The organism is Bacillus lumedeiriae, assembly GCF_044891285.1.
Lineage (GTDB): Bacteria > Bacillota > Bacilli > Bacillales > Domibacillaceae > Pseudobacillus > Pseudobacillus lumedeiriae.
This window is the reverse complement of the sequence record NZ_JAUIYO010000006.1, coordinates 115344-173014: the sequence shown is the minus strand read 5'-3', so window position 1 is coordinate 173014 and position 57671 is coordinate 115344. Positions and strand designations below refer to the sequence as shown.

Here is a 57671-nt window from a genome sequence, read left to right as displayed (position 1 = left end):
AAAGAAATGGACATCAAAGGAATGGCCCACATTACGGGCGGCGGGTTCATTGAAAACATTCCACGTGCATTGCCTGAAGGATTAGGCGCAGAAATCAAAGAAGGAACATGGGATATTCCAGAAGTTTTCCAAGCGTTAAAAACATACGGAGAGCTTGAGTTTAAAGAAATGTATAACATTTTCAACATGGGGATTGGACTTGTTATGATCGTATCTGCCGCTAATGAAGACAAGGCGAAACAGTTAATTGCGCAAGCAGGGGAGAAAGCTTATACAATTGGACGCATTATCTCGGGAGAAGGAGTTCAATTTAAGTGATGAATAAGGGGAAAATAAGCCGCATCGCTTTATTTGCTTCTGGCAGCGGAAGTAATTTTCAAGTGATTGCGGAAGCCATTCAACGAGGGGATATTTCGGCCGATATTGCAATATTAGTTTGTGATCAGCCGGATGCATATGTGATCAAGCGGGCGGAGCAGCTTCAAATCCCGGTGTTTTCTTTCCGGGCCAAAGATTATTCATCGAAAGTAGAATTTGAAACAAAAATAGTTGATAAACTCCGGGAAGCCGGAGTTGACTTTATTTTTCTAGCCGGATACATGCGTTTAATCGGAGAGACGCTTTTACGTGCGTATGGCGGGAAAATCGTCAATATTCACCCTTCATTGCTGCCGGCGTTTCCAGGAAAAGATGCGATTGGCCAAGCATTTAATGCCCGGGTGAAGATTACGGGAGTGACTGTCCACTTTGTTGATGAAGGAATGGACACCGGGCCAATCATCGACCAGGAAAGTGTTCGGGTCGCAGAGGATGAAACAAGAGAATCTCTGCAGGAGAAAATTCAGAAAATTGAACACACACTTTATCCAAGAGTTATTAAAAATCTGTTAACTAAAGCAGTTGTGGAGGGAACGAAGAAATGAAAAAACGCGCTTTACTTAGTGTGTCAGATAAAAGCGGCATCGTAGATTTAGCAAAAGAACTGATCGCTTTAGACTTTGAGATTATTTCTACAGGCGGTACGAAAAAAATGATCGAAGAAGCGGGACTGCCTGTCATGAGCGTCAGCGACGTAACAGGATTCCCGGAAATTCTTGAAGGCCGCGTGAAAACATTGAATCCGTTTATCCATGGCGGTCTTCTAGCGAAACGAGACGAAGCGAATCACGCTAAACAGCTGGAAGAACAGAACATTACACCGATTCACCTTGTGTGCGTGAATTTGTATCCATTCCAGCAAACGATCGCGAAACCAGATGTCACAGTTGAAGATGCGATTGAAAACATCGACATCGGCGGACCTGCGATGCTGCGTGCCTCTGCAAAAAACCATGAGTATGTAACTGTGCTTGTTGATTCAGCAGATTATCCAGAAGTTTTAGCAGAGCTAAAAGCAACCGGAGAAACAACAAAAGAAACGAGAAGAAAGCTTGCTGCAAAAGTATTCCGTCATACGGCTGCTTATGATGCGATGATCGCTCGTTACATGACAGAACTAGTAGACGAAAAACAGCCGGAAAAAATGACGTTTACATACGAATTAAAGCAATCTCTTCGTTACGGGGAAAACCCGCATCAGGAAGCTGCTTTTTATGAGCAGCCGCTCGGTTCTGCTTTTTCAGTCGCTCGCGCGAAGCAGCTGCATGGGAAAGAGCTGTCTTATAACAATATCCGTGATGCAGATGCTGCTTTACAAATTGTTAAAGAATTCTCTGAGCCGGCAGCAGTCGCGATTAAGCATATGAACCCATGCGGAGTGGGTGCAGGCAGTACGATTCAAGAAGCTTACGAACGTGCTTATGAAGCGGATCCGACTTCTATTTTTGGCGGAATTGTTGCATTGAACCGTCCTGTTGATGAAGCACTTGCTCAAAAACTACATGAAATTTTCCTAGAAATCATTATTGCACCATCATTTACAGAGGAAGCACTAGCTATTTTAACAGCGAAGAAAAATATCCGTTTATTAACTCTTTCATTTGATAAAGGCAACGAAAGTGAAAAAGTACTGACATCGGTTGAAGGCGGCCTGCTCGTTCAAGACCTTGACCTTCATTCACTTGACAATGCCGACATTCGCGTTGTAACAAAACGTGAGCCGACTGAAGAAGAATGGAAAGCTCTTAAACTTGGCTGGAAAGTAGTCAAACACGTGAAATCAAATGCAATTGTCGTTACAGATGACAAGATGACTCTTGGAGTTGGAGCGGGACAAATGAACCGTGTCGGTGCAGCGAAAATTGCTCTTGAACAGGCGGGTGAAAAAGCAAATGGAGCAGCTCTTGCTTCTGATGCATTCTTCCCAATGGACGATACAGTAGAAGCCGCAGCGAAAGCAGGCATCACAGCAATTATTCAGCCGGGCGGATCTGTTAGAGATGAAGATTCGATCAAAAAAGCGGACGAATATGGCATTGCCATGGTTATGACTGGTATTAGACATTTTAAACATTAATCAAGCGGGGTGGATGAAAATGAACATTCTTGTTGTTGGCCGTGGAGGCAGAGAACATGCAATTTGTAAGAAGCTGGCGGCAAGTCCGCAAGTGAAACAAGTCTTTTGTGCTCCGGGCAATGCAGGGATTGCACGGGACGCTGAAATCGTATCGATCGATGAGATGGATTTTGCTGCATTGAGTGAATTTGCGGCTAGCAATCATATCGATCTAACGTTTGTCGGCCCTGAAAATCCGCTTTCTGCTGGAATTGTGGATTATTTTCAAGAAAAAGGCTTAAAGGTGTATGGACCGAACAAATCAGCAGCAGAGCTGGAAGGCAGTAAGTCTTTTGCTAAAATGATGATGGAAAAGTACAACATTCCTACTGCCCGCTATGCTGCATTTGACGAATATGAAGCTGCAAAAGCCTATATCGAAGAGCAGGGAGCACCGATCGTACTAAAAGCAGATGGGCTTGCAGCTGGCAAAGGTGTAACGGTCGCGATGACGCTTGAAGAAGCTCTCGACGCTTTAGAAGAATTAATGGTCGCTAAAAAGTTTGGCGAAGCTTCTTCTAAATTAGTGATTGAGCAGTACCTCGAAGGTGAAGAATTCTCCTTGATGGCTTTTGTTAACGGAGAGAATGTCTACCCAATGGAAGCAGCGCAGGATCATAAACGCGCGTTCGATAACGATGAAGGACCGAATACAGGCGGAATGGGCGCTTATTCTCCGATCCCTCATATTTCCCAAAGTGTGATTGAGCAGTCAGTAGAAGAAATTCTGCTTCCAATTGCTAAAGGAATGGTACAAGAAGGGCGCTCATTTACCGGCATTATTTTTGCGGGGTTAATGCTGACAAAAGAAGGGCCAAAAACGATCGAATTTAATGCCCGCTTCGGCGATCCAGAAACACAAGTGGTTCTTCCACGCTTAGAGTCAGATCTTGTTCAAGTCTTTCTTGATGTTCTCGAAGGCAAAGATCCGGAGCTGAAGTGGAAAGACGAGGCCGTTCTTGGCGTTGTGCTTGCGTCAGAAGGTTATCCGGGAGGGTATGAAAAAGGCCATCCAATTAAAGGTTTGGAAAAAGTGGACCCTTCAAGCGTCCTGCATGCAGGAACGATTAAAAATGAAGAAGGTACTATTTGTGCGGATGGCGGCCGTGTATTGCTTGTTACAGGTATCGCTCCTTCTATCCAAGAGGCGAAACAAGAAGCGTACAAAAAAATGGAGAACATTCAAACCGATCACTTTTTCTATCGAAAAGATATTGGCAGCCGGGCAATTGCTAACGCCCAGTCGGCGCAATAATATTCATAAAAAACAAGGCGCTGAAAAGCAGCCTTGTTTTTTTGTAGAGAAAATTATCATATAATAGAGGAGTATGCGAACTTTTTCACATATTGTTCAAAAAAATAAGCATTCTTTAATGCTTTAAACTATAAAATATGTTAAGATGTCAATAATTTAAAATATAGGATGATAGCTTCCCTTCAGGAGGAGTGTTTAAATAAATGTTAGAACAGCGACATCAATGGAAGAATAAACAATTAAGAGAACACGTAGCAGTAGTCAGCGGCGATCGTTCTCCAACACTTGTATTAAAGAATGCCCGTTTCTTGCACTCGGTATTAAAACAGTGGATTACTGCGAATATATGGATATATGAAGATCGCATCGTTTACGTTGGGGAAGAGATGCCTGAAAAGACAAATAAAGCAGAAGTCTACGATTGCAGCGGCAAGACGCTCGTTCCAGGTTATATTGAGCCGCATGTGCATCCTTTTTTGCTTTATAATCCGCACAGCTTTGCTGAGTTTGCAGCCAAAACAGGTACGACCACATGCATCAATGATAACTTAATGTTATTTTTATCGTTAGAAGAAAAGAAAGCGTTTTCTTTGTTAGAGGAATTTCGTTCATTACCTGTCAGCATGTACTGGTGGTGCCGGTATGATGGGCAGACAGAATTAGCGAATGAAGAAGAAGTAGTCTCCAACGCAGCCGTGAAGTCTTGGATCGAGCATGATGCTGTCCTGCAAGGAGGAGAGCTGACAGGCTGGCCGAGGCTGCTAGAAGGCGACGACATGATGCTGCATTGGATTCAGGAAACGAAGCGGCTTCGTAAGAGAATTGAAGGTCATTTCCCAGGCGCCTCTGAAAAAACGCTGACAAAAATGGCTTTGCTTGGGGCAGATAGTGACCACGAATCGATGAGCGGACAAGATGTGTATAAACGCTTGCTTGCTGGCTATATGGTTTCTCTTCGCCATTCCTCGATCCGTCCAGACCTTGAAGTACTGCTTCAAGAGATGAAAGAAATGGGTCTCAACCAATATGACATGATGATGTTTACAACAGATGGAGCGAGCCCGTCTTTTTATGAACAAGGTATTTTGGATTGGATGATTGCTAAAGCTATCGAGCATGATGTTCCGGTGATTGATGCATATCACATGGCCAGCTACAATATAGCAAAATATTATCGCATCGACCATTTGCATGGCATGATCGCGCCGGGGCGGATCGCCAACATTAATATTTTACAAGATGAATTTCATCCTTCGCCAATATCGGTTCTATCAAAAGGGCAATGGTTAAAGAAAGAGGAAGTGACGGCACCATTTCCACAAATAGAGTGGGAGAAGTTTGGCTTCGGTCCATTAATGCTGGATTATAGTCTAGAGGAAGATGATTTGCAGTTTTCCATGCCTTTTGGAATGCAGCTTGTAAATAATGTCATTACAAAACCGTATTCGTTAGAAAGAGATATGTCAGGTGAAGAGATTTCTGCAGAAGATGATGAAAGCTTTTTAGTATTGCTTGACCGTGGCGGCAAATGGCGGGTCAACACAACGCTGAAAGGATTTACATCAAAAGTATCAGGGCTCGCCTCTTCATTTTCTAACACTGGTGATATTATTTTAATTGGGAAGTGCAAGAGTGAAATGGAGCGGGCATTTCATCGAATGAAAGAAATAGGCGGTGGAATTGTGCTTACCGAAAATGAAGAAGTCATCTTTGAAATTCCATTAGAGCTTTCAGGATTAATGTCGACCCAGCCAGTAGAAGCACTCATGAAAGAAGAATCAAAATTGAAAGAACTACTGGCAGAAAGAGGATATTTATATGATGATCCTCTTTATACACTCTTATTTTTATCTTCCACTCACTTGCCTTATATTCGTGTGACACCACAAGGAATGTATGATGTAATGAAGAAAACAGTACTCTTTCCGACTATAATGCGTTAAAATGGTAAAGTAAAAAGCTATGGGAGTTTGTGTATGAGAAAATGGACCATGCTGTTTTTATTGGCGGGCGCTTTGCTTATGAGCGGCTGCTTGGATGGAAAACAGAAAGAAGCTGGAGATCGTGAGCAAGACGTTAGACAAGAAAATAAAAAATATAGCTATACCTTTCCTTTGACAGGGAAACGAACAAATGAGCCTCCAACACGGCGTGCAGCTGCAGTAGTCATTAATAATCACCCACAGGCTCGGCCGCAAACAGGGCTGGCAGCGGCGGATATCGTGTATGAAGTGCCAGTAGAAGGCAATATAACCCGGTTTCTTGCTATTTACCAAAGTGAACAGCCTGAAACAGTGGGACCTGTTCGGAGTGCCAGGGACTATTTCATTGATCTGACGAAAGGATATAACGGCCTCTTTATTGCACATGGATACAGTCCGGAAGCACGGGAGCGGCTTTTGAGTGGAGAGATCGATGAATTAAACGGCATTCAGTATGATGGGAAGGTTTTCAAAAGAGATCCTTCTCGTAAAGCGCCCCACAATTCCTATGTTGATTTTGATAAAATGTATAAAAAAGCGGAAGAAAGAGGATACAGCATAGAAGGAATGCCTGATCGTTTGCACTTCCTAAATACGATAACAGATGCAGGACAAAAAGCAGCAGCTATTCACGTCAATTATTCGAGTCAGCCTGCTTTTCAAGCAGAATATAAATACAGCCCCTCCAAAAAACGCTATGAACGGTTTGTTGGAGGGGAACAGCAGCTAGATAGGGAAACGAAAGAGCCCCTTAGCGCATCCAATGTGTTCATTATCGAAGCCGATCAGCGTGTGATGGATAGTGAAGGCAGGCTTGAGATTGACTTGTTTTCAGGAGGGAATGCATACCTCCTTCAGAACGGAGCTGTTCATAACGTTGAGTGGTCGAACGTGGATGGACGAATTTTACCTTTTAAAGAGGGAACACTTGTGGGGTTTGTAAAAGGAAAAACGTGGATTAACATTATTCCTGCTTCCCAAGGGTTGAGTAAAATGGTCGTTTTAGAAAATAATTAAAAAAGGGGTTTAACTTTCGATATGCAAATTGAAAAGCTGCGTGGAAGGGAACTAGATCAGTTGTTTGAAGCTGTTCTTTCGCTTCGTACTTTAGAAGAATGTTATTTATTTTTCGATGATCTTTGCACAGTTAATGAAATTCAGTCTCTTTCTCAACGATTGGAAGTAGCTCGTATGCTAAAAGAAGGAAAGACGTACCACAAGATCGAAAGCGGCACGGGTGCATCCACAGCTACTATCTCACGTGTGAAACGCTGTCTGAACTATGGAAATGATGCGTATCAGCTCGTTCTTGACCGCTTAAAAGAAAAACAATCATAAAATGAAACAAGGAACTTAGGCTAAGAACGCCACGTCCTGTGGCAGCGCCTGAGTAACCAGCATCCTGTTGGCCCGAATGGATCGGGCGTTTACTGGCAGTTAGATCGCCCGCTTATACTTCTTGGGAATAGCCTGAAGTCTTGAGGTGGGGGGCTTACTGCCAGTTAATGAGGGATAAAATGAAAAGGTCTGGCCTCCGCTGTATAAATTTGTTTATGCAGCGGAGGCCAGACCTTTGTTTTAGCATGAAAGAACAAATGTTATAATGATATGGCGCGAAAAACTGCATAAGCAGCCATAAGCATGGTAAAGGGAATGGAGGAGGTTGTTACATGTATGATGTGCGCGAATGGCGTCATGTATTTAAGTTAGATCCGAATAAAGAAATAGATGATTTAACATTAGAGAAAGTATGCGAATCAGGAACGGATGCGGTCATCATCGGCGGCAGCGATGGGGTCACATTGGAGAACGTGCTGGATTTGATGGCACGCATCCGCCGTTACACCGTACCGTGTGTACTTGAAGTATCGACGATTGAATCCATTACTCCAGGATTTGATTTATATTTCATTCCAATGGTGTTAAATAGCGGACGCACGGAATGGGTCACTGGCCTGCATCATCAGGCGGTGAAAGAGTACGGAGAGCTGATGGATTGGGAAGAAATCTATATGGAAGGGTACTGTATCGCCAATCCGGATTGTAAAGCAGCTAAATTAACAGAAGCAAAAGCATTACTTGACGTAGAAGATATTACTGCTTATGCGATGATGGCCGAAAAAATGTTCCAGCTCCCTCTGTTTTACTTGGAGTATAGCGGAATGTATGGCGATGTATCCGTAGTGAAAGCCGTCCGTCAAACACTGGAGAAAACGACCTTTATTTATGGAGGCGGCATTACGACACCCGATCAGGCAAAAGAAATCGCTCAATATGCTGATGTAGTCGTTGTTGGAAATGCAGTGTACGAAAGATTGGATGAAGCACTTCAAACAGTCGCGGCAGTTAAAAATAGTATATAATAAGAACAAATGTTCCGATGGATGGTGAGAACACAATGCAATTTCTAACTGAAAAACTATTAACCGGTTTGAATCCGCAGCAGCAAGAAGCGGTGAAAGCCACTGAGGGACCGCTTCTCATTATGGCAGGAGCAGGCTCAGGAAAGACGAGAGTGCTGACGCACCGAATTGCTTACTTAATGGTAGAGAAAGGAGTCAATCCTTACAATATTCTTGCGATCACGTTCACAAATAAGGCGGCGCGTGAGATGAAGGACCGGATCGGTGCACTGCTTGGCGGAGCAGCGGAGGATATCTGGATTTCCACATTTCACTCGATGTGTGTACGCATTTTGCGGAGGGACATCGATCGAATAGGCTACAACCGCAACTTTACCATTTTAGACACAACCGATCAGCAGTCGGTTATTAAAGGTGTGTTAAAAGATAAAAATATTGATCCGAAAAAGTTCGACCCGCGCGGCATTTTAGCGGCGATCAGCTCTGCCAAAAACGAATTGATCGATCCTGAAACCTTCAGCAAGCAGCAAGGCGGATACATGGATCAAATCGTCGCTGAAGTGTATACCGAATATCAAAAACGCTTGAAGAAAAATCAAGCCCTAGACTTTGATGATCTAATTATGGTGACGATCCAGCTATTCCAGCGTGTGCCAGAAGTGCTGGAGTTTTATCAGCGGAAGTTTCAATACATTCATGTCGACGAGTATCAGGACACGAATCGAGCTCAATACATGTTAGTAAAGCTTTTAGCAAGCCGCTTTCAGAACTTGTGCGTAGTCGGAGACTCTGACCAGTCCGTCTATGGCTGGCGCGGAGCCGATATTGCTAACATCCTTTCTTTTGAAAAAGATTATCCGCAGTCCCGGTCGATTTTTCTAGAACAAAATTATCGTTCAACGAAGAAGATTTTGCAGGCTGCTAATGAAGTGATTAAAAACAATATGAATCGCAAGCCGAAGAATCTATGGACAGAAAATACGGATGGCCGCAATATTACGTATTTTCGGGGAGACACCCAGCAGACGGAAGCGCAGTTTGTAGCCGGGAAAATCCAAGAGGTAACGGCTGGAGGGAAGCGCAAACGGGCGGATATCGCGATTTTATACCGAACTAATGCTCAGTCTCGTGTAATTGAGGAAGTATTGATGAAATCGAACATCGATTATTCGATTGTCGGCGGCATTAAGTTCTACGATCGTAAAGAGATTAAAGATTTGCTTGCTTATTTGCGTCTCATTGCCAATCCAGCAGACGATATTAGTTTGCAGCGGATCATTAACGTGCCGAAGCGGGGGCTTGGTTCTACTTCTCTTGATAAAATATCACGGTACGCACAGGACAATGATTTAACGATTTACGAGGCGCTTGCGGAAGCGGATTTTATGGGACTGAGTGCGAAAGCAGCGAAAACCGCACTGGAATTTCGGCGGTTAATTGAAACGTACACTCAGCAGCAGGAATATTTAGCCGTTTCTGAATTGGTCGAGGAAGTGCTTGAACGCACAGGTTACCGGGACATGCTGCTGGCTGAGAAAACGATTGAGTCACAAAGCAGACTTGAAAACATCGAAGAGTTTCTGTCTGTAACGAAGAGCTTTGAAGATAATAGCGAAGATAAGAGCTTAGTCGCCTTTTTAACTGATTTGGCATTAGTTGCAGACATTGATCAATTGGGAAAAGAGGAAGAAGTGCAAGACGCGGTCGTTTTGATGACGCTTCATTCTGCGAAAGGGCTGGAATTTCCCGTCGTCTTTTTAATGGGAATGGAAGAAGGGGTCTTTCCGCATAGCCGCTCCTTGATGGATGAAAACGAAATGGAGGAAGAGCGGCGGTTGGCCTACGTTGGCCTGACGAGAGCGGAAGAAGAATTGTATTTAACAAATGCACAAATGCGGACGTTGTATGGGCGGACGAACATGAACCCGGTCTCGCGTTTTATTAGTGAAATTCCAGCGGATTTAATTGATGACCTAGCAGCAAGTCAAAAGGTAAATACATCCTTTGGCTTAAAAACACAGTCTGCCCGCCGTCCGGTTGTGCGCCCACAAGTGAAAACAGCGAATACAGATACAGATTGGCAAGTCGGCGATAAGGCGAGCCATAAAAAATGGGGAACGGGAACAATTGTCAGTGTCAAAGGGAGTGGAGACAGTGTAGAATTAGACATTGCCTTTCCAAGTCCGGTCGGCATTAAGCGTTTATTGGCCCAATTTGCCCCAATTGAAAAAGCGTAAATGAAGGAGTGATCCAGATGGATCTAAAAGCTGCTGAAGAAAGGATACAGGAGCTGCATAATCTATTAAACCAATATAATTATGAATATTATGTGCTGGATCAGCCATCTGTTCCCGACTCTGAATACGACCGCTTAACGCAAGAGCTGCTGGGGCTGGAAGAGAAGTTTCCTGAACTGCAAACACCGGATTCTCCTACTCAGCGTGTAGGAGGCGATGTGCTGGATGCATTTAAAAAAGTACAGCATGATGTCCCGATGCTGAGTCTGGCGAATGCATTTAATGAAGATGATTTGCGTGATTTTGACCGCCGGGTGAAGCAGGCACTAGATGAAGAAAGCTATTCTTATGTATGTGAGCTGAAAATTGACGGCCTAGCTGTTTCTTTAAAATATGAAAATGGGTTATTCGTTCAAGGCTCCACGCGGGGCGACGGTACAGTGGGCGAAGACATTTCGGCTAATCTAAAAACGATTCGCTCTATTCCGCTTCGCATCAAGGAGCCGTATACGATGGAAGTGCGCGGGGAGGCGTTTATGCCGAAGCAATCGTTTATCGCGTTAAATGCGATTAGGGATGAAAAAGGAGAGGAGCCGTTCGCCAACCCCCGCAATGCAGCGGCAGGATCCCTGCGTCAGCTTGACCCGCGCATAGCCGCTTCCCGTAATCTCGATCTTTTCCTGTATGGGGCGGCGGGAGTAGAGGAAGCTGGCATTACATCCCATAGCGAAAGCCTTAATTTGCTGGACAGACTAGGGTTTAAAACGAATAAAGAACGAAAAGTATGCCGCACGATTGATGAAGTCATCCATTATGTCGGCGGCTGGATAGACAAGCGTCCAAAACTGCCATATGAGATTGATGGCATTGTTATCAAAGTAGATTCACTCCAGCAGCAAAAAGAGCTTGGAGCGACAGCCAAAAGTCCGCGCTGGGCGATTGCTTTTAAATTTCCGGCGGAAGAAGTCGTGACGAAATTGACAGGCATCACATTGAGTGTAGGACGGACTGGAGTCGTCACACCGACGGCCTTACTGCAGCCCGTAAAAGTAGCAGGGACAACTGTGCAAAGGGCAACGCTGCACAATGAAGACTTGATCAGAGAAAAAGATATAAAAATCGGTGATTTCGTCGTGATTAAAAAAGCGGGCGACATTATTCCGGAAGTCGTTCATGTGATTGCGGAACGCCGGACAGGAGAAGAAGAAGAGTTTTTCATGCCAACGCACTGTCCGGAGTGTGAAAGTGAACTCGTCCGGCTAGAAGGTGAAGTGGCTCTTCGCTGCATGAATCCGCAGTGTCCGGCGCAAATCCGTGAAGGGATGATCCATTACGTTTCCCGCAATGCGATGAATATCGACGGTTTAGGTGAAAAAGTAATTGCTCAGCTGTATCGAAGCGGTCTCGTTCATGATGTATCCGACTTGTACCAATTGACGAAAAACCAGCTGATCCAGCTTGAAAGAATGGGAGAAAAGTCGGCCGACAACTTATTGAAGGCCATTGAAGCGTCAAAAGACAATTCACTTGAGAAACTCTTATTCGGCCTCGGAATCCGCCATGTCGGAGCGAAAGCAGCAAAAACACTGGCTCAGCATTTTGAAACGATGGAGGCACTCGCGGAAGCCGGCATCGAGAACTTAACGGCTATCCATGAAATCGGTGATAAAATGGCAGAAGCCGCTGTAGCTTATTTTAACCAGCCAGAAGTGAGTGAGCTGATCGCTAAACTAAAGGCAGCCGGGGTGAATATGACATATACAGGGCCGAAACGGGCAGAAGCAGAGACATCTGATTCTTTCTTTGCGGGAAAAACGATCGTGCTGACTGGAAAGCTGTATGAGCTGACACGTAATGAGGCGAAAGAAAGAATTGAAGCCCTCGGCGGAAAAGTAGCTGGCAGTGTCAGTAAAAAAACAGACCTCGTCATTGCAGGTGAAGAAGCGGGCTCCAAGCTAGATAAGGCGGTCCAGCTAAATATTGAAGTTTGGGATGAGCAGAAGTTATTGGATGAACTTAATTAAGTAAGAGGTGGCTCTTTTGAATAAAAAATTACTTTCGGCTACACTCGCTGTCGTGCTACTTGTCAGTGGATGTGCACCGAAATTAGGCAAAAAAGAAGAAGTGGTCCAGGGAGAGGACAAGCAGGAGAAAGCAATTATTCCGAACTACCAAATTTCTGAAAACTTTTACCGGACGATTGTTCCGTTTAAACCAGGAAAAGCAAGAGGAATGGTCGTTTCCAATTTGAATACACGCTATGACATTGTTGAATTTGAAACGGGCTTGATGAGGATTGCTCAGGATCACTTTTCTCCCAAAAAGTATTTGTTTCAGGAAGGACAAATGATTGACGGCGACACAATAAAAGCATGGCTGAAACGCAAATACACAGACCAACAGCTGAAAGAGAAAGAGTTAGAGCCGAAAGAAAACCTAGGTCTGAATCCGATAGACAGCGGGGAAGGCTCGACAGAACAGCGAAATGAAAAGAGTCCAATTTATTTGGCGCATGTCATGGAACATGATTATTTAATAAAAACAGAAAATAATTCGCTGCAGCTGTCAGGGGTTGTCATCGGTCTTGCCTTAAACTCTGTACACTATTACACGAAAGAAAAGTATGGTCCAGTCTATGACTACAAAATTCCTGCTGAAGAAGTGGAGCGGGAAGGAAAGAAAATCGCTGAAGAAGTGGCAAAAAGGGTAAGGCAGACGAAAGGAATCAAAGATGTTCCTGTCACGATTGCTCTATTTAAGCAGGCAGCTCATCATTCAGTCGTCCCCGGCAACTTCATCGCTTATACGCATCTAGATCCCAATGAAGATACGATTAGAGGCTGGGAAAAAGTGAATGAGAAATACTATCTTTTCCCATCCGTAGAAGCAGAAAAAGATCATCGAGACGACACGACGTATTTTTTAAACTTTAAGCAGGACGTAGAAAAGTATTTTAAAAATTACAATGGTGTTGTTGGAAAAGCTCTGTATAATGGTGAAGAGCTCGTCGATTTGAAAATTGAAATCCCTATTCAATTTTACGGCAAAGCAGAGGCGATTGGTTTTACGCAGTTTGTGACAGGCTTGATTATGGATCACTTCCCAGACTATATCCCGATAGAAGTGACGATTTCTTCTGTCAATGGCCCAGAAGCATTGATCGTGAAAAAAGCAAATGAGAAAGAACCAGAAGTGCATATATACGAATAACGAATGAAAAACGGCCTAGCGCCGTTTTTTTTGTTTTCTAAAAAAAGGTTGCATTTACCATAAAACTGTATTATATATATTAATACAGTTAGTACGGTTTGCTGAAAGGAAGCGAAGCGATGTTTACGATTGATACGAGGAGCCGTATCCCGATTTATGAACAGTTGATGGAGAAGCTGAAAGAACTCATCATCCATGAGGTGTGGAAAGAAGATGAGCAATTGCCGTCGGTACGGTCGCTGGCCCAAGATTTGACGATTAACCCGAACACGATTCAAAAGGCGTACCGTGAGCTTGAGAGAGGAGGATACATTTACTCTATTCCAGGCAAGGGAAGCTTCGTGGCACCGGTGCAAAAAGACATTAGCGGGGAGCGGATAATGGTGTTGAAAAAAGAGTTAGAACGGGTCGTAGGTGAGATTCTATTTTTAGGGGTGTCGAAGGAAGATGTGATCCGTCTCATTGAAAAAATGGATGCGCCGCAAAGGGGGGGCAAAAATGATAACAGCTGAAAAAGTATCGAAGCGATTCGGGCGGTATGATGCAGTAAAAGATGTATCGATTCATGTGAAAAAAGGGTCGATTTACGGGCTGCTCGGATCAAATGGAGCTGGAAAAACGACTTTTTTAAAAATGGTTACAGGCATTATCCGGCCGGATCAAGGGATAACGAAAGTGGAAGAAGTACCAGTTTACGAGAATCCGAAAACAAAAGAAAGAGTGTTATTTATTCCGGACCAGCCCTACTTTTTTCAGCAGGCTACGCTCATGCAGATGTCTGCCTTTTATGAAAAAGTGTACGAACGCTGGAATGGGGGACGGTTCCGGCAGTTATATGAACATTTCAGCTTAGATCCTCATCGAAAGCTTTCCAGAATGTCCAAAGGGATGCAGCGGCAGGCAGCGTTTATTTTAACATTGTCTGTGATGCCGGATGTTCTCGTGCTGGATGAGCCGTTCGATGGTCTAGATCCAGTCATTCGCCAGCAGGTGAAAAACTTACTTATTCAAGATGTAAGTGAGAGAGAAATGACGATCCTCGTCTCTTCTCATAATTTGCGGGAGATGGAAGACTTTTGTGACAGTGTCGGTGTCATGCATAAAGGCGGATTATTATTTGAACGCGATTTAGAAGAGTTAAAGACCGATGTCTGTAAAGTGCAAGTGGCATTTCGGAAGATGCCGGATCCATCGTTTTTAGACGGCATGAATGTGTTGCATGATGAAAAGCGGGGACGCGTGTTAACTTGCATCGTGCGCGGGCAGGAAGAAGAGATTTATCGGTATGTGCAGACATTTGAACCAGCCATTTTCGATATCCTTCCGTTGACGCTTGAAGAAATATTTACGTATGAAATGGGGAGTGTCGGCTATGAAATCCGGAATCTCATCGTTTAATAAAGGGCTATTTCAGCAGCACGTGCGCTCAGTTTTATGGGTGAGTATCTTTTTTACACTTGCGCTGCTAGTTGTTCTGCCGCTCTTTATATGGATGATCTTTATGAAGGAAGAAGCGCTGGAATATTATTTTCAGGGAAACTATAAAAATGGATTACTTGCTTTTTCATACTCTGTTCAATATATCATTTTTATGATTTTTCCCGTTATTACCGGACTAATCTTAACCAACTATCTGACGAAAAAAGGTTCCTCTGACTTTATGCACAGCCTGCCATTTAAGCGAAAAACGTTATTGTCGCATGTGTATATGGCTGGCGGTACAGCGCTGGTCCTTCCCATTTTGTTAAACGGCATTGTATTAACGATGATGCGGCCGTTGATCAAACCAGCCGTTTACACGATAGGTGATGTGGCCGGCTGGATGGGTCTTGCATTGTTGATCGTCTTAATGATGTTTGTTGTGACTGTATTCGTCGGTTTATTTATCGGATCGCCGCTGCTGCAAGGGGTGATGACTTACGGCATTTTCATTTTGCCAGGGGCACTGATTATGCTTTTCTTGGCCAATGCAAGCTTTTTTATTAACGGACTGGCCGCAGATGCCTACATCGATAAGGTGATGTCTAAGGGGATTTTTTTGGTGCGGGCTGCGATGATTGTAGAAAAACCATTCAGCGGAATAGAATTAACGGTATATATCGGGCTAGCCGTTCTTCTTGCTGTCCTTTCTTATGTTGTCTATAAAGCAAGGCCGGCAGAAGCTGTCGATGAGACGATTGTTTTTCCGTTTTTTCGCTGGCTGTTTATTTTTTCCTTTACGCTAGCTGCTATGCTCATCGGCGGATTATACTTCGCCGAATTTCTTGATGGGGCGCTCGGTTGGACGATACTTGGATACATCATCGGTGCATTCGCTGGATATACGATTTTACAAATGATCGTTCAGAAAACATTACGGCTTACATGGCCATGGAAAGGTTTTGTTTTATACATTGCTGTTTTAGTTGTTTTATTCATACCGATTGCTGTTTTTACCGGCTTCTATGAAAAAAAGGTTCCGGCGGAAAACGAAGTGGTGAAAGTGTATGTTGGCGACAACATAGCTTATGACTTATTTGATATGGGAGGGCTTCCGAACTCCATTGCTATTGATAAAAAAAGTATGGGTTATATGGAAGGAAGAGAATCCATCCATCAAACCATCGACCTTCATAAACAGTTGATTAAGAATGGACACCTGTCTAGGCAAAGGGGATATCAAATAGGAATTGCTTATAAATTAAAGGACGGCAGCCGTGTAGAACGCCAGTATTATGTGGAGATGGAACAATTAAACGAATTGACAAAGGAATTAAGAGATAACCAGGAATTTAAACGAAAAACGAGTCTGATTTTTGCTATTTCCCGGCCTGAAAAAATCAGTTATTTAGCCGTCGCCGATTACTGGAATGGAACAAATCAGATGCGTGTGACTGACCAGAAAGAAATGGCAGCGCTCATCAGGGCGATGAAACATGATGCGTTGAATGAGAGATCGCGCCGGTTTAAGGACTATGATTTTTCAAATGTTGGTGAAGTGCAAGTATGGTTTACTGATGGACAAATGATGTCTGTTCCTATTTATTTGGATCAGGCACAGACAATGAATTATATCCGTCAAAAGGTGAAAGGCGGCAGTGGATTTTTCTCAATGGAACAAGTAGAGGAAGCGTATATTTTAACGACGGATACACAGGAGCGCCGCCGGCAATTAGTTGATTACATTCATGAAAGTTCGGATTTGGAGAAAGAGTCTGTGCTGATAGATTTCCCGATTCCAGCAAAGAAAGTGACCGATCCGAAGCAATTGAAACAATTACTGGATCCCGCCCGCTTAAGTCAAGACAGCCGTCAAACCTTGTTAATTAGATGGAAAGGAAACAAAGAAATCTCCGCTGTGGGAATAAAAGAATAAATGTCAGGCTGTTGACAAACGCTTGTTTTCTTGATTGCCTGCCTGTCTGCGGTATTCATTAACCCGCGTCTTGAAAGACAAATGTATTCAATCAGCCTGAAGGTTAATAAAATCCATTTTGTTCAATTTTGACTGTCGAGAATGATCTCGACAGTTTTTTTGCTGTTTGTCGAAAGAAAATTCTGAAATATCGAAAAATAGGTGTTCCCTTTTTCGAGTATCTGTTATACAATACAAATAACAACAAATAACTGTTTTATAACAAGTAGTACAACTTCAGCCATAATGATGCAGACAGCAGGCATTAGATAAGAATGCCAGATAGATAGGGGCAGCGCTGTTACATAATTTTTGTAAAACAGCAGTTGCGAAACATTCATAAATCAATATCAAGGAGGAATAAAAAATGACAAACGAACGCGTACAAAAGTTACAGGAGCAATGGGATAATGATAAAAGATGGCAAGGAATCACTCGCCCATATTCTGCGGAAGAGGTAATCAAGCTTCGCGGGTCGATTGACATTGAACATACATTGGCGCGCCGAGGAGCAGAAAAACTATGGGGCTATTTAAATACAGAGAATTTCATTAATGCTCTTGGGGCTTTAACTGGCAATCAGGCCGTTCAGCAAGTAAAAGCAGGATTGAAAGCGATTTATTTAAGCGGCTGGCAGGTCGCAGCCGATGCGAACCTTTCTGGTCATATGTATCCAGATCAAAGCTTGTACCCAGCGAACAGTGTTCCAAGTGTAGTGAAGCGCATTAACCAGGCGCTGCAGCGTGCGGATCAAATTGCTCATCTGGAAGGTGATGATGCCATTGATTATTTTGCACCGATCGTCGCAGATGCCGAAGCAGGGTTCGGCGGCCAGCTGAACGTATTTGAACTGATGAAAGGGATGATCGAAGCAGGTGCAGCTGGCGTTCACTTTGAAGATCAGCTTTCTTCAGAGAAAAAATGCGGCCATTTAGGAGGAAAAGTACTTCTGCCAACAAAAACAGCGGTGAAAAACTTAATCTCTGCCCGTCTTGCCGCTGATGTCATGGGAACGCCAACGATTCTTGTTGCCCGTACAGATGCCAATGCAGCAGATTTGATTACGAGCGACTTCGATCCAGCCGATGCACCGTTCATCACTGGCGAGCGCACATCGGATGGTTTCTACCGTACAAGAGCCGGCCTTGACCAAGCGATTGCACGCGGCCTTGCTTATGCACCATATGCAGATCTGATCTGGTGTGAAACATCTGAACCAGACCTAGAGGAAGCGCGCCGTTTTGCTGAAGCGATTCATGAGAAGTTCCCTGGGAAAATGCTTGCCTATAACTGCTCGCCGTCCTTCAACTGGAAAGCGAAATTGGATGATGCAACGATCGAAACATTCCAAGTGGAACTTAGCAAAATGGGTTATAAGTTCCAGTTCGTTACACTTGCTGGCTTCCATTCTTTGAACCACAGCATGTTCCAATTGGCACTTGGCTACAAAGACCGCGGCATGGGGGCATACTCAGAGCTGCAGCAAGCGGAATTCGCTTCCGAAAAAGATGGTTACACAGCTACTCGCCATCAGCGTGAAGTGGGTACTGGCTACTTCGACCAAGTAGCAATGATCGTTTCCGGCGGTGAATCGTCTACAACAGCTTTAAAAGGCTCAACAGAAGAAGAGCAATTCCAAACACAGTCCCAATGATAAGGATAGGATGTTCCAAAGCATAGTCTTTGGAGCATCCTATTTTCGTTGGAGAGCTATTTGTTGATTGGATCGCCCAACAGGGGCATGTAGCAAAGCCTATTGGAAAAGTGAATAAAAGGGCCAAAAACACGTTATAAACATGAATAAAACAGTTAGAATGATCAACAACGTGCCAGGGGCATGATACAATAAAATGTAGAAAATAGTGTTTTGTCCAACGAATGATTGCTTGTATGCCTTGAAATTTGATAAGATGAGTAGTATTGTGATCGTTTTATTTTGCATGAACTGGCAGTGGGATTTTTGGCGAAAGAAGAGTCCGTCAGTCAATGTATCATCTATTCAGCCAACTGTAAGTGAGGAAACATCACTGACAGAAGGCTTAGTTTATAATTTTCTTGGAGGTGAAGGAAATTGTCACGAATTTCCGAAGAACAAGTTAGACATGTAGCTAATCTTGCACGTTTGGCTATAACAGACGAAGAGGTGGAGCTGTTTACATCTCAGCTTGACAGTATTATTGGGTTTGCCGAGCAATTAAATGAACTGGATACAACAGGGGTAAAGCCGACTTCTCACGTATTAGACGTCAAAAATGTTTTACGCGAGGATAAGTCTGCGCCAGGACTGCCGCGTGAAGAAGTATTAAAAAATGCCCCAGATCATGCGGATGGGCAAATTCGAGTTCCGGCGATCATTGAGTAAGGAGAGAACAGGATGCCATTATTTAATCATACGTTAACTGAGCTTCACGACCTTTTACATAAAAAAGAAATATCCATTCCTGACTTAGTGGATGAGTCGTATAAAAGAATTAATGAAGTAGAAGAGAAAGTGAAAGCTTTTATTACATTAGATGAAGAAAATGCCCGTAAACAGGCGGAAGTATTACAGGGGAAGATTGGCACAGATGAAGCGAAGGGCTTATTGTTCGGTATGCCTATCGGAATCAAAGACAACATTGTAACGAAAGGGCTGCGCACAACGAGCGGCAGTAAAATGCTTCATAACTTCGATCCGATTTATGATGCAACAGTTATGAATAAGCTTCATGAGGCGAATGCGATTACAATCGGTAAGTTAAACATGGACGAGTTTGCGATGGGGTCATCGACAGAGAACTCTAGCTTCCAAAAAACGGCGAATCCTTGGAATGTAGAGAGAGTGCCCGGCGGTTCTTCCGGTGGATCTGCGGCGGCAGTTGCAGCAGGGGAAGTGCCTTTCTCACTCGGTTCTGATACAGGCGGTTCCATTCGTCAGCCAGCGTCATTTTGTGGTGTGGTCGGGTTAAAGCCAACATACGGCCGTGTGTCCCGTTTTGGTTTAATCGCTTTTGCTTCATCACTTGATCAAATTGGTCCAATTACACGCAATGTAGAAGATAATGCCCGCTTGCTTGAAGCGATTTCCGGTGTCGATCCAATGGATGGCACTTCCGCTAATGTGCCGGTAGATACGTATTCTGCTGCACTAACGGGAGATATTAAAGGCTTGAAAATTGCTGTGCCGAAAGAATATCTTGGTGAAGGTGTGTCAGAAGACGTACGTCAATCTGTATTAGACGCCTTGAAAGTACTAGAAGGCCTTGGAGCAACATGGGAAGAAGTGTCTTTGCCGCATTCTAAGTATGGACTAGCGACGTATTATTTATTGTCTTCTTCAGAAGCATCCTCTAACCTGGCGCGCTTTGACGGGATCCGTTACGGTTACCGGGCGGAAGATGCAGAAAATCTGATTGAACTTTATAAAAAAACACGCGCAGAAGGATTTGGGGACGAAGTGAAACGCCGCATCATGCTTGGTACGTTCGCTTTAAGTTCTGGATACTACGACGCGTATTATAAAAAAGCGCAGCAAGTGCGTACGTTAATTAAAAAAGATTTTGAAGATGTATTTGAAAAGTACGATGTCATCGTTGGTCCAACAACGCCAACACCAGCCTTTAAAATCGGTGAAAATATTGACGATCCGTTAACGATGTATGCGAACGATATTTTAACAATTCCTGTGAACCTTGCAGGTGTTCCAGGAATTTCAGTACCGTGTGGATTCTCAGACGGCATGCCGCTTGGTCTGCAAATCATCGGTAAACACTTTGATGAGAAAACAGTATACCGCACGGCCCATGCATATGAGCAGGCAACAAATTTCCATCAGCAGAAGCCATCGCTGTAAGGGGGGACAACCATGAATTTTGAAACGGTTATTGGATTAGAAGTCCATGTAGAGTTAAAAACAGAATCAAAAATCTTTTCTTCGGCCCCTGCTCATTTCGGGGCAGAGCCTAATACGAATACAACGGTCATCGACCTTGCTTACCCGGGAGTACTTCCTGTTTTAAATAAGCGTGCGGTAGAATTTGCGATGAAAGCAGCCATGGCATTAAACTGTGAAGTGGCTACAGAAACAAAATTCGATCGCAAAAACTATTTTTACCCGGATAATCCGAAAGCTTATCAAATTTCCCAGTTCGATCAGCCAATCGGTGAAAATGGCTGGATTGAAATCGAAGTGAATGGAGAAAAGAAAAAAATCGGCATTACCCGTCTTCACTTAGAGGAAGATGCTGGGAAATTAATGCACTCTGGCGACGGCTATTCCCTCGTTGACTATAATCGTCAAGGAACACCGCTCGTGGAAATCGTATCTGAACCGGATATCCGTACACCAGAAGAAGCTTATGCCTATCTGGAAAAGCTAAAATCCATTATTCAATATACAGAAGTATCTGATTGTAAAATGGAAGAAGGCTCGCTCCGCTGTGATGCGAACATTTCACTGCGCCCATACGGCCAGAAAGAGTTCGGTACAAAAGCTGAGCTGAAAAACTTAAACTCTTTTAACTTCGTTAGAAAAGGGTTGGAATATGAAGAAAAACGCCAGGCCGATGTGTTATCTTCTGGCGGTGTGATCGAACAGGAGACGCGCCGTTTTGATGAGTCGACAGGCAAAACACTTCTTATGCGTGTAAAAGAAGGCTCCGATGATTACCGCTACTTCCCAGAGCCGGATCTTGTTGAGCTTTACATCGATGATGAATGGAAAGAGCGGGTGCGCGCATCCATTCCTGAACTGCCAGATCAGCGGAAAGAACGTTACATGAATGAACTTGGCCTGCCGGCACACGATGCAAACGTTCTGACAATCACAAAGGAAATGGCTGACTTTTTTGAAGCAACTGTTCAAGCAGGAGCGGATGCTAAGCTCGCTTCTAACTGGTTGATGGGTGAAGTATCTGCTTACTTGAATGCAGAAGGAAAAGAATTAAGCGAAGTCGCATTGACGCCGACAAACTTAGCTGCCATGATCGCTTTAATTGAAAAAGGCACGATTTCTTCTAAAATTGCGAAAAAAGTATTTAAAGAACTTGTTGAAAACGGCGGCGATCCAGAAAAGATCGTTAAAGATCAAGGTCTTGTGCAAATTTCCGATGAAGGAGAGCTTTTGAAATTCATCACAGAAGCCCTCGATGCGAACCCGCAGTCAATCGAAGACTTCAAAAATGGAAAAAGCAAAGCAGTCGGCTTCCTTGTCGGTCAAATCATGAAAGCATCAAAAGGACAAGCAAACCCGTCCGTGTTGAATAAACTGTTACTTGAAGAAATTAAAAAGCGATAATGAATCACGAAAGCCTCCTAAGCTGTTTGCTTGGGAGGCTTTTTCTTTACTATGGACGATTCACGATATCCTAAAAAGGAAGAACGTTTTCCTAATCCGATATTACAAACAGTCCGGCAGAAAATATTGCTTCAAGAATGGCTTATTCATCATAAGCTGCCTAAAGTAACGATCGAGACAGTCACCGTATTTACCAATCACAAAACGATGATCAAATCCTCATCTCCCAATCCCCGCCTTGGCCAGCAAGTGATCCAGCTCGAACAACTTTCTCACTTATTAATAAAAACCAATGAACAATTAGCTGAAGAATCATTCTCGAAAAAGGCCCAACTTAAATTTTCTAATTTCCTTGCTACATACCAAGCTCCACCTATAGTCGATATCCTCCAGCGCTTTCAAGTCAATGAAAGTGAATGAATTAAAGGATTTCACTGTCCTAAATGTACAGGGTTTTCCATGATTCGGAACCTTCGGAAATGGCAATGTCCATCATGTCTGTTCTATTCACGTGATGCCCATCTTCGTGAGTTTCTGCAAATTTCTTGTCCACAGCTGGCCTGCTGCTTGCTTCGCTCACTGAAGCTGCCTAGTAAAGGAGTGAATAAGGGTAAAGTCTATCATGGAAATATTTAATTCCTAGTTGACTTATAGGTTATTAGGTATTAAAATAAATATAACCTATAAAAATTATCGGAATTAAAGGAGGAGCCACACATGAATGAACAATACGCAGTGATCCCAGGAGCGGAATCGTTTTATTTTGAAAGAGGAGAGGTCGGCATCTTGCTTTCTCATGGGTTTATTGGAACGCCGCAAAGTGTACGTTTTGTAGGAGAGAAGCTTGCAGAACAAGGATTTACTGTGCTGGCTCCCCGTTTGAAAGGGCACGGCACTCACTATTTTGATATGGAGGCTTGCACGCATGAAGACTGGTATGAAAGCTTAAAGCAAGGATATTTGCAATTGAAGAAGAGAGGGAAAAAAGTATTCGTCATGGGTCAATCCATGGGTGGGACATTAGCGCTTAAACTCGCTGCTGAATATAAGGATATTGAGGGAATCATCACTATTAATGCAGCTTTAACGCTGCCTGCTTTCGAATATTTAAAACACTCGCCGGCTCCCCGTTTTATTAAAGAAGGTAAACCGGACATTAAAGCAGAAGGTGTGTATGAAATTACTTACGAAAAAGCCCCAGTACGCGCCATTCGTGAATTGCAAAAATTAATGGCTGAAACACCGGCAGTTATTGGACAAATTCAAGCTCCTGCCCTATGCATAAAATCGTTTACAGACCATGTCGTACCGCCTGAAAATACCGCTTTTATTTATCGTTCACTGACATCAAAAAACAAGCGAATCGTTACACTGCCGAACTCTTATCATGTGGCTTCTATGGATCACGATAAAGAATTCCTTGTGCAGCAGACAGCTCGTTTTATTCACACTTATGCTTCCGATTATCCGTATGCATTGGTAAAATAAACAGTATTCACCTTCTAATTGTATAGAAGGTGTTTTATTTTTGTTTTCCTTAGCATAAAAAGAGGTAGATACAAAAGGATAATATAAAGAGGTGAAGATGATGAAAAAGGGGTTAGGACCGCTCGCGATCGTTGCTATTATCGTTGTAGTTTTGGCAGCGATGTTAATTCCGAGCTACAACGGAATGGTAGAAAAAGAAGAAAACGTTGACCAGGCGTATGCACAGGTGGAAAATCAGCTGCAGAGAAGAATGGATTTAATTCCGAACTTGGTGAACACAGTGAAAGGGTTTGCCAGCCATGAAAAAGAAGTATTGAAAAATGTATCTGATGCCCGTGCAAAGCTGGCTGGTGCTGGATCACCGCAGGAGCAGGCTGCAGCGAACGATGAGTTATCAGGAGCGTTGAGCCGATTGCTTGTCGTCGTTGAAAATTACCCGCAGTTGAAAGCGGATAGTAATTTTAGACAATTAATGGATGAATTAGCCGGAACCGAAAATCGGTTAGCGGTTGCCCGCCAGGATTACAATGCTCAAGTAGCGGAGTTTAATAAAAAAATTAAACGATTTCCTGGCTCATTGATGGCCGGTATTTTTGGTTTTAATGAGAAAGAATACTTCAAAGCGGAAGCGGGAGCGAAAGAAGCACCAAAAGTAGACTTTGAGGGCGGTCAAGAATGATGAGGAAGGCTGCTTTTTTTCTAGCAGCAGTCATTCTTTTTATTGGGGCTTTGGCGCTGCCAGTCTCAGCGGCGGCACCGAAGCCTAAAGGAGACATATACGTACAAGACTTTTCAGGTGTTTTGTCCGCTGAACAAAAAAGGGAGCTCAATCAGCTGGGCAGCCAGCTTGATGATGCGACAACTGCTCAGGTGGTTGTGCTGACCGTGCCTTCAACAGAAGGAATACCCATTGAACAATATGCCAATGATACATTCCGGCAGTATGGCATCGGCAGCAAAAAAGAAAATAACGGTGTGCTGCTTATTCTTACGACTGAAGGAGGCGAAGGGGAGAGGCACATTCGTGTGGAGGTTGGCTATGGACTTGAAGGCGCTCTGCCTGATGGAAAAGTAGGAAGGATTTTGGATGAATATGCCGTTCCTTATTTACAGAAAGAAGAACCGGACAAAGCGATTATGAATACCTATAAAGCGTTATATAACGAAACAGCTGCTGAATACAGTTGGGAAGGCCACGAGGCGGAAGCGGTCCCTGCTGATGAAGACGGTGGATTGGCTGTCGTAATCTTCATTGTGATTGCCGTGATCGTTATTTTTCTCGACATGAAATTTTTTGGCGGTTTTTTAACGCAAATCCTACTATTCATTTTTTCCCGTGGAGGAGGAGGAAGCGGTGGTGGAGGAAATCGCAGCGGAGGCGGCGGTTCTTCCGGAGGCGGAGGCGCTGGCCGAAGCTGGTAAGCTTGCAGAGAAAGCTCTGCAGGCTTTTTTATATGGAATGTATGGAGCAGGTCTGTATTTTGGTTTCCCCGCTCGCAAATGCGGTGGATCGGCTTTCAAATGAGCGAATAGACAATAAACAAGAGGAGGCTGAGTCAGCTTCCTCTTTCTATTTCTTTTATCCATTAAGCTTTTGCGGTTACTTGTTCTTTAATCGTTTCCGCAAGGATAGATACCGCTTGTTCTATTTCTTCTTCTGTCACGTTAAGCGGTGGAAGAAGGCGGATGGTATTGGTACCGGCTGTTAAAACTAACAGTCCTTTTTCGCGTGCGGCTGGGATGTACGGGGCTGCTTCTTCTGCCATTTCAATGCCGACCATTAAGCCTTTGCCTTTTAGCTTTTTGACTTGTGGGACAGAAGAAAGAGCTTCTTCTAACATAGAGAAAAGCTTAGCACTTTTGGCCTCTACATTTGTTAAAAAGCTTTCGTCGAAAATGGTCTCAAGTGTTGCTTTTGCTGCGGAAAGTGAAACTGGGCTGCCTCCGAATGTAGAACCGTGTGACCCAGGAGAGAAGGCTTCTGCCAGTTCTTTTTTGCCGATGATAGCTCCGAGTGGAAAGCCGCTGGCGATTCCTTTCGCGCTGGATACAATATCCGGATGAAGGCCGGCATGCTGGAATGCAAATGGCTTGCCAGTGCGCCCGATCCCTGTTTGGATTTCATCAATAATGACGAGTGAGCCGTTATTATGGGCCAGCTCCTCTGCCTGTTTTAAAAATACAGGATCGCCGGCATTCAGTCCGCCTTCGCCTTGAATCACTTCGAACATAAGGGCAGCTGTGTTTTCATCCATCGCTTTTTGCAGCGCTTCTAAGTCGTTGAAAGGGACGTATTCAAACTTTTCCAGCATTGGGCCAAAACCGATTTTAATCTTTTCTTGGCCAGTTGCTGCCATTGTGCCAAACGTGCGTCCATGGAAAGAATCAATAAACGTAATAATTTTCGTCCGGCCAGTCGCTTTACGGGCCAATTTGATCGCCGCTTCATTAGCTTCTGCTCCGCTGTTTGCAAAAAAGACTAAGTCGAGTCCAGAGGCATCCGTCAGCTGTTTAGCCACTTCTTCTTGTAAATCAATTTGAAATAAATTGGATGTGTGCCAAAATTGCTCAAGCTGCTCCTCTACTGCTTTTTTCACGTTGTTCGGTACATGACCGAGGTTGCATACACCAATACCCGTCGTAAAATCTAAATAATTTTTCCCGTTTTTATCTGTGAGCCATGTGCCTTTCGCAGAGGCAGGTGTGACGTCCCAGCGGGCATATGTTGGAAATAAGTTGCTCATATTGTCACCTTCTCCTTAATAAATGTTGTTCCGAGCCATTCGCCTTGTTCATAGAAAGCTTGTTTGCCAGATACAATATGGACGCTGCTGACGTGATCGGAAAAAGCTTTTAACGCAGAGTTTACTTTTGGAATCATGCCGCCGCTAATTACGCCGCTGTCGATGAGTTCCTTCGTTTCTGTTTCAGTCAGTTCCGGAACGAGCTGACCGTCTTTTAATACGCCATCCACATCGGTTACCATTAAAAAGTGTTCAGCCTGCAGGGCATTAGCGACTGCGCAGGCGGCGTGATCAGCATTCACATTCAATACCGTTCCATTTGGTCCAGCAGCAAGCGGTGTCATGACAGGAAGCAGCTGTTCCTTGCATAATAATTGAATAAAATCACTATTAACGGCTGTCACATCCCCAACGTAGCCAAGCTGTTCCTGATCGATAAAATCTGCTTGCAGCAAGCCATTGTCGCTGGAATTTAAGCCGATTGCCCGGATACCGTGCTTTTCAAGCAATCTTACAAGCTTCCGGTTCAAGCTGCCAGCAAGCGCAAGTTCAGCCGTTTTAAGCACTTGTTTGGATGTGACACGGAGCCCGTTTTTAAATTCGCTTTTTACTTGTAACGCATCCAGCATGGCATTGATTTCAGGTCCGCCGCCATGAACAAAGACGATGGAATATCCTTTGTTCATCAATTCTTTCATGCTGTCAAAAAATGCTTCTGATAATTCATTTAATACACTGCCGCCGCACTTCACCACGATGTTTTTCATAATGTCCTCCTTGTAAAAAAATAGCAAGGAGCCATGGATTTCCGGCTCCTTTCATGAAAAAGTTAAGTTGCATTTTATGATCTATAGCTTGCATTAATTTTGATATAGTCGTACGACAGGTCGCAGCCCCAAGCTAAGCCGTGGCCTTCACCTAAATGAAGATTCACTTTAATTTTAATTTCTTCTTCTTGCAAATAAGCCTTCACTGCTTCTTCTGAATAGTCGGCTACTTCACTTTGAGAAAGGATCAAATGATCTCCGATAGCAATATCAATCGTTTCCGGATTTACTTGAATATCACTGTAACCGATCGCGCTAATAATTCGTCCCCAGTTTGCATCGGCGCCGTAGACAGCTGTTTTGACGAGATTGGAGCCGACGACTTCTTTCGCCGCTCTTTTCGCTTCTTCGTCGGAAGCGGCACCAAATACTTCAACTTCAACGAGTTTTGTCGCTCCTTCACCGTCACGTGCAATCTTTTTCGCCAGCTGTTCACTTACTTCGTGCAGCATAGAGAGAAAAGTCGGCCACTCTGGATGTTCAGGAGAGAGAGGAGAGTTGCCTGCCAAACCGTTCGCCATCACAACGACGGTATCATTTGTTGATGTATCGCCGTCTACTGTGATTTGATTAAATGTTTTATCTGTCATTTCACTCAACGCTGTTTGCAGGTGCTGGGAAGAGATGGCTGCGTCGGTTGTGACGTAAGCAAGCATCGTTGCCATATTTGGATTAATCATTCCCGAACCTTTTGCAGCACCGCCCATTGTGACTGTTTTGCCGTCAATCGTTGCTTCTACTGCCCATTTTTTCGTAGCGAGATCCGTCGTTAAAATAGCGGATTCAAATTGCTCGGCAGCAGCTGCTTCTGGCACCGGATGCAATTTAGCAATGCCTGCTTTGATTTTATCCATTTTTAAATATTCACCGATTACACCGGTGGATGAAACGGCAACTAAATGTTCCGCAATATTTAAATGTTCAGCGAGCCATTGACGAGTTTGATAAGCGTCAGCGAGCCCGCGTTTGCCAGTACAGGCGTTGGCACATGCGCTGTTGACTAAAATAGCTTGCAGTTTGTTTTCGACTGCTAAGCTGTCCTTCGTAACCTTGATTGGTGCTGCTTGGAAGTGGCTCGTCGTGTATACAGCGGCACTTTCAGCAGGGACTTCACTAAAAATAACACCTAAATCATTTTTAGAATGGCGAAGCCCGGCGTGTACCCCGGAAGCGGAAAATCCTTTTGGTGACACGATAGAGCCTTGCTGCAGAACTTTTATATGAGTTGTTTCTTTTATGGCATGCATAATTGTTTCCTCCTGTTTGTTTGATTATGGATAGATTGGGAATCCGCGCAAGCCGGCTGTTTCTTCAAAGCCAAACATGAGATTGGCGTTTTGGACTGCCTGACCAGCCGCTCCCTTCATTAAGTTATCGATAACAGATACGATCGTTACTCTATTTGTGCGTTCATCAACGGCTACCCCGATATCGCAGAAGTTAGAGCCTGCTACTTCTTTTACTCCTGGAAACTGGCCGAGTGGACGAACTCTGACAAAAAAGTCATCTTTGTATGTTTCTGTATATAATTCGTGTAATTCTGCCGTTGTCATCGGTTTTTTCATCTGGGCATACATCGTTGTCATGATGCCGCGGGTAATAGGCAGAAGGTGTGTAGAAAAGGTAATCGGACTGATGCTGTTATCCCAAAGCTTTAATTGCTGCTCAATTTCTGGGATATGCTGATGCTGATTGACTTTATAAATTTTAAAGTTATCATTCATTTCTGCAAAATGAACGGTAGGAGAAAGCCCTCGGCCGGCCCCCGATACGCCTGATTTTGCATCGATGATTAAGCCCGTTCCATCAATCACTTCTGCTTGAATAGCGGGAGCGAGACCGAGTAAAGCCGCGGTTGGATAGCAGCCTGGATTAGACAGCAGGGAAGCATCTCTAATTTCTTCACGATTCCATTCAGTCAGCCCGTATACAGCTTGCTCCAGTACGTGTAGCTCTGCTGGTTCTTTTTTATACCACTGTTCATAATGCTCAGGATTCTTCAAACGCAAATCGCCTGATAAATCAACGACCTTCGTATTGTTTGCCAGCAGTTCGGGAGACAAGGCGGCCGAGGCTCCTGAAGGAACGGCTAGAAATACGGCATCACATTCGTTTGTAATTTTTTCGGCATCTATTTTCATTAAAGGTAAAGGACAAATATCCTGTAAGTGTGGATAATCATCCGTTGCTGGCACTTGATCTTTACTTGATGAATATACAGAATGAAGGGTGAAATCTGGATGATTGGATAAAAGACGTATAAGTTCGATCCCGCCGTATCCAGTAGCCCCTATAACAGCTGCTTTCATGGTAGCCCCCTATGTATTTTTATTAATAATTTTACATAAATATTAATTATTTTTTATAATTATAAATTGATTGGGAAATTAAATCAACTATATTTTAGAAAAAGTCATAATATTGTGAGATAGTTGTGAAAGAAACTTTTTATAGAATACGGAAAGATAAGAGGATTTATGGGAAGAATGTCGAATAATAATGGAAGAAGTATAAGGATTCTTTAATGAATAGATGGAGGAAAAAGCCATGAATTTGATGGACTGGTTTGAAAAAGGCATCCCATCGGATGAATATATTGAAAATATGAAAGAAAATAAAGAACAAGTTAAGCAGATTCAATCTTCTTTTCAAATACAAAAAGATGAAGCTTCCTTTTTAACAGGATTACAGGAGGAACAGTTGAAGGTCATTGTATTAACAGAAGACTGGTGCGGCGATGCCATGGTGAATGTACCGATCCTGTTGGAAATAGCCCGTCATGCTGGCATGGAAGTCCGTTTTTTGCATAGAGATGAAAATCTAGAGCTGATGGATCAATATTTAACGAACGGAACGTCCCGTGCCATCCCGATTTTTATTTTTATTGATGAACAGGGAGAAGAGAAAGCTGTCTGGGGTCCGCGTGCTCAAGAGCTGCAGGAGCTTGTAAACAATAAGCGATCCAGCCTGCCGCCTCTTGATCATGAAGAATTTGCCGAGAAGCAAAAAAAGATGTACGAGGAGCTGAGAGAAGCCTACCTGACTGAAAGAGGGCTCTGGCAGGAAGTGTACCGCAGCATAAAAACATCATTAGCTGAACGGCTGTTTTAACGAGGGACAGGCTTCCGATCTATATTCTGAAGCCTGTTTTTTTCAACGTTTAGGATAAGAAGGAAGGAGAATGCGGGAAAATGGACGCCGTATCAGCCTATTTACAGCGGTTAAAAATGGAAAAGGAACAACCAAGCCTCAATTACTTGCAGCGGCTGATACAGCATCATTTGTCGCTCATCCCTTATGAAACGTTCAGCAAATTTCATTATTTCAATCAACAAGGATGTGAGGTTCCTGATTTCAATCAGTTTGCTGCTAATCTTGAAACCAGGGGCTGGGGAGGCACTTGTTATTCATTAAACATTAATTTCGCAAGGCTTCTGGAACGGCTTGGATTTTCCTGTTCGTTCGTGCGGGTGCTGCCGGGACATACGGCGATTATGGTTCGTGTAGACGGAAGAAAGTTTTATGTAGATGTTGGCTATGGATCGCCGATTACTCGGCCGATTGAACTGAACAGCCGTCCGAAACATGTACTTCACGGCTTTGGGGAAGAAATCATTTTTACTGGACGCAGCGAGAAGAAGTTTCAGCTCGAGCGGAAGTCTCATGGGAAAACATTTGTCACGAAGCAAATTGTTTGGGAGCCGCTCACAGAAGAGGAACTGCAAGAAGATATTGAGGAGTCTTACAAAGATTGCAGCAGCAATATTACGATGCGGCGGATTACAGCTGTCCGCTTTCAAGGCAACAATTGTTATTTCCTTCGGGACAATACTCTTAAAGTGATGAACTACCGTGATATTCGGGAATATCATTTTCGAGAGCCGGACCACTGGATGCAGACGGTAGCAGAAGCGTTTCAGGTCGATGAAAGAGGGATAGAGGAATCTCTCCGCTTTTTGGCTGAACGGGGCATTCATTTGTTTGATTAGCATGCCGGGGATGGAAAATAGCTTTTTCATGAAAAAAGTAGTAAGATAGGAGTCGGAAATGCGAACGATAAAATGAAACACGATTATCAATGAGACTGGGATGGATAGACATGAAAAGAGCACGAATTATTTATAATCCTACTTCAGGACGTGAATTGTTCAAGAAGCATTTGCCGGAGGTTTTGCAAAGACTTGAAGAAGCTGGTTATGAAACATCTGCTCATGCTACAACCGGCGCGGGAGATGCGACGCGTGCTGCTGAAATAGCTGTGGAACGCCGTTTTGACGTAGTTATTGCTGCAGGCGGCGATGGAACGCTGAATGAGGTCGTGAATGGCTTAGCTGGTAAGGACTACCGTCCAAAATTCGGTGTGATTCCGATGGGAACAACGAATGATTTTGCCCGGGCGCTAAAAATCCCCCGTGAAATTGACGGAGCAGTAGATGTGATTATAGCAGGGGAAACGATTCCCGTGGATATCGGAAGAATGAACGATAAATATTTTATTAATATTGCAGGCGGCGGCCGTCTAACGGAGCTGACGTACGAGGTGCCGAGCAAGCTGAAAACGATGATCGGCCAGCTGGCGTACTATTTAAAAGGGATCGAGATGCTGCCTTCCATTAAAGCGTCTCACGTAACGATTGAGTATGATGGCAAGTTATTTGAAGGCGAGGTCATGTTGTTTTTGATCGGACTGACCAACTCTGTGGGCGGTTTTGAGAAGCTGGCGCCGGATTCCTCCGTCAACGATGGGTTATTTACTTTATTAATTTTGAAAAAGATCAACCTTGCTGAGTTTATCCGAATTGCTACTTTAGCGTTAAGAGGAGAGCATCTTCAGGACCCTCACGTCATCTATACGAAAGCGAACCGCGTGAAAGTCAGCGCCCCTGAAAAAGTCCTCCTCAACCTTGATGGAGAGCCGGGCGGATCATTGCCTGCCGACTTTGAAAACTTGTACCGCCATCTTGAAGTGTTTGTACCGATAGAGCAGCTGCGGCCGCAAGATCGAATTTATTAACAATCACAATAAACGAACAGGCTGCTGACAAATGTGTGGAATGAGCCTGCGGTGTTGATCATACAGCCTGACTGCCAGATGAAATCTGGCAGTTTTTTTATTTATTTTTTTAAAAACTATGTTACAATAAGAAAGTTGTAAATATAGTTACCTAGGTAATTAAAGGAGAAGCGTATGGAGTTGCATCTTTTATTTCATTCTGTGCATCAGCTGTCAAGGCAAATTATGAAACATAATAACAATGTCTTGCAAAAATACGGTCTTTACAGTGCTCAATGGGCGGTCTTGTATGTGTTAAAACAAAAGGGCCGGCTGACGCAAAAAGAGCTTAGTGAATATTTAGCTGTAGAAGCGCCGCCGATGACACGGACGATTCAGCGTCTTGTCAAGCAAGGATATGTGAAACAAGTGCCGGGCGAAGATAAGCGGGTAAAGTTCATCGAGCTGACCGAACAAGCAGAGAAGGAATACCCGGTGTGGGAACGAGAAGTGTTAAAAATGAATGAAAAAACAATTGCAGGTTTCCGAAAAGAAGATCAGCAGCAATTGCAGCGGCTTGTGGAGAACTGGCTTTCTGCATTAGACAGTCATCAAGGAAAGGAAGAAGATTGATGAATAAGGAACCATTATGGACGAAGAATTTTATTAGCGTGTCAGCGAGCAACTTTTTTCTGTTTGTTACTTTTTATTTCTTATTAGTGACGATGCCGATATACGCGCTGCGGGAATTGGGGGGGGATGCGGCGGATGCTGGTTTGCTGACGACGTTCTTTTTAGTTTCAGCGATTATCATTCGTCCGTTTGCCGGACAGTGGATTGAAAAGGTGGGGAAAAAGAAAATATTGATTGCTTCGCAAATCATCTTCTTAGCCGCATCTACTTTATACTTTTTCCCTCATACGCTTGAAACGATGCTGACGTTACGATTTTTCCATGGGATTGGCTTCGGAATGGCAACGACGGCGACGGGTGCCATGGTTGCTGAGATTATTCCTGATTCCCGCCGCGGGGAAGGAATGGGCTATTACGTCATGTCAACAAACCTTGCGATGGTCATCGGCCCTTTTTTAGGGTTAACGGTGATGAAAGAATGGGGGAGTTTTGTAATGTTCCTCATTTGTATCGTGATTTCAGCTTTAGCTCTTACTGCAGGATTAATGACGAATATTGTTGAACGCAAGCATACAGTCCGAGCGATTTCTATTTTCCAGTTAAAATTCAATCCAAGAGACTTGTTTGAATTCTCCGTCTTGCCGATTGCCGTGACTGGCGGATTCTTCTCTATTATTTATGCTTCATTATTATCGTTCGTTTCTGTTTATGCGGAGGAGCTTCATCTTGGTGCAATTGCTAGTTATTTCTTTGTCGTTTACGCCGTTGTGCTGCTATTGTCCCGTCCGTTTACTGGTAAATGGTTTGATCAGAAAGGAGCACATGTCATTGTATATCCAGCGATTATTCTCTTTTCTGCCGGTATGTTCGTTCTCAGCCAAACAGAAACAGCCCTTGTTTTCCTTGTGGCGGCTGGAATGATCGGACTCGGCTGGGGAACATTATTCCCTAGCTTTCAAACGATAGCCATTCAAGAAGCACCGCCTGAGAAAAAAGCAGTAGCGACCGCAACATTTCTATCCATTTATGATTTAGGAATTGGGGTTGGCTCATTTATTATTGGCTGGGCCATTACGGGTATGAGCTTTAGCAGCCTTTATATGTACTGTGCTTTTTACATTTTGGGTGGTCTGTTCGTCTACTTTCTGTTGTATGGCCGTCAAGATAAAAAGGCGCGCGAAATGGAGAAGGCAGAACATCAAATCGTTTGATAAACCTCGTCTAGAGAAGCACTAGCAGACTTTGCTGGTGCTTTTCTAGATTGTTGGTTTTGTTCAACTTTCCTGTTGATTTCCGTTAGAGGTACTCGCTTTCTGCTCCAATCAACAAAGAAACAACATCAACAACTAGATCGTTAAGAAGGAAAGAAAGGAAGAAAAGTGAATGAACAAGGAAACTTTATGGACGAAAAACTTTATTAGTGTGTCAGCGAGCAATTTCTTTTTGTTCGTTGTTTTTTACTTTTTATTAGTGACGATGCCCGTATATGCTTTGCAGAGACTAGGGGGAAACGCAACAGAGGCAGGTTTGCTTACGACCTTCTTTTTAATTTCAGCAATTATTATTCGTCCGTTTGCCGGACAGTGGATTGAGCAATTCGGCCGGAAAACCATATTGATTAGTTCGCAAGTAATCTTTTTAGGGGCGTCTTTATTGTATTTTTTACCTGACACCTTTGGCATGATGCTAGTCATAAGATTTATTCACGGGATCGGATTCGGCATGGCGACAACGGCAGCCGGAGCCATGGTGGCAGAGATTATTCCCGGTTCCCGCCGGGGGGAAGGGATGGGGTATTTTGTCATGTCGACGAACCTTGCGATGGTCATCGGTCCTTTTTTAGGACTCACAGCCATGCGGCAATGGGGCAGTTCTGTGATGTTTATGATATGTATTGCCATTTCTGCCCTTGCTCTTATTTCTGGCTTGTTAGTCAATGCAGCGGAACATAAACATACAGCCCGCGCGCTTTCTATCTTCCAAGTGAAATTTAATCCAAAAGATCTGTTTGAGTTTTCAGCGCTGCCGATCGCGGTGGTCGGAGCATTTTTCTCCGTTGCGTATGCATCTATCTTGTCGTTCGTTTCCGTTTATGCGGAAGAGATTCATGTAGGGGAAGCAGCCAGCTATTTCTTTATCGTCTATGCCATTGTGTTACTGTTGTCTCGTCCGTTTACTGGCAAATGGTTTGACCGGTACGGGGCAAATGTCATCATTTATCCAGCCATTTTCCTTTTTGCGGCTGGTCTGCTTTTGCTTAGCCAAACAGGAACGGCTATCGTCTTCCTTATAGCAGCCGGAATCATTGGTCTTGGCTGGGGGACGTTATTCCCTAGCTTTCAAACGATAGCCATCCAGGAAGCGTCCCCTCAGAAAAAAGCGCTGGCGACAGCTACCTTTCTATCGGTATTTGATCTAGGAATCGGTCTTGGATCATTCATTATCGGCTGGGCCGTAACAGGTATGAGCTTTAGTATGCTTTATGTTTATTGTGCTGTTTACGTACTAGTAGGATTGTTCGTTTATTCCTTGCTGCACGGCCGCCAAGCGAAAAAGAAGCACCAAATGGAGAAAGGGGAGCATCAGGTTGTTTAGATACTCTCAGGATGATCGAAAATGTTTGTCGACAGACTGACATCAAATCATTTGATGGAGCCCTTCCAATAGAAGTATACTAGTAAAAATATAGTGATGGGGTTGTGCTGGCAGGAGAGGAGGGCGCCGCTGTGAGAACCGTGTTGTCTTATTTAAAGCCATATAGAAACTATATGGCTTTTGCTTGGTTATTAATGCTTGTGGAGCTGGCGGTTGAATTGACGCATCCGCTGTTTATGGCAAAAATCATTGATGAAGGAATTCTTGGGCATGACATGGGGGCTGTGTATAAGTGGGGTGCGATTATGCTTGGAACGTCTTTAATATCATTTGTTTCCGGTATTATTAATTCTTTCGCAGCAGCCCATGTCGGTCAGAACTTTGGATATGATTTGCGGGAACAGATGATGGAGAAAGTGCAATCCTTTTCTTTTGCGAGCTATAACCGTTTTGCTGCTTCCTCTTTAATTACGAGAATGACAAATGATGTGACGCAAGTGCAAAACACTGTTTTTATGAGTCTGCGTATTATGATGCGTGCGCCTTTAATGGTGTTATTTGGAACAGTGATGGCTTTGTTTATTCATGCGAAGCTGACGATTGTGCTCGTTGTCACGATCCCGATCATGCTGTTGTTTCTATTTTATATGATGAAGAAAGGTGCTTCTTTGTTTCGATCTGTGCAGAAGCGGCTTGATGGAGTGAATAGCGTGATACAGGAAAACTTGGCGGGCATTCGGATCATTAAAGCATTTCTTAGATGGAAGTATGAAGGCAGCCGTTTTCAGCAGGCGAATGAACAGCTCATGGCGAAAACGATCCGTGTACTTCGGATCATGGAAACGACGACACCTGTGTTGCAGCTAGTTATGAACAGCAGTCTGATCGTTATTTTATGGCTGGGCTTTACCGAATTTACAAGTGGAACGGCCACCGCAGGAGAAATTGTCGCGGTCATTAACTATGCGGCAAGAATTAGTGTTTCTTTATCGATGCTTACATTTATTCTAATTGTGTTTTCGAGAGGGAGAGCGTCCAGTCAGCGGATCGGTGAGCTGCTAGAAGAGTCGGAAGAACAGGCTGATCAGCGCTGGGAAGGGACCGCGCTTGGGCCAGCTGGCGGGAAGATTGAATTTGAAGGGGTGTCTTTTTCTTTCCCGGGCAGCCGGGTTCCTGTTCTCGATGATGTTACGTTTACGGTTCAGCCGGGAACAACGGCCGCTATTTTAGGGGCAACAGGGTCGGGGAAATCCACTCTCTTTTATCTGCTGCCGCGCTTGTATGAATTAGACAGGGGCAGAATTCAGATTGACGGCCAAGACATTCGCGGTATTCAGCCGGGGTCTTTACGTGAACACATTGGCTTTGTCCCGCAGGAAGCTCATTTGTTCACTGGAACGATCCGTGAAAATATCGCTTGGGGAAAAGAAGAGGCATCGATGGAAGAAATTATTGAAGCGGCCCGGCGCGCGCAAATCCATGAAACGATTGCTGAACTGCCAGGCAAATATGAAACAGTCATCGGGCAAAAAGGCGTCAATCTATCTGGAGGGCAAAAACAGCGGCTGTCTATTGCACGGGCGCTCATCCGCAAGCCGCTTATTTTGCTGCTGGATGACAGCACGAGTGCACTAGATGCGAAGACAGAAGCCAATCTTTTGTCAGCCCTTCAGGAAGAAAGCGGTACGACGGTGATTATTACGCAAAAAATCAGCACCGCTTTGCAGGCGGATCAAATTCTGCTGCTGGAAGATGGGCGAATTGTGGCAGCTGGCAGCCATGAGAAATTATCGGAAGAAAGTGAATTATATCGCAGAATGTTAGCTTCCCAGTATGGAAAAGGGGGGATGCTGGATGTCAAGATCAGCCGTTAGGCTGGATCGGCAAAAGCCGCAGGTGAAAGAGTGGCTGCCAACGCTGAAAAGGCTGGCTAGTTATCTTGGAAGAAGAAAGGGTCTTCTCTTTCTCGTCGTTTTGATGGTAGCGGCGAGTGCCGCATTAGGACTGCTTGGCCCTTACCTTGTTGGCATGGCCATTGATGATTTCATTATTACAAAAGATAAACATGGCCTAGTTTTACTTCTTGTTTGGCTCGGTGTTGTATACATATTTTACTCACTGACTGTTTTTCTTCAAAACTATTGGATGGCCGGGGTAGCTCAAAAAACGGTGTATGAGATGAGGATAGAATTGTTCGCTCACCTTCACCAGCTGCCGCTGTCTTTTTTTGATAAGCGCCGTCATGGAGAACTCATGAGCCGGGTGACGAATGATATTGAGAACATTAGCAGCACGTTGAACAGTTCAGTTATTCAAGTTGCTTCCAGTGTATTGACACTGACAGGAGCGATCGCGGTAATGCTTTATTTAAGTCCAATACTAACCGCTGTTGCTTTGATTATCGTACCGCTTTTGTATATTGGAATGAATTGGATCACGAGCCGGACACGCCGTTTGTTCAAAGAACAGCAGTGTCATTTAGGCGAGTTGAATGGATTTATCGAGGAAGCTGTATCCAGCAAGCATATCGTTAAAATGTTTTCCCGGGAAGAACAAATAGCGGCAGCATTCAACGAAAGAAACGCCAAGCTGAAAGAAGCAGGGTTTTGGGCACAGACGTATTCCGGATTCATTCCAAAGCTAATGCACATGCTTAATAATCTTAGCTTTGCGCTCATTGCCGGAGTGGGAGGACTGTTGGCGGTAAAGGGGCTGGTGACAGTCGGTGTGATCGTCGTGTTTGCGGAATATTCCCGGCAATTCACACGCCCCCTCAACGATTTGGCGAACCAGTTTAATACACTGCTATCAGCGGTTGCTGGAGCAGAGCGGGTGTTTGCGATTTTAGATACAGAAAAAGAAGAGCAGGAACAGGAACATGCTCTTCCATTCGATGAGGTGCGGGGAAATATTGAATTCTGCGGTGTCTCTTTTTCCTATGAAAAGGGAGAAAAGACGATTAATCATGTCAGTTTCAAAGCGAAGCAAGGGGACATTATCGCTCTTGTCGGTCCGACCGGCTCTGGGAAGTCGACGCTCGTCAATTTGCTCGCACGCTTTTACGAGCCAGACGGCGGTGCGATTTTAGTCGATGGACAGGACGTTTCGAAGATCTCACGGCAGGAACTGAGGAAGCATATGGGATTTGTCCTGCAGGAGTCATTTTTATTTTCAGGAACGATTAAAGAAAACATCCGCTACGGCCGCTTAGAGGCGACGGATGAAGAAGTGATAGCAGCGGCCCGATTAGCGAATGCCCATTTGTTTATTACGAAACTGCCGGACGGGTACGACACGAAGCTGCAGCATGAAGGAACGGGCATCAGTCAAGGGCAGAGACAGCTGATCGCCATTGCAAGAGCTATTTTGGCAGACCCGGTGATCTTAATCCTAGACGAAGCGACGAGCAGTATCGATACGATCACAGAAACGTACATTCAAGAAGCGCTCGACCGTCTCATGAAAGACCGTACGAGCGTTGTCATTGCTCACCGGCTTAACACGATCCAGAGGGCTGATCAAATACTCGTCCTTGAAAAAGGAGAAATCATCGAACGCGGCACCCACGAACAGCTCATGGAGAAGGATGGGCACTACGCCCAGCTGATCGCCGCGTCTCAGTCATAAAAAGCCTGAATCTTCACTGCCTGGACGCAGTGAAGATTCAGGCTTTTTTTCATGAATGGGAATGGTGATATCATGAGAGCAAGCGGGTTTATCATGAATGAATTTGTTTTATCATGAAAACAGACTGCTATATGATAAATCACCCCACTTTGCTGTTGGGGCTGGATATATGATAGAATAGCTTTCGATTCTTAAGAAAAAACATAAAAAGGGTGGGTAATCGTGGCAAAAATTCAAGCCCCTGTTGGAAAAAATCAAACATTAGAAGTACAATTCGAAGATTTAACGCATGACGGCAATGCCGTCGCGAAGGTAGACGGCTATCCGTTGTTTGTAGCCGGAGCGCTGCCGGGGGAAACCGGCCGCATTCAAGTAACGAAAGTGAATAAAGGCTACGGCTTTGGCCGTCTGATCGAACTATTTGAAAGAAGTCCGTACCGAGTGGACGTACCCGCTTCAGAAGCGTATAAATATGGAGGAACCCAGCTTCAGCACATCAGCTATGAAGGGCAGCTTCAATTTAAAGAAAAGCAAGTACGGGAAGTCATCACCCGAATTGGCAAACTAGAAGACGTAAAGATTCATCCTGTTTTAGGCATGGAAGAGCCGTGGTATTACCGAAACAAGGCGCAAGTGCCAGTAGGAGAGAAAAATGGTAAGCTCATTGCAGGGTTCTTTAAACCACGCAGTCATGAAATCGTTGATACGAACGAAAGCATTATCCAGCTTCCGCAAGTGAACGAAGCGATACAGGCAGTGAAAGAAATTTGCAGCGAACTCGGGATAAAGGCATATGACGAGGCCACACACAAAGGCACTCTCCGCCACATTACCGCGCGCTATGGAAAAACAACAGGGGAACTCATGGTCATTCTTATTACAAGAACAGCCAATCTTCCTCATAAAGATAAAATCATTGAACAAATCATTTCCCGGCTGCCGGATGTGAAATCCATCGTTCATAACATCAACACGAAGCGCACGAACGTCATTATGGGCGAAACAACAAAAGTGCTTTGGGGAAATGAAGTCATTTATGACTATATAGGAGATATTCAATTCGCCATTTCAGCCAGATCTTTTTATCAAGTCAATCCAGATCAAACGAAAGTGCTATATGACAAAGCGCTGGAATACGCTGACTTGAGCGGCGAAGAAACCGTCATCGACGCCTACTGCGGCATCGGCACCATCTCCCTTTTCTTAGCGCAAAAAGCGAAAAAAGTATACGGCGTCGAAATTGTCCCAGAAGCCATCGAAGATGCCCGCCGCAACGCCGAACTAAACGGCATCACAAACGCCGAATTCGCCGCTGGAAAAGCAGAAGAAGTCATCCCAGAATGGTACAAAGCAGGCATCACTGCAGACGTCCTCGTCGTTGACCCGCCCCGCAAAGGCTGCGACGAAGCACTATTGCAGACGATTATCAACATGAAACCGAAAAAAGTCGTCTACGTCTCCTGCAACCCCGCTACACTGGCACGGGACCTGCGCATATTGGAAGATGGGGGATACAAGACCATGGAAGTACAGCCGGTGGATATGTTTCCGCAGACGACCCATGTTGAAACTGTAGCTAAAATAATGTTAAAAGAAGGTAACTAACCATTCTAGAGCGACCGTTGAAGCAGGGTTAGATGAATCAAATGTTCGCGGAACAGAGGATGAACACAAATTTTTTAATATAGGAGATCTATTGTGGATAATAACGATATATTAATTCGATTGAGATATGCAATGGAAATAAAAAATAAAGAAATGGCAGAGATATTTAAACTTGGCGGTGTGGATGTAACAGTGCCAGAAGTAATAAAGATTCTCACGAAATCAGACGAAGATGATGTGGAAAGTGATGATCAAATAAAATGTGATAACAGCATGTTTGATTCGTTTTTAAATGGTTTTATTATTTTTAAAAGAGGGAAACAAGAGCGCAAACCAGGACAGCCTGATACACAAGAGACCTCTATAAAGAAAAGTGAAAACGTTAATAATCTCCTGTTAAAGAAAGTAAAAATAGCGTTATCATTAACTACTGAGGATATGCTGGAGATATTCGAAGAAGCGGGAATCATGGTTACAAAAGGGGAGCTTGGCGCTTTATTAAGAAAAGAAGGGCATAAGAATTATAAAGAATGTGGAGATAAATATGCCAGGAATTTCTTAAAAGGGCTGGCTGTTAAATATAGGGGATAATGCTCTAAAGAATGCTGCAGGTGATGACATGATACATACCTACTTAGGTGAGACCATCCGTTTTGAGATCAAGTATAAAAACCGTACCTCTATAGGTATTACAGTAGATAGCTATGGAAATGTTGAAGTTCAAGCTCCGAAAGGGACACCTGATGATAGAGTACTTCTGTTATTAGAGGCAAATTGGGATCTTATTCAGCAAAAATTAAAAGAGATGAAGGATAGACTGATTGGGCCACAGAAAAGGGTCTATGAGGATGGCGGGAATATTCTTTATTTAGGAAACACCTATCCCATACAGATCTTTCAAGATATAAATATAACGCAAGAACATGTAGTGTTTAAAGATGAAAAGCTACATGTATATGTAAAGCAGCATGACACTGAAAAAATAAAACAAACTTTAAAAAGATTTTATTACCAGCAGTGTAAGGCTTTAGTGGAGAAGAGCATATCCTCCTGCCAAAGTAATTTTAAAACAAAACCACGTTCTATTCGTATCTCGGATAGCAAAACGACATGGGGGACTTGTGATTCAAAAATGCAGTTAACATTCAATTGGAGACTAGCAATGGCACCGCGGGAGGTAATCGATTATGTAGTCGTTCACGAAATGTGCCATATGGTTCATTTGAATCATGATCGATCCTTCTGGCGCCTTGTAGGAAAAATAATGCCTGACTACAAGGAAAAGGAAAATTGGTTGGCTTTATCCAGTTGGAAAATGACTGTATAGCAGCCCTATTACCAGACGACGCACGTGGAAGTCGTGACGAATGTGGAATTGAAAACGTCTAACTAAAAGTCCGACCTTGATCTCGTAAAAATACTTTTGCGAGATCAGGGTCTTTTTCCTGTTAACCCCTCGTCCATTCGGTGTTCTTCCAATTTCATTTTCAATTTTTTACCAAAAATTTAGTTTAACTTCAATAGTGGAATGCTAGTTGATAGGTTGGGTTTTAACAGGAGATATTTTGGTTGCATACAGGTTGGGAAGTTAAAATAAACATTTCCAATCAGTTTGATAAAAAGTGCTTAAGCATGGTATAAGTGTAAAAGAAGCAGGGACATGTTGCTTTTTAATTTTGGGATAAGGATTTGGCTTAGCATCCCATAATGAGAGGATTTGAATTTGAATATGACAGACAATTTTTGGCGTGAGTTACCACGACCTTTTTTTATACTGGCACCAATGGAAGATGTGACCGATGTTGTTTTTCGCCATGTAGTGAGTGAAGCAGCCAGACCTGATGTGTTTTTTACAGAGTTTACAAATACGGAGAGTTATTGTCACCCAGAGGGGAACCGTAGTGTGCGTGGGCGTTTGACTTTTACAGAGGATGAACAGCCGATTGTAGCCCATATATGGGGGGATAAGCCTGAATACTTTCGGCAAATGAGTATTGGTATGGCGAAACTAGGCTATCGGGGACTGGATATCAATATGGGCTGTCCTGTACCTAATGTGACACAGAATGGGAAGGGAAGCGGCCTTATCCTTCGTCCAGAAGTGGCAGCAGATTTAATACAAGCATCCAAAGCAGGAGGATTGCCTGTAAGTGTAAAGACAAGGCTTGGTTACACGGATGTAGACGAGTGGCGCGACTGGCTAACACACATATTGAAACAAGACATTGTGAATCTTTCCATTCATCTGCGTACAAGAAAGGAAATGAGCAAAGTAGATGCTCATTGGGAACTAATTCCCGAGATTAAGAAACTTCGTGACCAGGTGGCACCAGATACACTCTTGACGATCAATGGGGATATCCCTGACCGTCAAACTGGTCTAAAGCTCGCTCATCAATACGGGGTTGACGGGATTATGATTGGGCGTGGTATTTTCAATAATCCATTTGCCTTTGAAAAGCAGCCGAAAGATCATAGTAGTCAGGAATTGCTTGATCTCTTAAGGCTGCATCTGGATCTTCATGATAAATATTCAACATTAGAGCTACGTCCGTTCAAGGCTCTTCATCGCTTTTTTAAGATATATGTCCGTGGGTTTAGAGGGGCAAGTGAATTAAGAAATCAATTAATGAGCACAGAGTCGACAGATGAAGTGCGTTCATTGCTCGATCACTTTGGATCAAAGAATCTTGATGGTATGGAGGAACAATAGAAGGGTCCCCATTCAAGGTTAAAGAGAAGCACATGATGGCTTTTTTATTTTTTGTGAATCATAACCAAATCCCCATCTTATTCACAGGTGGGGATTATTTGGTGTTTGCGTATATTATGGTTTATTTCTTTCGTCATTTCGCTTATCTCTTTTTTCAATTATTTTGGAATTTAAGCTTTTTAGTTATTTATTTCCATTTTTGTGGAAATGATGGTTTTTACTGGTGTTGTGATGATAGGAGGCTGTTACAATGGCGCAAATTCAAATGCTTGGTGATGGATTTATTTTCGTTTTTTGACTGCATAAGCAGTTACATTGCTCTTGATGAATTGCGTAGGCCGATCCATAGTTGATCTAAATCATATGGGCTCGTTTTATTCATTACGCTATTTTTAGATAGCTATTATGTATTACTTATTATTAAAACTGTTAGGGAGTGAGGCATTGAAAAATCAAAGATTTTATCCTTTAGAAATTCTATTGTGGTGCATTGCTATGCCTGGTTTCGGCCAATTTTTAAATAGGAAATGGATCAAAGGAATTGTTTTCATTCTTCTGGAATTTCTAATTAACGTTAATTCAAAATTGAATTTATTTATCAAGTATAGCTTTCAAGGGAAAGCGGAAACGGCAATATATGCAGCCGACTTCGAATGGATGCTATTTTATCCTTGTGTGTATATTTTCTCCATGTTTGATGGTTATATCGACGCTTTGAAAATCTCAGGTCAGCAACGTCCTCCATTATTATCTATCCCATTTTTAACAGCAGCCTATTTATCAACTGTGAGTGTCATTTATTCAGATAAAGAGTGGTTGTATACATATATTCCGCCGGTTTTTATACCAATAATCGGTATTATTGCAGGCTTTATTCTTGGCGGGTTTGTTAGGAACATTCTTTTAGCAAGAGAGCTAAAAGAATTAGCTTAATAAGGGAAGCGTCCGGGCTTTGGAACAACGTTAAGGGATTAAATGTTTATATAATGGCTAGATGCTTGAAATAAAATAATAATTACAAAAGATAACAATATTATTTAAGTAGGGAAATGTGTATAAAATGTTAATGGATTATATAAATATTGGATTTAGCATTGAGTCTTTTATCCACATTATTGTGATTATCATTGGCTTTTTAGGCCTTATCTTTTTTTTAAGATTCGACAAGAAAAGATATGGTTTGTTATTTATTTTATCAGCTTTAGTCGGAAACATTTTGTGTTATATGTTTGTGAAATTTAACTTTTATTCATTTCCATATTTATTATTTCCTAGGGTTGAAAGTATGCCTGTAGCTGTTATTACATTTTCCTTTCCTATAGTGGTTCTGTTGTCAGTTCGTTATAGTCCAGAGGTGTGGGGATGGAAAATACCTTTCTATTGGACGATTATTCATATAGGAATGTTGTTAGAAACATGGGCATTAACAAATACTGAACTGATCAGATACAACTTTAAATGGGATTTTTGGGATTCCTATACATGGTGGTGGATATATTTTTTAGTTTTTGAATGGATTGGCGGTCTAATTGTTCCTAGAGATGTAAGAAATCCAATCAATATAAATCATTTGAAATTTGGCAGACTTGGTTGGGCCATTATTCATTTTGTCCTGATTGTAACCATTTTTCTTGGTGGTTATTATTTAGGCTCCTTGAAATAGACGGATTTCCAACCAACTATTTTATTATTGAGAATTTACTTTATAACATGTTAATGATAACCCACTATGGGATGAGAACAAATATTGGATGTTGCCTAATCAGACATAGTTTAATCTATGATGATTAAATGTTAAATTAAATTTTTGAAACGCCTTATATTTGCTCATAAGGCGTTTTTATATGTTCGTAGATATTTTTATCCTCAAAACTTAGAAATATGAAGGTTATTTTAATTGCTTGTAAGACTGCTTTTTATTTTTTCGAATAGGAATGTTTCTAAAGCTAACAATAATGGTAATTAAAACACGAGCCAATAGGATGAGAATGATGATTGATACAATAATTGACAAGTTTACACACATATATGAATCGATAGGAAAGTTGAACAATGAAGCTGTTCAACTTTGGAAGACAGAAATTCTATTTTCTTGGCGCTGGTGGGTTGCTTTAGGGTTACTATGTGTTCCTTGGGGAATTTGGTTGAAAGTGAAGCCAAAAATAGGATGGGGACGTTACCTTATTGCAGGCCTAATTGTGTATGTCATTGCCTCTATATTAGATTCCATTGGAATTGCATATGCCATGTGGTTATATCCAATCAACATTTTACCGTACCTGCATACCTTTTATCTTCCTTGGGATCTTTCTATTGCACCTGTATCGACAATGATGTTTCTTCAATATTTTGAGCGCTATTCAGTGTACAAAATAGCAGCAGCCTATTCGTTATTAGCTGCGTATGTTGTTGAACCGATCATTGTATGGCTGAAGTTATACGAACCTTTAACTTGGAAGCATTCATACGGTGTTCCTATTTATTTCCTCATTTATTTATTAGCCAATAAAGTAAGTAGAATGAAGCATTTTTGAGAGAAGAAGTATTCCATAAGAAGCAGCGAATAATTAGGTTAAAAAGAATACAGCATCGGCGGCAGTGATTTTTTCTAACAAATAAATTCATCATCGACTTTAAAAATATGGAAATACCAAATAACTAGAGGGTAAACGCTGCTACATTCATACCCATTTGTCGTCACTTTTCAAGCCATGTAGAGGCCGTTACGAAAATAATTTTAAAATAAAATAAGTGTCTGTAACTTCAGGAACTTGTTCATACTTTTTTTCACCTTTTAGTTGGTCACGGGCACTTTTTAATTGGTACAATTATGAGTAAAAACAATAAGGTGGAAACGAATATGACAAAGGAAAATAAAGAGTTGTCACTAGAACAACGTGAAGAATTAATCGGAGCATTGAAAGTTCGTTTTGAGAAAAACATGAACCGCCATCAAGGTCTTGAATGGGCTAAAGTTCAAGCAAAGTTGGAAGCGAATGCTGAAAAAACGTGGTCGCTCAATGAAATGGAGAAAACCGGCGGTGAACCGGATGTTGTTGGTTATGATGAGGAGAAGGACGAATACCTTTTTTATGATTGTTCAGCGGAAAGTCCTAAAGGCCGTAGAAGCGTTTGTTACGACCGTGAAGCGCTGGAGTCAAGGAAAAAACACAAACCAGAAAATAGCGCAATGGATCTGGCAGCTGACATGGGCATTGAACTTTTAACGGAGGAACAGTACCGGGAGCTGCAGAAGCTTGAGGATTTCGATAGGAAAACGTCGAGCTGGGTGCAAACACCTGTTAATATTAGAAAGCTCGGCGGTGCCATCTTTTGTGATCGCCGCTACGACACTGTTTTTGTGTACCATAATGGAGCAGAGTCCTATTATGCTGCAAGAGGGTTCCGTGGCTCGCTAAGGGTTTAAATAATGAAGCTGTTTTTACATATATAGTTACTTATAGGGAGGCAGGCCGGTGATACTCTAGGGCCTCCACTAAACTTATTACCTCCTTCACGGTTATGCCCCCGCAGTTTCAGTAGACACTGAAAAAGGGTGGGAGAAACCAACAAATTCATTAGCAGTCTAGTCAAGTGTAACAAGTACAGAAACACTAAATGACGTTATATTAGCAGCTTCGCAGAAAGAACAAAAACAGGTTTTATTAACAAAATAAGAGGTGGATGGATCTTTTTCGGGCCTGTCCTAAATGTCAGTGGAAACTGGCGTTTAGGGCAGGCCCTTTTGGCAATTTTTCAAAGGTAAATATGTTTTATTATGAAAATCCCTGCACCTATTCGCTTTCTTACAAATTTACCACGATAGGAGCAGCCTTCTCCTGGTATTTGCCGATTTGTTCAACCTTTTCAAATGATTCGGTGGATGAACCTTAATCATGTCACCAATGATGATGATCGAGGTCAGGGGAATAATAAGTGTCCGGAAAAAAGGAAGTTGCGCAAGCATTTGAGCTTTATATTGTTTTGCTGAGAGGGGTATAAACTTTACTCTTGAAAGACAAATTAAATATAAATTGCCAGCCGGTACAGAGAAGGAATAAATAGTGTAATGGATCATTTAATGGAATGTTGAGTGAAATGGTTCATCAGAAAATAAAGCTGGTTATTAACTTGGTCAGATTCCGGTGAAATGAATTTTGAAAAAGAGGTCAGGTTGATGAATGTAAAAAGTATTAAAAAGGCTAGAATGGGTATAGGCCTAGGGGCTGCTTCAGCTGTTGCTTGGGGAATAGACACGGTGATAATTAGCATTATAATAGCAAGTACACCTTTTAAACAGGCTGTTGTACTTGCTCCAATTATAGCCGCCTTCATGCATGACTTTTTCTCTGCCTTATGGATATCCTCACTTATGATTGTAAAAGGTGAATTTATTAATGTATTAAAGTTGTTAAAGACAAAGAGCGGAGCGATTTTAGTTTTAGGAGCAGTGTTCGGCGGTCCTTTGGCAATGACCTTTTATTTTCTTGGTATCCAATATGCAGGGGTAACTTATGCCGCAAGTATTTCTTCTATATTCCCAGGGATCGGTGCTGTACTTGCTTTCACTTTTTTGAAGGAAAAAATGAACAGAAGAACTTGGTCCGGTGTTGTTTTAAGTATCATCGGGGTGATTATATTAGCATATATGCCATCGAAGTTTAGCGTCGATAGTCATTTTTACATAGGAATATTGTTTTCATTAGGGGCCGCCATATTTTGGGGACTTGAAGGGGTGATCGGTGCTTGGGGAATGAAAGGAAAAGAGGTTGTTCCTCTATATGCCATTAATATAAGACAGATGACTTCAGCACTATGTTATGCAATACTAATTGTACCATTTATTCATGGATATCCATTGGTATTTGAAGCCGCTTCATCTAAGGTCGTATGGATCATAGTTATAGCAGGTTTATTAGGAGCTGCCAATTATTCTTTATACTACATGTCAATTAATTTAATCGGTGCCGCTAGGGGTCAATCGCTTAACAATACGTATGTTTTTTGGGCTATAGTCATCGAAATTTTATTTATTGGTATCCCTGTCAGCATCCAATTTATCATAGGCGCGATAATCGTACTTTTAGGTTCTATTCTCGTTTCGGGAAACCTAAAAGGAGCAAAGAGTTAAGTAGTTTCTGCCTGTGAGAATGTTGAATCGATATGATGCTCTCCTTCTTTTTTTAAATAACATCATATTCCTAATCGCATATTTAATAATTTCCTAATTATTTAATTTATGGTACTTTTGACAATTTTATTGTATTAATATACATTCGAAGTTATTATTATTATAATTCATTGTCATTATAGGAGAGAGTGCTATGGAAAGAAAAAATATTATTATTATAGGTGCGGCAGGAAGAGATTTTCACAATTTTAATACGTATTATCGCCATAATGAAGCATATAAAGTTGTTGCTTTTACAGCAGCACAAATTCCAGATATCGATGGACGTAAATATCCAAGTGAATTAGCAGGCGGGTTATATCCAGAAGGGATTCCCATTTATTCACAAGATCAATTACCAGAGTTGATTAAAGACTTACAAGTGGATGAATGTGTTTTTGCGTATAGTGATATTAGTTACGAAGATGTGATGAGCGTAGGTGCAATCGTGAATGCAGCAGGTGCTAACTTCACATTGCTGGGTCCAAACAGCACGATGTTAAAAAGTAATAAGCCCGTCATTTCCGTTTGCGCTGTGCGGACTGGGACTGGAAAAAGCCAAACGTCCCGAAAAATTATCGAAACGCTGCTGGAGCATGATTTAAAAGTCATTGCAGTGAGACATCCGATGCCTTACGGCGATTTAAACGCACAACGTGTTCAGCGCTTTGCGACTGTTGAGGATTTAAAGAAACATAATTGTACGATCGAAGAAATGGAAGAATATGAACCGCATGTGGCACGAGGGAATATTGTGTATGCCGGCGTTGATTATGCCGACATTTTGGCAGCAGCTGAAAATGATCCAGATGGCTGTGACGTTATTTTATGGGACGGAGGAAATAATGATTTCTCTTTTTTCGAACCTGATTTAGCTGTTACTGTCTTGGACCCGCATCGCCCAGGTCATGAGCTGAAATACTATCCTGGCGAAGTATGTTTAAGAACAACCGACGTGGCCATCATTAACAAAGTAGATAGTGCAGCAGAGGAAGCCGTTCAAATCGTAGAAAATAATATAAAATTCGCAAATCCACACAGCACAATTATTAAAGCTGAATCAACGATTACAGTCGATCATCCAGAGAGTATTGTTGGGAAACGCGTGTTAGTCGTTGAAGATGGTCCGACGTTGACACATGGAGAGATGAAACTTGGTGCAGGCACAGTTGCAGCGGAACGCCTGGGTGCGAAGGAAATCATTGACCCACGTCCATTTGCAGTAGGTACACTAACTGAAACGTTAAACAAATACCAACATATTGGAAACGTCCTTCCAGCGATGGGATACGGCGAACAGCAGCTGAAAGACCTTGAAGAAACGATTAATAAGGCTGACTGTGATGCAGTGATTATTGGGACACCTATCGATTTAACCCGCGTCATTTCGATTAATAAACCATGTACACGTGTACACTATGATTTAAATGAAATGGGCAGTCCGAATTTAAGTGATATATTAAAAGGTTTTATCCAAGAACATCAGCTTGTGTGATAAACATCTGGTACCGCTCAAACAATTAGAACAAAGACTAGCGACACTTCAGTTGCTAGTCTTTTTTAATGTGAGCAACAAAGAAAGCCAGCCTTGAAAAAACTATTTCAATTCGGTTTCATAACCCCATTTAAATATATTATACTGAACCGTACCATAAGCAGGTGAGGTTTTTAAGCGCGTTTGGAAATCAAATCCTCCATTGTTTAGATTTCTTACAGTTGAAGTACAGTTTACTTTTGACAGCCGTGTATTTTTACAATAAAATTTGCGAATTGATTTACAAATGGCAGAGCATTATTATCATAGACCAACTTTGGAACAATCTTACGAGCAGTAAATGACAAGGGGAAGCAAATGACAACAACGAAAACATATATTAAAGAATGGCAGCAGGCCCTGCAGCAAGAGATCGATCACTTAAAAAAGTTTGGCGGAAGCCGCTATTCTGTAAAGAATGGAAGACTGTTATCAAACGACGGCCCTTATAGCTACTATTTTGATACAGCCATCTCATTGAGGATACCAGTTGGTTCCTCTATAAAATTGGAATGGGGAACGATGAAAAGCAGTGGGAAGGTGCTTTCCTCTGAGGGCAGGGGAATCATTCTCGCATTAGAGAAAAACTTTGGCGACCTCATCCCGGACGCATATCTGCTGCATGATCCTTGGGAGCTGCTGGAACAATTAATCGAGCGCTTGGATGAAATTAAAAAAAGCAAACGAAAGCGGCTGAGAGTGAAGAGATTGATGAATCCTTCTATGGAAACTAAGCATCCTGAGGAAAAGATCAAGAGTAGTGTCCATGAATTGATTTTACGGTCGAAATACAATCCGGCCACGTTCGTCTGGGGTCCTCCGGGTACCGGAAAAACATACACCTTGGCGAGAACAGCAGCTAATAAATATTTTCAGAAGAGAAAAGTGTTGATTTTGTCGCATAGCAATCAAGCTGTTGATGTATTGATGGGGGAACTGACGAACTTTATTAAAAAGAAAAAAAGATTTCGAGAAGGGGATGTGCTCCGTTACGGGGGGAACAACGGGGAAACTTTATCAGCGCATCATGAAATTACGACTAATCTGATGATTGAAAAGCAGGACCCGCTCCTTGCCCAGGATCGAGAGAGACTTATTGAAGAAAGGCGTCACTTAAAGCAGGACTTGGCCCATTCTTTCAGTAAACGAGATTCGGTTCATCTGCTGGAATTAGAAACAAAGATTGCCAGGATTCTGGAAAAGGTCCGGAAGAAGGAAGTTCAATTAGTCAAAGATGCGTTCATTGTCGGTACGACGCTCGCAAAGGCGGCTAGTGACAGCGCTGTTTATGAACTAGACTATGATATCGTCATCCTCGATGAAGCAAGTATGGCCTATGTGCCACAGGCGGCTTTTGCCGCGGCCTTGGGAAAACGAGTCATTATTTGTGGTGATTTCAAGCAATTGCCTCCGATTGCTTCAAGCCGGGACTTAGCAGTGGCCAAATGGCTGAAAGAAGATGTGTTTCATAAGGCTGGAGTGGTAGAATGGCTGAATGAAGAGAAGCTTCATCCTCAGCTTTTTTTATTAAAAGAACAGCGGAGGATGCACCCTGATATTTCAGCTTTTACAAATCGATACATCTATCATTCACTGGTCGGAGATCATGAAAGTGTGTATAAAAGCAGGAATAGGATCACAAGCCTTGCCCCTTTTGAAGAGAAGGCGGCAGTCCTTTTGGATACGAGTTTCACGGGACTGCATTGTGTAAATGATAAGGCAACCAATTCTAGATTCAATCTATGGCAGCTGCTGCTTTCCTTTCAATTGATTCATGAAGCAGCATTAAGCGGAGCGAAATCGATCGGGTATGTGACACCATACCGTGCTCAGGCGAATCTTATGGAACTGCTTCTTGAAGAGATATATGAGAATCAACACAGCGGAGCGGATATTATTGCGGCTACTGTCCATCGGTTTCAGGGGAGTGAACGGGACGTAGTCATATTTGATACGGTCGATAGTGCCCCGCAAGGCCGGGCTGGCATGCTGCTGACTGGCAAGGAAAGTGAACGTTTGATTAACGTAGCTATTACGAGAACGAAAGGGAAATTTCTTCACGTCAGCAACAGGCATTTTATCGAAAAGCATGTTTATCAAGGGAAAACGCTGCGACAGCTTGTTGACCATCAGGTTCGGAACGAACAAACCGTCACAACAAAAGAAATTGGTTCATGGATTCGAAACCAATGTCCAAAACTAAGGTGGATTCATGCGCGAAAAGTGGAAGCTGTTTTTCAGGACCTGGCATCCGCGAAGTCATCGATTACCATCTCCCTGCCGGAGGGAACTAAGTTATCTGAAGAATGGACGAAGCAGTTGTTAAATAGAGATAAACGACTAAAGCTGACCGTTATTTCGAATCAAAAGTGGAGCGGATGTGATGTCTGGCTGGACGAGAGCTTTCCATTTCCGTTTGTGATCATTGATGAGAAAGTTTTGTGGCTGGGACTTCCGCTCGAAGGCGCTAGAGGAGTTCAGCCCCCTTATGTGGCAGCTAGGCTTCGATCGGATAAAGTGTGTGAATACTTGTTAAAACAGATGTAGTGAGTGTAATAGGAATCTTTTGACATAGGCACAAGCTCATTCTAATGACGGTTAGGATGAGCTTGTTTTTATATAAAATGTTGACGAGATCTAGTAAGTTCATGTAATATGATGATTAATACTTATAAAACACATAGGAATTGAGGGTTAAGAATGAGGAATTTTTCAATATTATATATAATATTATTTAGTCTTATGCTTTTACTTTCAGGTTGTGGAACGAACAAAGCGCAGCCTGCAGAGACAAAAAATGCGGAAAAAGAAACAGCACAGAATGATGACCTTTTGGCAAAAGTGAAGAAAGAAGGCAAGTTATTAGTTGGAACAGAAGGGACATACCCTCCATTTACGTTCCACGATGATAAAGGCGAGTTAACTGGTTTTGATGTGGAAATTGTAAGAGAAATTGCGAAACGTCTCGATGTTGAGCCTGTTTTTATCGAGACACAATGGGATGCTCTTTTTGCTGGATTGGATGCTAAGCGCTTTGATGTGGTTGCGAATCAAGTGGGACTTCGAGCAGACCGTCAAGAAAAGTATGACTTTTCCGATATATATACTAAATCTGCAGCCGTATTAATCACGCATGAAGACAATGATACTGTAAAAAGTTTTAAAGATGTCAAAGGATTGAAATCAGCTCAATCATTGACGAGCAACTATACAGATATCGCAAAAGCGAATGGTGCTGAAGTGATCGGAGTAGAAGGATTTAACCAAGCAATTGAGCTGCTCACTTCCAAGCGCGTGGATGTTACTTTTAATGATAAGCTTTCTTATCTTGACTTTAAGAAGCATAAACCAGATGTACCAGTAAAAGTTGTCGCTACGGATACTGATGTGTCACAAATCGCATTAATGTTTAGAAAAGGCAATCAACCGCTGATTGATGAAGTGAACAAAGCGTTAAAAGATATGATCGACGACGGCACATATACGAAAATTTCAGAGAAATGGTTTGTGGAGGATGTTCTTAAATAATATCGTGGCCGATTGATCTTCCGATAAGAAATCCATTCATTATAATCAAAGTACGATGCCTGACCTAAATTTATCATGGTCAGGCTTTTTCACGTCCAAGTTAAATTATCTCACTCTTCTCTTTAAGTGCTGTGTTGGAAAATCCATTGTTTGTATAAGTATAGAAAGGAGAAAGGCGCTCGGACGTTCACCCATTACAAAAGTGGGTACCTTTTTCTAAAAAATAATAAAGTTCGTGAAACGGGTTGATTTCATAAGAATGCTAGGAATAATACTTTCGAATCTTTTTTTAAAATAAACTCGTAAAGTATAATGCAAGCAGAAAAAGGGGTGAAAGCAGTGGAGAAAACGAGAAAAATCATGGCAGGTATTACGACGACGGCACTGACTTTTGGGCTTGTTGGGTGCGGTTCAAGCAGCGCTAATCTCCCTCCTAAACCAAATGATCAAAGCTGTGATGATTGGGAATGGGACGATGATCAGGGTGTTTGGGTATGCGATGATGACCGATCAAGTCATCATGGTCATTATTATCATGGAGGCCGTTATTATAGCGATAAAAACTCGTTATTAAAAAGCAGTGCCTATAAAGACTACAAAAACAGCTCCTCCTTTAAGGGAGGAATGAAGACAAGCTCTGGATTTGGCAGTGGATCGAAAATCTTCGGGGGATAAGTGTCCCTATGTGATTCAAGTGGAAAGGAAGGATGAATGTGCATTTATATATTAATTTTCTATCTTATTTAGGAGTGGCTCTGCTTCTGCTTCTTGTGGGAGTGGCTTTATTCGCCATCAGCACACCGAAGTTAAAGGAATTTCGTTTGATTGCTGAGAAAAATGTAACAGCGGCCATGTCACTCGGTGGGAAAGTCATAGGTTTGGCAATTGTTTTAGGGGCTGCTGCTGAATATTCGGTGTCGCTGCTTGATATGATAATTTGGGGAGTCATCGGGATTATTTCTCAAATTATTGTGTTTATTCTAGCAGAAGTGATCACGATTCGTTTTAGCATTCATCAGGCGATCGAAGAGGATAACCAGGCAGTCGGGACGATGCTGCTATCTTTATCATTAGCGATTGGCTGGGTCTTAGCAAAATGTCTATCTTACTAACTAAGGTGGGAAAGTGTATTGAAAACATTAACTTATTACCTTGATAAAGGAAATGGCTGTTATGAACCGTTCTATGAATACACCACTCCCAATGTTGGATTGGATGAACTTTACGCCAGGCAGCTGTGTACGTATCTTATTATGAGAGGAACCCAATACGAGCTCACTTCAAATGAGATGGATGGAGAAGAAGATGTTTTAGTGATTAAAGAAATAGGAAGGAATCTTCCAGGGGAAGATGAAAGAAGTTTTCGGGGGGATGGATTACATATCGAGTTTCGCAGCCCGAATGACCGGATGAATTTTAAGCTGCTTTCCCGTATTCCCTGCAGTACTCATTTTGACGTTCTTCGCTTTCTCTTAAAGGATGTTGTTGATATTCCCGGAATCGGACAAAAGCTTGTTACCTCTACGGAGATTGATGAAGATCGCGGAGTGTACGTGATATACGTCAAGAGTGTAGGAGAGGCGGAGGATTGAGTGGACAAATGTATCGTACAAAACGACAGCAGTTTTATGAAGGAGTGGAAAACTTTTGGGCTGATCTGTATGGAGAAGAGTATGCGCTGTATGATATAAAGCTGTTAAGCGAAGAGGAGGCTGCCCATATACGTCTTATAAGTGAACGTATTGGGTTCATTTTTTTTAAAATAGGCTCCTTGCTTAGGAGGGTACCTGATGAAACTCTTCTGGAAATGGGGTTTCCAAAAGAAACACTTTCATTTATCAGGTTAAAAACCCTTCCGTTCGAGAGCGTGATTTCACGGCTTGACCTCATTCCACATGGAAATAGCTATAAATGCATTGAAATCAATGCCGATACGCCTACATTTATCAAAGAATTATTTCATATAAATGGGATGGTGTGCAAGGAATTTGGAGTAGAGAATCCAAATGAGGGCATGGAACGCTTTTTACGGAAAGCCGTTCGAGGAAGCATAGACCAAAGTACAGATAAGGAACACCCTCATGTTGTTTTTACGGCTCACGAGGATCACATCGAAGATCACGAAACCGTACGATATCTTCAAAAAGGTGTGCCATCTAAATTTACCCCGCTTCATAAGCTGCAAATTCAAAGGGGCATCGGTCTTTTTGATGAGAATGGAATCAGAATAGACGTCCTTTACCGGCAAACATTCCCGATAGAAAGTTTGATCAAGGATGAAGATGGAGAAGGAAATCCCATTGGTTTATGGTTATTAGAGCTTGTTGCGGAGAGGAAGCTTGCTGTTATTAATCCTCCCTCAGCCTTTTTGCTGCAAAGTAAAGTCGTTCAAGCAGTCATTTGGGGGCTGCATGAAGAGCATCATCCTTTTTTTACAGGGGAAGAGCATAGGTGGATCGATGAATACTTTCTCCCGACTTATCTTGAATCCCATTATTTTATACAAAAGGGTCTTTCTTATGTGAAAAAGCCTGCCTTTGGGAGAGAAGGGGACACGTTAGAAATATTTAATGAGGGCGGCCAGTTAATCCATGCAGATGTTCAAAGGTCCTATTTGGAATACATCCCTGTTTATCAGCAATTTGTGAAGCATCCGACTATTACCTTTCATAGTGAAAGAGGAAAACAGGAAGGTAAACTGCTGCTTGGAAGCTTTTTGCTTAACGGGAAAGCGGCAGCACTCGGTTATAGGGTCGGAGGGATGATTACGAATAACCTTTCTTACTATTTGCCTGTGGGACTCTTCAAAGGAGAGGGCTAGAATAGACGGACTCTATCCTTCCTTAAAACGAAAATGAGTTCTGTACAGAATAGAAACGTTGGAAAGTCATGTGGAATAGAGTTGGTAATGATCCTCTAGGACGAAAAAGTTCTAGGGGATTTTTTGTATGAGGAAAGCTGGCAAAGCGTCCAAACGTTTTATATGCTGTTATACAATAGAATAGGAAACTTATTTTGAGAAGAGTCAATAATTAAAACAAGGGATATTAACAAAGCTCAAAAACACAACGTTATTCCGCAGTACTTGCAAAAGAAATGCAGTGTCTACAATAAGAGGACCGTTAATAACGGAAAGCTAAAGCCTTATCTCTTGCAAAAAGCTGGATGAATGCCTTAGTTTAGGGGCTTGTGGAAGGACTTTTCCCTTTTCAATAGCTTTTAAATATCGTACAACTATCATATAGATATAACAGTAGATATTTTAATCAATAAATAATTGTGATACACTATAACTAGATATGTGATATACTATAAGCGGATAATAATTGATACAGAAAAGGTGTGTGATCAGGTCGCGCCTTGGCTTGCTTGTGATGCCTAAGAAGGAGCGCCTACATCCTTTCTGCAGATCTTAGGACATAAGGATGGTAAAGATGAGTAGCCTACAAACTAAAACAGACGTTATCTTAATTGGTGCTGGAATCATGAGTGCAACGCTAGGTACACTCCTGAAGGAATTGGCACCCGACTGGAAAATTAAAGTATTCGAGAAGCTTGACGAAGCGGGAGAGGAAAGCTCTAACGAATGGAATAATGCAGGAACAGGGCATGCTGCACTGTGTGAACTTAACTATACTCCTCAAAAATCAGATGGCTCTATAGATATTACTAAAGCGATCAATGTTAATGAACAGTTTCACGTTTCAACACAATTTTGGTCTCACCTTGTAAATAACAATCTAATCCGTAATCCGCAAGACTTTATTATGCCATTGCCTCACATAAGTTTAGTACAAGGCGAACAAAATGTGAAGTTTTTAAAAAAGCGGTTTGAGGCGCTTTCGGATCATACCTTGTTCAAAGGAATGGAATTTTCTGATGAACCGGAAAAACTAAAAGAGTGGATTCCAGTTATTATGGATGGCCGTACATCACAAACGCCTATCGCGGCAACGAAAATTGACTCTGGAACGGACGTCAACTTTGGCGCGTTAACACGTATG

Annotated in this window: 51 protein-coding genes (2 of these 51 cut by a window edge); 47 read left to right on the top strand and 4 right to left on the bottom strand. The window is 42.6% G+C overall.

Annotation, left to right across the window (positions count from 1 at the left end; all coding sequences use genetic code 11):
- From purM to QYG89_RS10285, 22 genes are all read left to right on the top strand, one after another.
- A protein-coding gene (gene purM / locus QYG89_RS10390; protein WP_404316940.1) for a phosphoribosylformylglycinamidine cyclo-ligase crosses the window boundary here: on the top strand, positions 1–318 show its 3' portion. It extends 708 nt beyond the left edge of the window; only the last 318 of its 1026 coding nucleotides appear in the window; its start codon lies beyond the left edge, outside the window; the stop codon is at positions 316–318.
- Between the two features lie 14 nt (positions 319–332).
- A complete protein-coding gene (gene purN, locus QYG89_RS10385) occupies positions 333–923 on the top strand; it encodes a phosphoribosylglycinamide formyltransferase (RefSeq protein ID WP_404316974.1) in 591 nt (196 codons plus the stop codon).
- Entirely contained in the window at positions 920–2455 is a 1536-nt protein-coding gene (purH, locus tag QYG89_RS10380; protein ID WP_404316939.1) for a bifunctional phosphoribosylaminoimidazolecarboxamide formyltransferase/IMP cyclohydrolase, read from the top strand. The genes purN and purH overlap by 4 nt, the downstream gene beginning before the upstream one ends.
- 19 nt (positions 2456–2474) lie before the next feature.
- Complete coding sequence (gene purD / locus QYG89_RS10375) at positions 2475–3749, top strand: phosphoribosylamine--glycine ligase (RefSeq protein WP_404316937.1); 1275 nt, start codon at positions 2475–2477, stop codon at positions 3747–3749.
- A gap of 203 nt (positions 3750–3952) precedes the next feature.
- Complete coding sequence (locus QYG89_RS10370; protein WP_404316936.1) at positions 3953–5692, top strand: adenine deaminase C-terminal domain-containing protein; 1740 nt, start codon at positions 3953–3955, stop codon at positions 5690–5692.
- A 33-nt stretch (positions 5693–5725) separates the two neighbouring features.
- Positions 5726–6748, top strand: a complete 1023-nt coding sequence (locus tag QYG89_RS10365; protein WP_404316934.1) for a DUF3048 domain-containing protein — start codon at positions 5726–5728, stop codon at positions 6746–6748.
- A 21-nt stretch (positions 6749–6769) separates the two neighbouring features.
- The gene (locus QYG89_RS10360; protein WP_404316932.1) at positions 6770–7069 is read left to right on the top strand and encodes a YerC/YecD family TrpR-related protein; all 300 of its coding nucleotides are present in this window, start codon (positions 6770–6772) and stop codon (positions 7067–7069) included.
- A 332-nt stretch (positions 7070–7401) separates the two neighbouring features.
- The gene (locus QYG89_RS10355; protein WP_404316930.1) at positions 7402–8094 is read left to right on the top strand and encodes a heptaprenylglyceryl phosphate synthase; all 693 of its coding nucleotides are present in this window, start codon (positions 7402–7404) and stop codon (positions 8092–8094) included.
- Between the two features lie 35 nt (positions 8095–8129).
- The gene (pcrA, locus tag QYG89_RS10350; protein WP_404316928.1) at positions 8130–10331 is read left to right on the top strand and encodes a DNA helicase PcrA; all 2202 of its coding nucleotides are present in this window, start codon (positions 8130–8132) and stop codon (positions 10329–10331) included.
- A 17-nt stretch (positions 10332–10348) separates the two neighbouring features.
- Positions 10349–12355, top strand: a complete 2007-nt coding sequence (gene ligA / locus QYG89_RS10345; protein WP_404316927.1) for an NAD-dependent DNA ligase LigA — start codon at positions 10349–10351, stop codon at positions 12353–12355.
- A 16-nt stretch (positions 12356–12371) separates the two neighbouring features.
- The gene (locus QYG89_RS10340) at positions 12372–13541 is read left to right on the top strand and encodes a CamS family sex pheromone protein (protein ID WP_404316925.1); all 1170 of its coding nucleotides are present in this window, start codon (positions 12372–12374) and stop codon (positions 13539–13541) included.
- Positions 13542–13660: 119 nt separating this feature from the next.
- Entirely contained in the window at positions 13661–14053 is a 393-nt protein-coding gene (locus QYG89_RS10335) for a GntR family transcriptional regulator (protein WP_404316924.1), read from the top strand.
- The gene (locus QYG89_RS10330) at positions 14040–14939 is read left to right on the top strand and encodes an ABC transporter ATP-binding protein (protein ID WP_404316923.1); all 900 of its coding nucleotides are present in this window, start codon (positions 14040–14042) and stop codon (positions 14937–14939) included. Before QYG89_RS10335 ends, QYG89_RS10330 begins: the two co-directional genes overlap by 14 nt.
- Positions 14914–16896 (top strand): DUF6449 domain-containing protein, encoded by a 1983-nt coding sequence (locus tag QYG89_RS10325; protein WP_404316922.1) that lies wholly within the window; start codon positions 14914–14916, stop codon positions 16894–16896. Before QYG89_RS10330 ends, QYG89_RS10325 begins: the two co-directional genes overlap by 26 nt.
- A 406-nt stretch (positions 16897–17302) precedes the next feature.
- A complete protein-coding gene (gene aceA / locus QYG89_RS10320) occupies positions 17303–18589 on the top strand; it encodes an isocitrate lyase (RefSeq protein WP_404316921.1) in 1287 nt (428 codons plus the stop codon).
- A gap of 417 nt (positions 18590–19006) precedes the next feature.
- Entirely contained in the window at positions 19007–19297 is a 291-nt protein-coding gene (gatC, locus tag QYG89_RS10315) for an Asp-tRNA(Asn)/Glu-tRNA(Gln) amidotransferase subunit GatC (protein WP_404316920.1), read from the top strand.
- A gap of 12 nt (positions 19298–19309) precedes the next feature.
- Positions 19310–20767, top strand: a complete 1458-nt coding sequence (gene gatA, locus QYG89_RS10310) for an Asp-tRNA(Asn)/Glu-tRNA(Gln) amidotransferase subunit GatA (protein WP_404316918.1) — start codon at positions 19310–19312, stop codon at positions 20765–20767.
- Positions 20768–20779: 12 nt separating this feature from the next.
- Positions 20780–22210, top strand: a complete 1431-nt coding sequence (gene gatB / locus QYG89_RS10305) for an Asp-tRNA(Asn)/Glu-tRNA(Gln) amidotransferase subunit GatB (protein WP_404316917.1) — start codon at positions 20780–20782, stop codon at positions 22208–22210.
- 51 nt (positions 22211–22261) lie between these two features.
- Complete coding sequence (locus QYG89_RS10300; RefSeq protein ID WP_404316916.1) at positions 22262–22630, top strand: nuclease-related domain-containing protein; 369 nt, start codon at positions 22262–22264, stop codon at positions 22628–22630.
- A gap of 297 nt (positions 22631–22927) precedes the next feature.
- Entirely contained in the window at positions 22928–23698 is a 771-nt protein-coding gene (locus tag QYG89_RS10295) for an alpha/beta hydrolase (protein WP_404316915.1), read from the top strand.
- A gap of 100 nt (positions 23699–23798) precedes the next feature.
- Positions 23799–24377: a LemA family protein gene (locus QYG89_RS10290; RefSeq protein WP_404316914.1), complete on the top strand. Its 579-nt coding sequence runs from the start codon at positions 23799–23801 to the stop codon at positions 24375–24377.
- Positions 24374–25120 (top strand): TPM domain-containing protein, encoded by a 747-nt coding sequence (locus QYG89_RS10285; protein ID WP_404316913.1) that lies wholly within the window; start codon positions 24374–24376, stop codon positions 25118–25120. Before QYG89_RS10290 ends, QYG89_RS10285 begins: the two co-directional genes overlap by 4 nt.
- 164 nt (positions 25121–25284) lie before the next feature.
- Here QYG89_RS10285 and QYG89_RS10280 read toward each other — a convergent pair whose 3' ends face one another.
- From QYG89_RS10280 to argC, 4 genes are all read right to left on the bottom strand, one after another.
- Positions 25285–26442 (bottom strand): acetylornithine transaminase, encoded by a 1158-nt coding sequence (locus QYG89_RS10280; protein ID WP_404316912.1) that lies wholly within the window; start codon positions 26440–26442, stop codon positions 25285–25287.
- Positions 26439–27209, bottom strand: coding sequence for an acetylglutamate kinase (gene argB / locus QYG89_RS10275; RefSeq protein ID WP_404316911.1), 771 nt, complete (start codon positions 27207–27209; stop codon positions 26439–26441). Before argB ends, QYG89_RS10280 begins: the two co-directional genes overlap by 4 nt.
- Positions 27210–27283: 74 nt before the next feature.
- Positions 27284–28516 carry a bifunctional ornithine acetyltransferase/N-acetylglutamate synthase gene (gene argJ, locus QYG89_RS10270; protein WP_404316910.1) on the bottom strand — a complete coding sequence of 411 codons (1233 nt, stop codon included), beginning with the start codon at positions 28514–28516 and terminating at the stop codon, positions 27284–27286.
- Positions 28517–28540: 24 nt separating this feature from the next.
- The gene (argC, locus tag QYG89_RS10265) at positions 28541–29578 is read right to left on the bottom strand and encodes an N-acetyl-gamma-glutamyl-phosphate reductase (protein ID WP_404316909.1); all 1038 of its coding nucleotides are present in this window, start codon (positions 29576–29578) and stop codon (positions 28541–28543) included.
- Between the two features lie 238 nt (positions 29579–29816).
- Between argC and QYG89_RS10260 the strand changes: the two genes are divergently transcribed.
- The 25 genes from QYG89_RS10260 to QYG89_RS10140 form a co-directional block, all read left to right on the top strand.
- Positions 29817–30380 (top strand): thioredoxin family protein, encoded by a 564-nt coding sequence (locus tag QYG89_RS10260; protein WP_404316908.1) that lies wholly within the window; start codon positions 29817–29819, stop codon positions 30378–30380.
- A gap of 80 nt (positions 30381–30460) precedes the next feature.
- Positions 30461–31258, top strand: coding sequence for an arylamine N-acetyltransferase (locus QYG89_RS10255; protein ID WP_404316907.1), 798 nt, complete (start codon positions 30461–30463; stop codon positions 31256–31258).
- Between the two features lie 110 nt (positions 31259–31368).
- Entirely contained in the window at positions 31369–32283 is a 915-nt protein-coding gene (locus QYG89_RS10250) for a diacylglycerol kinase (protein WP_404316906.1), read from the top strand.
- Between the two features lie 174 nt (positions 32284–32457).
- Entirely contained in the window at positions 32458–32895 is a 438-nt protein-coding gene (locus tag QYG89_RS10245; protein ID WP_404316905.1) for a MarR family winged helix-turn-helix transcriptional regulator, read from the top strand.
- Positions 32895–34106 carry an MFS transporter gene (locus QYG89_RS10240; RefSeq protein ID WP_404316904.1) on the top strand — a complete coding sequence of 404 codons (1212 nt, stop codon included), beginning with the start codon at positions 32895–32897 and terminating at the stop codon, positions 34104–34106. Before QYG89_RS10245 ends, QYG89_RS10240 begins: the two co-directional genes overlap by 1 nt.
- A gap of 172 nt (positions 34107–34278) precedes the next feature.
- A complete protein-coding gene (locus tag QYG89_RS10235; protein WP_404316903.1) occupies positions 34279–35490 on the top strand; it encodes an MFS transporter in 1212 nt (403 codons plus the stop codon).
- 131 nt (positions 35491–35621) lie between these two features.
- Entirely contained in the window at positions 35622–37364 is a 1743-nt protein-coding gene (locus QYG89_RS10230; protein ID WP_404316902.1) for an ABC transporter ATP-binding protein, read from the top strand.
- Positions 37345–39117 carry an ABC transporter ATP-binding protein gene (locus QYG89_RS10225; RefSeq protein ID WP_404316901.1) on the top strand — a complete coding sequence of 591 codons (1773 nt, stop codon included), beginning with the start codon at positions 37345–37347 and terminating at the stop codon, positions 39115–39117. Before QYG89_RS10230 ends, QYG89_RS10225 begins: the two co-directional genes overlap by 20 nt.
- 222 nt (positions 39118–39339) lie before the next feature.
- Complete coding sequence (gene rlmD, locus QYG89_RS10220; RefSeq protein ID WP_404316900.1) at positions 39340–40722, top strand: 23S rRNA (uracil(1939)-C(5))-methyltransferase RlmD; 1383 nt, start codon at positions 39340–39342, stop codon at positions 40720–40722.
- 93 nt (positions 40723–40815) lie between these two features.
- Positions 40816–41313, top strand: coding sequence for a YehS family protein (locus QYG89_RS10215; RefSeq protein ID WP_404316899.1), 498 nt, complete (start codon positions 40816–40818; stop codon positions 41311–41313).
- Positions 41314–41341: 28 nt separating this feature from the next.
- On the top strand, positions 41342–42049 hold the full coding sequence (locus QYG89_RS10210) for a M48 family metallopeptidase (RefSeq protein ID WP_404316898.1): 708 nt from the start codon (positions 41342–41344) through the stop codon (positions 42047–42049).
- A gap of 402 nt (positions 42050–42451) precedes the next feature.
- Entirely contained in the window at positions 42452–43435 is a 984-nt protein-coding gene (locus QYG89_RS10205) for a tRNA dihydrouridine synthase (protein ID WP_404316972.1), read from the top strand.
- A gap of 444 nt (positions 43436–43879) precedes the next feature.
- The gene (locus QYG89_RS10200; protein ID WP_404316897.1) at positions 43880–44368 is read left to right on the top strand and encodes a hypothetical protein; all 489 of its coding nucleotides are present in this window, start codon (positions 43880–43882) and stop codon (positions 44366–44368) included.
- A 127-nt stretch (positions 44369–44495) separates the two neighbouring features.
- On the top strand, positions 44496–45098 hold the full coding sequence (locus tag QYG89_RS10195) for a CBO0543 family protein (protein ID WP_404316896.1): 603 nt from the start codon (positions 44496–44498) through the stop codon (positions 45096–45098).
- A 328-nt stretch (positions 45099–45426) separates the two neighbouring features.
- Positions 45427–45969 carry a CBO0543 family protein gene (locus QYG89_RS10190; RefSeq protein WP_404316895.1) on the top strand — a complete coding sequence of 181 codons (543 nt, stop codon included), beginning with the start codon at positions 45427–45429 and terminating at the stop codon, positions 45967–45969.
- A 326-nt stretch (positions 45970–46295) separates the two neighbouring features.
- Complete coding sequence (locus tag QYG89_RS10185; protein WP_404316894.1) at positions 46296–46862, top strand: DUF4256 domain-containing protein; 567 nt, start codon at positions 46296–46298, stop codon at positions 46860–46862.
- Positions 46863–47612: 750 nt separating this feature from the next.
- Positions 47613–48566 carry a DMT family transporter gene (locus QYG89_RS10180; RefSeq protein WP_404316893.1) on the top strand — a complete coding sequence of 318 codons (954 nt, stop codon included), beginning with the start codon at positions 47613–47615 and terminating at the stop codon, positions 48564–48566.
- 193 nt (positions 48567–48759) lie between these two features.
- Positions 48760–50100 carry a cyclic 2,3-diphosphoglycerate synthase gene (locus QYG89_RS10175; RefSeq protein WP_404316892.1) on the top strand — a complete coding sequence of 447 codons (1341 nt, stop codon included), beginning with the start codon at positions 48760–48762 and terminating at the stop codon, positions 50098–50100.
- 357 nt (positions 50101–50457) lie between these two features.
- Positions 50458–52686: an AAA domain-containing protein gene (locus QYG89_RS10170; RefSeq protein ID WP_404316891.1), complete on the top strand. Its 2229-nt coding sequence runs from the start codon at positions 50458–50460 to the stop codon at positions 52684–52686.
- A 153-nt stretch (positions 52687–52839) separates the two neighbouring features.
- Positions 52840–53667 carry an amino acid ABC transporter substrate-binding protein gene (locus QYG89_RS10165; RefSeq protein ID WP_404316890.1) on the top strand — a complete coding sequence of 276 codons (828 nt, stop codon included), beginning with the start codon at positions 52840–52842 and terminating at the stop codon, positions 53665–53667.
- A 339-nt stretch (positions 53668–54006) separates the two neighbouring features.
- Positions 54007–54342, top strand: a complete 336-nt coding sequence (locus QYG89_RS10160) for an aminotransferase yhxA (protein ID WP_404316889.1) — start codon at positions 54007–54009, stop codon at positions 54340–54342.
- 32 nt (positions 54343–54374) lie between these two features.
- Entirely contained in the window at positions 54375–54779 is a 405-nt protein-coding gene (locus QYG89_RS10155) for a DUF350 domain-containing protein (protein WP_404316888.1), read from the top strand.
- A gap of 18 nt (positions 54780–54797) precedes the next feature.
- Entirely contained in the window at positions 54798–55259 is a 462-nt protein-coding gene (locus QYG89_RS10150; RefSeq protein ID WP_404316887.1) for an RNA helicase, read from the top strand.
- An 8-nt stretch (positions 55260–55267) separates the two neighbouring features.
- Positions 55268–56488, top strand: a complete 1221-nt coding sequence (locus tag QYG89_RS10145) for a glutathionylspermidine synthase family protein (RefSeq protein WP_404316970.1) — start codon at positions 55268–55270, stop codon at positions 56486–56488.
- Positions 56489–57101: 613 nt separating this feature from the next.
- A protein-coding gene (locus QYG89_RS10140) for a malate:quinone oxidoreductase (RefSeq protein ID WP_404316886.1) crosses the window boundary here: on the top strand, positions 57102–57671 show its start. Its footprint extends 948 nt past the window's final position; only the first 570 of its 1518 coding nucleotides appear in the window; the start codon lies at positions 57102–57104; its stop codon lies off the right edge, out of view.

Bases quoted from the DNA above. Each gene is read 5' to 3' on its own strand.
- QYG89_RS10155 (WP_404316888.1), top strand. From the start codon at position 54,375: ATGAATGTGCATTTATATATTAATTTTCTATCTTATTTAGGAGTGGCT.
- QYG89_RS10195 (WP_404316896.1), top strand. From the start codon at position 44,496: ATGTTAATGGATTATATAAATATTGGATTTAGCATTGAGTCTTTTATC.
- QYG89_RS10175 (WP_404316892.1), top strand. From the start codon at position 48,760: ATGGAAAGAAAAAATATTATTATTATAGGTGCGGCAGGAAGAGATTTT.
- QYG89_RS10210 (WP_404316898.1), top strand. From the start codon at position 41,342: ATGATACATACCTACTTAGGTGAGACCATCCGTTTTGAGATCAAGTAT.
- gatA (WP_404316918.1), top strand. From the start codon at position 19,310: ATGCCATTATTTAATCATACGTTAACTGAGCTTCACGACCTTTTACAT.
- argB (WP_404316911.1), bottom strand. From the start codon at position 27,209: ATGAAAAACATCGTGGTGAAGTGCGGCGGCAGTGTATTAAATGAATTA.
- QYG89_RS10255 (WP_404316907.1), top strand. From the start codon at position 30,461: ATGGACGCCGTATCAGCCTATTTACAGCGGTTAAAAATGGAAAAGGAA.
- QYG89_RS10330 (WP_404316923.1), top strand. From the start codon at position 14,040: ATGATAACAGCTGAAAAAGTATCGAAGCGATTCGGGCGGTATGATGCA.
- QYG89_RS10225 (WP_404316901.1), top strand. From the start codon at position 37,345: ATGTCAAGATCAGCCGTTAGGCTGGATCGGCAAAAGCCGCAGGTGAAA.
- QYG89_RS10180 (WP_404316893.1), top strand. From the start codon at position 47,613: ATGAATGTAAAAAGTATTAAAAAGGCTAGAATGGGTATAGGCCTAGGG.
- QYG89_RS10245 (WP_404316905.1), top strand. From the start codon at position 32,458: ATGGAGTTGCATCTTTTATTTCATTCTGTGCATCAGCTGTCAAGGCAA.
- argC (WP_404316909.1), bottom strand. From the start codon at position 29,578: ATGAAAGCAGCTGTTATAGGGGCTACTGGATACGGCGGGATCGAACTT.
- purD (WP_404316937.1), top strand. From the start codon at position 2,475: ATGAACATTCTTGTTGTTGGCCGTGGAGGCAGAGAACATGCAATTTGT.
- QYG89_RS10165 (WP_404316890.1), top strand. From the start codon at position 52,840: ATGAGGAATTTTTCAATATTATATATAATATTATTTAGTCTTATGCTT.
- QYG89_RS10170 (WP_404316891.1), top strand. From the start codon at position 50,458: ATGACAACAACGAAAACATATATTAAAGAATGGCAGCAGGCCCTGCAG.
- QYG89_RS10250 (WP_404316906.1), top strand. From the start codon at position 31,369: ATGAAAAGAGCACGAATTATTTATAATCCTACTTCAGGACGTGAATTG.
- QYG89_RS10185 (WP_404316894.1), top strand. From the start codon at position 46,296: ATGACAAAGGAAAATAAAGAGTTGTCACTAGAACAACGTGAAGAATTA.
- gatB (WP_404316917.1), top strand. From the start codon at position 20,780: ATGAATTTTGAAACGGTTATTGGATTAGAAGTCCATGTAGAGTTAAAA.
- QYG89_RS10290 (WP_404316914.1), top strand. From the start codon at position 23,799: ATGAAAAAGGGGTTAGGACCGCTCGCGATCGTTGCTATTATCGTTGTA.
- QYG89_RS10145 (WP_404316970.1), top strand. From the start codon at position 55,268: ATGTATCGTACAAAACGACAGCAGTTTTATGAAGGAGTGGAAAACTTT.
- QYG89_RS10190 (WP_404316895.1), top strand. From the start codon at position 45,427: ATGATTGATACAATAATTGACAAGTTTACACACATATATGAATCGATA.
- QYG89_RS10235 (WP_404316903.1), top strand. From the start codon at position 34,279: ATGAACAAGGAAACTTTATGGACGAAAAACTTTATTAGTGTGTCAGCG.
- aceA (WP_404316921.1), top strand. From the start codon at position 17,303: ATGACAAACGAACGCGTACAAAAGTTACAGGAGCAATGGGATAATGAT.
- purH (WP_404316939.1), top strand. From the start codon at position 920: ATGAAAAAACGCGCTTTACTTAGTGTGTCAGATAAAAGCGGCATCGTA.
- QYG89_RS10370 (WP_404316936.1), top strand. From the start codon at position 3,953: ATGTTAGAACAGCGACATCAATGGAAGAATAAACAATTAAGAGAACAC.
- QYG89_RS10205 (WP_404316972.1), top strand. From the start codon at position 42,452: ATGACAGACAATTTTTGGCGTGAGTTACCACGACCTTTTTTTATACTG.
- argJ (WP_404316910.1), bottom strand. From the start codon at position 28,516: ATGCATGCCATAAAAGAAACAACTCATATAAAAGTTCTGCAGCAAGGC.
- QYG89_RS10365 (WP_404316934.1), top strand. From the start codon at position 5,726: ATGAGAAAATGGACCATGCTGTTTTTATTGGCGGGCGCTTTGCTTATG.
- pcrA (WP_404316928.1), top strand. From the start codon at position 8,130: ATGCAATTTCTAACTGAAAAACTATTAACCGGTTTGAATCCGCAGCAG.
- QYG89_RS10240 (WP_404316904.1), top strand. From the start codon at position 32,895: ATGAATAAGGAACCATTATGGACGAAGAATTTTATTAGCGTGTCAGCG.
- QYG89_RS10360 (WP_404316932.1), top strand. From the start codon at position 6,770: ATGCAAATTGAAAAGCTGCGTGGAAGGGAACTAGATCAGTTGTTTGAA.
- QYG89_RS10260 (WP_404316908.1), top strand. From the start codon at position 29,817: ATGAATTTGATGGACTGGTTTGAAAAAGGCATCCCATCGGATGAATAT.
- QYG89_RS10300 (WP_404316916.1), top strand. From the start codon at position 22,262: ATGGACGATTCACGATATCCTAAAAAGGAAGAACGTTTTCCTAATCCG.
- QYG89_RS10295 (WP_404316915.1), top strand. From the start codon at position 22,928: ATGAATGAACAATACGCAGTGATCCCAGGAGCGGAATCGTTTTATTTT.
- QYG89_RS10335 (WP_404316924.1), top strand. From the start codon at position 13,661: ATGTTTACGATTGATACGAGGAGCCGTATCCCGATTTATGAACAGTTG.
- QYG89_RS10325 (WP_404316922.1), top strand. From the start codon at position 14,914: ATGAAATCCGGAATCTCATCGTTTAATAAAGGGCTATTTCAGCAGCAC.
- QYG89_RS10285 (WP_404316913.1), top strand. From the start codon at position 24,374: ATGATGAGGAAGGCTGCTTTTTTTCTAGCAGCAGTCATTCTTTTTATT.
- QYG89_RS10355 (WP_404316930.1), top strand. From the start codon at position 7,402: ATGTATGATGTGCGCGAATGGCGTCATGTATTTAAGTTAGATCCGAAT.
- ligA (WP_404316927.1), top strand. From the start codon at position 10,349: ATGGATCTAAAAGCTGCTGAAGAAAGGATACAGGAGCTGCATAATCTA.
- QYG89_RS10280 (WP_404316912.1), bottom strand. From the start codon at position 26,442: ATGAGCAACTTATTTCCAACATATGCCCGCTGGGACGTCACACCTGCC.